Origin of the sequence: Arthrobacter sp. MYb224 (assembly GCF_002975455.1) — a bacterium.
In the GTDB taxonomy this organism is placed as follows: Bacteria; Actinomycetota; Actinomycetes; order Actinomycetales; family Micrococcaceae; genus Glutamicibacter.
On the sequence record NZ_PCPU01000001.1, the window covers coordinates 624,140 to 681,810 of the forward strand.

Sequence of the window (57,671 nt, forward strand, 5' to 3'; positions counted from 1 at the left end):
GTCATAGTCGATCACCTGGATGGCCTTCAAGAAGGTGTTCACATTCAGCCCCGAGGCATGCAGGGCGGTACCGCTGGTAGGAAGCACGTGGTTTGACCCGGCGCAGTAATCTCCCAGCGACACCGGAGCGTACTCACCTACGAAGATCGCCCCGGCAGCATTGATCCGCGCGGCAACCGCGGCGGCGTCTTGGGTCAGCACCTCGAGGTGTTCGGCCGCATACGCATTGCATACGTCGATCCCCTGCTCCAGGTCATCGACCAGGATAATCGCCGATTGCGTACCTGCCAAAGCCTGCTGCACGCGTTCGGTGTGTTTTGTTGCGGCCACCTGCGTGGCAAGTTCGGCGCGCACAGCGACAGCTAGCTCCGGCGAGTCGGTGACCAGTACGGCCGCCGCATTCGCATCGTGTTCGGCCTGCGAAATCATGTCCGCGGCGACGAAGGCCGCGTTGGCCCGGTGATCGGCGAGGATCGCAATTTCGGTGGGTCCGGCTTCCGCATCGATTCCCACTACTCCCTTGACCAGGCGCTTAGCGGTCGCGACGAAGACATTGCCCGGACCTGAGATGACATCTACCGGTTCGATATCTCCGCGCTGGTCTCCGGGGACTTCGACGCCGTAGGCGAAGGCCGCGACGGCTTGCGCACCTCCCATGGCGTGCACCTCGGTAATGCCCAGCAGCTTCGCCGCGGCAAGGATCGTTGGGTGCGGCAGTCCTCCGAAGTCACGTTGCGGAGGGCTGGCCAACGCCAGCGAGGAGACGCCTGCCGCCTGCGCCGGGACGGTGTTCATGATCACCGAGGAGGGGTAGACGGCCAGTCCTCCGGGAACATATAGTCCGACGCGGCGCACCGGCACCCAGCGCTGCGTCACGGTGCCGCCGTGGCCATAGCTCACATTTGCATCCTGCGGCAGCTGCGCTGCGGCGAAGACTCGCGCGCGGCTGATCGACTCTTCCAGAGCCAGCCGGACCTGCGGGTCTAGCTCGTCCAGGGCACGATCGAGTTCGCCCTGGGGTACCCGGGTATGCTCCAGATCAACCTTGTCGAATCGCTTCGCGAGGTCCTTCAACGTCTTCATGCCATGCTCGCGCACGTCCTCGATGATCTGCTGGACCACCTCGGCGGCGGTCTGCGAGTTCACTTCAGGTCGCGGCAGTTTGGCCTTGAGCTGAGCACGGTTGAGTTTCTCTCCACGCCAATCGATGGTCGCGAGTTCGGAAAAGACTGTATCTGGGTTTGAAGTCACGCTCCTAGTTTAACGCCTCTGACCGGGTTAGCTTTCCTTTGGTTACCCAACCCGGTCATACGCCTCTGGAAGTTGCTACACATCCAAACAGGCAGGGCCCAGCAGTACCTTGAGGTCTCCGAACAATGCGGGGTTCGGATTGACCCTGAAGTTCATCCCTAGCCGCATCAAGGAGGTTCCCCGGCTGCCGGTGAGTTTCACCCGCACCTCGGTATTGCCATTGTGGGTACGCAGCACGTCACCGAGCTTTTGGATCAGCGATTCGGTGGCCTTATGCGTCGGAATCCCGATGACCACCGGTCCGGTGCCAGAGGCATCGGAGAGTTCCGGAATCATCATTTCTTGGGCGTTGAGCGTAATCGAACCATCATCGCGGCGCTGCACGCGGCCCTTGATGACCACGATCAGGTCATCGGCCAGGATCTCGGCGATCGGCTGATAAGCCTGCCCGAAGAACATGACTTCCATGGAGCCCGAGAGGTCTTCGATCTCACACCGCGCGTAGGGATTGCCGGATTTCTTGGCAATGCGCCGCTGCAGCCCGCTGATCATGCCTGCAATCGAAATGACGTGCCCATCGGAGGGCCCTTCATCCGAAAGCACGCTGGTGACCGGCATATCCGCGTACTGGTCCAGGGCAGAGCCCAGTCCCTGCAAAGGGTGGTCCGAGACGTAAAGGCCGAGCATATCCCGTTCGTAAGCGAGCTTTTCCTTCTTCTCCCAGTCGGGGAGGTCGGGGACGGCCACCGTCATCGCGTCCGAAACATCGGAGGTATCCAGCGCGCTGAACAGGTCAAACTGGTTCGCGGCCTCATTGCGCTTGAGCTGGATGACCGAGTCCACTGCTTCTTCGTGGATAGCCACCAGCGCACGGCGCGGGTGCTCCATCGAGTCGAAAGCACCGGCCTTGATCAAGGATTCGATGGTGCGCTTGTTGCATACCACCGCCGGAACCTTGCTCAGGAAGTCGCTGAAGTCCCGGTAGGCTCCCTTTTCGGTGCGCGCTTCGACCATGCCAGCCACGGCGTTGGCGCCGACGTTTCGGATGGCGCCCATGCCGAAGCGGATGTCCTTGCCCACAGGGGTAAAGTTCAAGGCCGATTCGTTGACATCAGGCGGCAGCACGGTGATACCGATGTGGCGGCATTCGTTCAGGTACAGCGCGAGCTTATCCTTGTCGTCGCCGACGCTGGTGAGCAAGGCGGCCATGTATTCGGCCGGGTAGTGAGCCTTGAGGTAGGCGGTCCAGTAGGAGACCACACCGTAGGCTGCCGAGTGGGCCTTATTAAAGGCATAGTCGGAGAAGGGCAGCAGAATGTCCCACAGGGTTTTCACTGCGGCGTCGGAATACCCGCTGTCGTTCATGCCCTTTTTAAAGCCGGCGAACTGCTTATCCAGTTCGGACTTCTTCTTCTTGCCCATGGCGCGGCGCAGAATATCTGCCTGGCCCAGCGAGTAGCCGGCCAGTTTCTGCGCGATCGCCATAACCTGCTCCTGATACACGATCAGGCCGTAGGTCCCGCCGAGAATATCCGCAAGCGGTTCTTCGAGTTCCGGGTGGATCGGAGTAACGTCCTGCAACCCGGTTTTACGCAATGCATAATTGGTGTGCGAGTTCGCGCCCATTGGACCCGGACGGTACAGGGCGATGACTGCCGAAATGTCTTCGAAGTTATCCGGACGCATCATTTTCAGCAGTGAACGCATCGGGCCACCGTCGAGCTGGAACACGCCGAGGGTATCACCGCGGGCAAGCAGCTGGTAGGCCGCGGGATCTTCCAAGGTCAACACCTCGAGGTTGATCTCGTTCCCGGTGTTGTACTGAATGTTCTCCAGCGCGTCGGAAATGATGGTGAGGTTGCGCAACCCCAGGAAGTCCATCTTGATCAGCCCCAAACCTTCGCAGGTCGGGTAGTCGAACTGGGTGATGACTTGGCCATCCTGAAAACGGCGCATAATCGGGATCACGTCAATAATCGGATCCGAGCTCATAATGACGCCGGCGGCGTGTACACCCCACTGGCGCTTCAGCCCTTCCAGGCCCTTCGCGGTCTCGAAGACACGCGCGGCTTCCGGGTCATTCGCCACCAGGTTGCGGAAGTCCCCGGCTTCGGAATAGCGCTTCGAATCCGGATTCTCAATGTCGTTGAGCGGAATGTCCTTGGCCATCACCGCCGGAGGCAATGCCTTGGTCAAGGTTTCACCCATGCTAAATGGGTAGCCAAGCACGCGTGAGGAGTCCTTCAGCGCTTGTTTGGTCTTGATCGAACCATAGGTCACGATCATGGAGACACGTTCGTCGCCGTACTTTTCGGTCACGTACTTGATGACCTCCGCGCGGCGGCGATCATCGAAGTCGACGTCGAAGTCGGGCATGGACACACGTTCCGGGTTCAAGAAGCGCTCGAAGATCAGCCCGTGCACCAGCGGGTCGAGGTCGGTAATACGCATGGCATAGGCAACCATGGAACCGGCACCGGAGCCACGGCCCGGACCGACACGGATGCCGTTGTCCTTGGACCAGTTGATGAAGTCCGCCACGACGAGGAAGTAGCCAGGAAAGCCCATCTTGATGATGACGTCCAGCTCATAGTCCGCCTGCCGGCGCGAAGCGTCCGGAACGCCATTGGGATACCTGTAGTGCATCCCCTTGTCGACTTCCTTGATCAGCCAGCTGGTCTCATCTTCTCCCGGAGGACAAGGGAACTTCGGCATGTAGTTCGCGTTGGTGTCAAAGGTGAGATCAACGCGATCTGCGATTTCAAGGGTGTTGTCGCAGGCTTCTGGATGTTCCTTGAACAGCTCGCGCATTTCGCGCGCGCTCTTGAGGTAGTAACCGGAACCGGAGAATGCGAAGCGGCTGCCACCCTGGTCATAGGTCGGTTCATCGAGCGTGGAACCCGAGTTGATGGCAAGCAGCGCCTCGTGCGCTTTCGAATCAGCTTCATGGGTGTAGTGCAGGTCGTTGGTCGCCACCAAGGGGATGCTCAGCTCGCGGGCCAGGCGCAACAGGTCCTTGGTGATCCTGCGTTCAATCTCCAGACCGTGGTCCATGATCTCGCAGTAGTAGTTTTCCTTGCCGAACAGGTCCTGGAGCTCCGCCGCGGCAGCCTTGGCCGCGTCGTATTGCCCGAGGCGAAGCTTGGTCTGCACCTCCCCGGAGGGGCAACCGGTGGTCGCGATCAGGCCCTCGGAATGCTCGTTGAGCAGTTCGCGGTCCCAGCGCGGGTACTTGCCGAACACCGAGTCCAATGAGGCTCTGGAGGAACCCTTGAACAGGTTGTCCATGCCCTTGTTGTTATAGGACAGCAAGGTCATGTGGTTGTACAGGCCACCGCCGGAAACGTCGTCGCCTTTTTGCGATTCGTCGGTACGCCATTTCACACGGGTCTTGTCATCACGGGCGGTGCCCGGGGTGACATAGGCTTCTACGCCGATAATTGGCTTGACGCCGGCGTCGGTCGCCCGTTTCCAGAAATCAAAGGCGCCAAAGAGGTATCCATGGTCGGTGATGGCCATGGCTTCCATGCCTTGCCGGTTGGCTTCTTCGAATAGCTCGCCTAGCCGGGCTGCTCCGTCCAGCATGGAGTATTCGGTATGGGTATGCAGATGGACAAATCCGTCACGTGTCGCGCTCACTGAACCAGTCTAGCGATTCACGCAACGAATTTCGTCCACTGCCCCACCCGCTGTGGGAGCTCTCATAGCAAGTAGCGTGGGATCTAGTAAGTTCCCTCGCGCAGTAGCTCCAATGCACCCGACAGGTCGTGCGGATATTCGCTTTCGTACTCGACCCATTGATCGGTGACAGGATGGTTGAATCCCAGACGCTTGGCATGTAGCCATTGGCGGGTCAGTCCCAGGGCGGCGCTGAACTTCGGGTCCGCGCCATAAGTTTGGTCGCCGACGCAGGGGTGGCCGAAGGCTGAGAAGTGCACACGGATCTGGTGGGTTCGGCCGGTTTCCAATTGCACTTCGACCAAGCTTGCCCGCCCAAAGGCCTCAAGCATTTCGTAATGGGTCACCGAATCACGTCCGCCTTCGAGTACCGCAAATTTCCAGTCGTGTCCCGGGTGGCGGCCGATGGGCGCGTCGATGGTTCCTTCTAGGGGATCCGGCAGTCCCTGGACCACCGCGTGGTAGACCTTTTTCGGAGTACGTTCCTTGAAGGCGCGCTTGAGCGCGGTGTAGGCGCGTTCGGACTTGGCCACCACCATCAGGCCACTGGTGCCGACGTCGAGCCGATGCACGATGCCCTGGCGTTCTGACGCGCCGGAGGTTGAGATGTTATATCCCTCGGCCATCAGCGCGCCGACAACTGTCGGGCCGACCCAACCGGGCGAGGGATGCGCCGCGACGCCTACCGGCTTGTCGATGACCACATAGTCATCTTCGTCGGCAATAATCTTCAGATCTTCCACGGCTATTACTCTAATTTCTAATGGATCGGCCTGGGGTGGGATGGTCACGTGCAGCTTGTCCCCCACTTGGAGCTTAAGCGGCTTGGTGACAATCCGTCCGTTGACTTCAACCATCGAATCTTTGCACAGGGACTTGGCCAGGGTGCGCGGGATTTCCAGGGCCTTGGAGATGTGGACGTCCAGGCGTTGCCCTGCGTCTTCAGGGGCGACGAGTAGTTCGTGGATCTCGGTGGTGTCGGTACCGCTCATGCTGTGGGCTCCGTGCTTTCGTCGTCCCCGTCGTTCATTTTCTTAGTTGGCGCATCGCCGATGGTGCCATCCAAATTTCTCCCGCGGATCAGCATCAGCGCAACCACGATCATCGAGCAGACGATGAACGAGTCGGCGACGTTGAAGATGGCAAAGTTTTGGACAGAGAACATGTCAACGACATGCCCGAAGCCAAAGGCCGGCTCGCGGAAGATTCGGTCGGTCAGGTTTCCCGCGACCCCACCGAGCAGACATCCCAGGGTGATCGCCCAGGAGCGTACCGCGACCTTGCGCAAGAGCAGGTAGATCACGTAGACCACGACCGCCGCTTGCAAGATGGCAAAGATGATCGTGAAGTCTTCGCCCATGGAGAAGGCGGCCCCGGGGTTGAGAATGTAATGGATATCCAAGAAATTCGGGATGACCACGAAGGATTCGCCGAGTTCCATATTCCTCTCCACGAGAATCTTGACCGCCTGGTCCAAGACCAGCGCGATCAAGGCGATGACCAGCCCGATGCCGGTGAAGCGCTTGGCCGCAGCAGCACTTCTCGGTTGTGAAGCACTCAAACTATTACCCATTAATTCCCTTTAAACATCAACGGTGGCGCCGGACAATCCCGAGCACCACCGTCAACTGTACTGATATTTAGTTCAAGCCATCAAACCCGTAAGGGACTAGTTGGACTTGGTTGCGTTATCGATGGATCCCTGCGACTCAAGGTCGCGGAGCTGTCCTTCGATGTAAGTCTTCAGACGTGCACGGTAGTCACGCTCGAAGCCACGCAGCTGCTCAAGCTTGCGCTCAAGTACTGACTTCTGCTGTTCCAGTGCGGAGAGAGTCTTGCGGCTCTTCTCTTCTGCAGAGGTAACCAGCGAGTTCGCTTCGGTCTTAGCTTCCGAGATGATCTTGTCACGCTGCTCAACACCGGAGGCAACGTATTCATCGTGCAGTCGCTGTGCCATCGAAAGCACGTTGGCTGCAGATTCTGCGGACTCGGTGCGAGGAGCGGCAGCAGGAACGGCGTTGGCTCCAGGAGCCGCGTCCTTCTTGTCCTCGACCTTGGCTGCAGCAACCGGAGCTTCGGCCTTCTTGGCCTCGGCTGCTGGTGCAGCTGCTGGGGTCTCGACCTTCTTTGGCTCTTCCGGCTTGGTTTCAGCCTTCTTTTCTTCAGCTGGTTTCGCAGCTGGAGCGGCGGCCACGGGAGCTGGAACGGACTGTTCCTTGGCCGAGACGCTGGTGTCCCCGCCTTGCGCTGCCAAGCGGCGGCGCAGCTCTTCGTTCTCACCGGTCAGGCGACGCAGCTCCACAACGATCTCGTCGAGGAAGTCATCTACCTCGTCTTGGTCGTAGCCTTCACGGAACTTGGTCGGCTGAAACCGCTTATTGACTACGTCTTCTGGCGTCAAAGCCATTGGGTCACCTCAATACTGGGATCATTTCCGCTCGACCGTTGATGTCTAGCGAAACACTTACCGTTCATTCAGTGTCGCGACCGGTGAAGTCGGAGCACTATTTCCTAAAGGATATAACGATTCGGACACTAATTACGAAACCGAACTGCCGGGACAGCTCTTTTTCTATTGAATTTTACAGTTTAGGATCCAGCCAGATCCTCGTATTCTTCTACGAAATACCTGCTCAGATCCCTGTACTGTAACCTACGCCACTAATGATCGATTTGACAATCATTACGACGATAAACAGGATCAAAAATGACAAGTCAAGCCGGATTCCACCGATATCCAATGGCTTAATCCTGCGTCTCAACCAACGCAACGGCGGGTCGGTAATAGTGACGATTGCTGTTGCGGCCACTAGCGCGATCCCTTTCGGGCGCCAATGCCGTGCAAAACTTTCAGTTATGTCCAACACAATTCGCATTATTAGCAGAATCTGCAAGACAGCTAGCAGGAAATAAATAATCCCGAACACCATGTTTACGCGCTCGCTCCTGCAGCTTAGCTCTGGTTGAAGAAGGTCGCCTGAGCTTCGGACTGTTTACGGTCTTCACCCAGTACTTCCACAGTGGCCGGGGAGAGCAGGAATACTTTATTCGTGACTCGCTCGATGGAGCCGTGGAGTGCGAAGACTAGGCCAGCCGAGAAGTCGACCAGGCGCTTAGCATCGGTTTCTCCCATATCGGTGACATTCATAATCACCGGGATTCCGTCACGGAAGTTCTCACCGATGATCTTGGCATCGTTGTAAGAACGCGGGTGAACGGTAGTAATTTGACGCAATTCGGAATCCTCATCCCGTACTGAAGGGGCACGCTTTATCGGTGTGACCGGAGCACGGTATTCGTTCTCTGGTTCTTTGGCTACGGAATGCGGGGCAACCGACTTGACTACCGGCTGCGGGCGCGGAGCTTCGGAAGGACGCTGCGGGGCAGCATCTTCTACGGCCCGCACCTGGGTCCTAGGTTCTGAGTTGTCCATTTCGGCCTCGCTCTGCTCAACAGCATCCGCCAAGCCGAGATAGACCATTGCCTTACGTAGTCCGTCAGCCACGATATTTCTCCTCAGTTGTCCCGTGCATGCACCCGCAGGTGCATGATTCCGCTACTCTGACGCTACCGCACGGCAATCGACAGGCATCGCTCATTCGAATTTTTTTGCGCGGTGTGTCGCGCAAGGCTAGGCTTTCGGCCATATCAGGCCAGCCAATCGACCCGCTTGCGGAGTTCTTCGGTAGGAGAAGAATCTCTCATCCTCTAAGGTGCAAATTCCGCTTTGCTGTACCGTAACACCAAGGGCTGAGAGTTCCTGCTCGGCCGACACTGGCAGATCGAGAGCGGGAGTTCCCCAGCTAGTGCTGGATCGTATCCCCGGTCGCGCAAGCTCGGATTCGGCCGCCATCGCTTCAGGGACTTCATAGCAGCGCCCGCAAATGGCCGGACCGATGACGGCCTCGACCGCATCTGCACCCAATTGCCGCAGTTCGTCGACGGTACGCGTCAGAATCCCACCCAGAAGCCCTCGACGCCCGGCATGGGCCGCGGCGGTGAAAGTCCGATCATTGCGCTTGTCTCGTGCAACAAAAAGGACGGGCAGGCAATCGGCGACCATGACGGCCAGGGCCTCGCGACCGGTAGGGTCAATGAGCGCATCGCAGGTCGGCGCCTCGGGTTCATTCCATGAGGTTCGCAGGCCTGGGGCAATGTGCACCGCCACGGTGGAATGGATTTGGTTCATGAAGTGCAATGAAAAACGGCGAACCCCGATCGAGTCTTCCAGCTTGGCCCGATGCTCCCCTACTAAGTGGGGGTCATCGTTTACATGCAAGGCCAGGTTTCCCTCGGCTTGCGTGGTAAATGCCAGTTGGATACTCGAATCGAGGTTCGACGCGAAATGTAGCACTGCTCAGCTTGTCGCTGTTTTTACTTTAGGAAGTCCGGAACGTCCAGGTCATCGTTCGAACCGTTAAGGTCCGAGTCGACAACGTCTGGAAGATCCTGGAAGGAGTTGTTCTGCTCCGCTGCCGCTGGCTTTGCTTCTGGAGCAGCAGCCGCCGGAGCTGGTGTTGCTTCAGGGGCCACCGCAGCTGGAACAGGCTGCTGCTCCTGTGCCTGACGGCTGGCCGCTGGCTTTGAAACCAGCGGAGCCATCGGCTTGCTGGTTACGTCCGGCTCGTCAAAGCCGGCAGCAATTACCGTGACTCGAGCTTCGTCACCCAAGGCGTCGTCGATGACGGCACCGAAGATGATATTGGCTTCTGGGTGCGCGACTTCCTGAACCAGACGAGCTGCCTCGTTGATCTCAAACAAACCGAGATCCGAGCCACCCTGAATGGAGAGCAGGACGCCGTGCGCACCGTCAATGGATGCTTCCAGCAACGGCGAAGCGATTGCTAGTTCCGCGGCCTTGACCGCACGATCCTCGCCACGTGCCGAGCCGATACCCATAAGTGCCGAGCCGGCACCCTGCATAACGGACTTCACGTCGGCGAAGTCGAGGTTGATCAGACCCGAGGTAGTGATCAAGTCGGTGATGCCCTGAACACCGGAAAGCAGAACCTGGTCTGCTTGGCGGAATGCGTCCAGAACGGAAACGTTGCGGTCCGAGATGGACAGCAGTCGGTCGTTCGGGATGACGATCAGAGTATCGACTTCGTCGCGTAGTGCCTCGATGCCATTTTCGGCCGAGTTTGCGCGGCGGCGACCTTCGAAGGTGAATGGGCGGGTAACGACGCCGATGGTCAGTGCGCCCAATCCGCGGGCGATTCGTGCCACAACGGGCGCGCCACCGGTACCGGTGCCACCGCCTTCGCCGGCGGTCACGAAGACCATGTCGGCGCCGCGGAGGACGTCTTCGATCTCTTCTACGTGGTCTTCGGCTGCCTGGCGTCCCACATCAGGGTTCGCGCCAGCGCCGAGACCGCGAGTAAGTTCGCGTCCTACGTCGAGCTTAACGTCGGCATCACTCATGAGTAGAGCCTGCGCATCGGTATTGATGGCGATGAATTCAACGCCCTTGAGACCGACTTCGATCATTCGATTGACTGCGTTTACACCGCCACCGCCGATTCCGACGACTTTAATGACCGCGAGGTAATTCTGTGGAGCTGCCACGTCCCGCTTCCCTTGTTAGATGTGCTACATATTTCACGATTCATGCGCGAAACCTTGACCTTTTGCCTTAAGGTTAAGTTTCTGTCAAGCTATCGCTATTAAGAACGCTATGAGCCATGCTGGCTTTCTGCAACGACCGCCGTGGCGTGTCGCCTATTGAAACCTATCTTTCCAGAATTTACCTTGAGAATGTTCATCCCTCGCCCGTGGCGAACGACTTAATACGTCACCGGGTTCTCTGGATTGGTCACGTCGATGACCTTGGCCATCTTCGGATTTTCTTTTAGTTCATCGAGGAAAATCTTCGCAACTTCATTTTTAAGTGCGGCTTTCGCCCCGTCTCCCCAGATCAGAGTTCGCTTCTTCGGCAAGGCGAGTTCCATGAAACCGGCCTGGGTCAGCGTAGCGGTGGAGACCTGCTTGAGCACGTTGGGCTCCACCGTGCTCAGGATCCCGGTCAACAGCTGAAACTGTTCCGGGTCTTTGGTTTGATCCGAGGCCTTCACCCGAGGAAGTTTGGTCTTGTCCTTCTCTCCGACTTTTTTCAGCTTCTCTCCGGTAGAGGAGACGATATAGGAATTTTTCCCCTCCACTAGGATCGCCACAGGCTCGGCCTCCACCACTTCGACGACTAGCGTGTCGGGCATTTTCGCACGCACCACAATCTCGTCCACGGCTGGCTGATCGCCGATAAGCTCTGCGACACGCGATTCGGAGATCCGCGGCAGCGGCACTCCTTCCAGCGGCGCCAGCGCTTCGAGCAGCTTCTTCTCGCTGACCAGCTTGCTTCCGGCCACCTCAATCTTCTTGGCGGCAAGCAGCGGCGAAAAGCTGAGAATCAATACCGCCGCGATGCTCAGCGCCACAATGCTTGCGGCGATGACAATGAGCAGCTTGCGTCGTTTCTTCTCCGGGCTGGCTGGCAGCTCGACAACCTTGGTGTTTTCTCCCATGGTGGCTCCCAGCTTTATTCGCAGGACAGTGCTGCAACGATTTGCGAACCAAGTTCGGTCACGTCGCCGGCACCAATGGTCATCACAACATCTCCGGGTTCGGCATACTCGACCACGTGGGCCACCGCCGCCGCCGGGCTGAGCACTTCGCTTGGCACTTCGATCCGCTCGGCGATCAGCGCGCTGGTGACTCCGGGGATCGGCTCTTCACGTGCCGGGTAGATCTCCAGAACGCGCACGCTGTCGGCCAGCGACAAGGCTTGGGCGAACTGGCGGTAGAACTCTTGGGTTCGGCTGAAAAGATGCGGTTGGAACACCACATGCAGCTTTCCGTCTCCCACCACTGCACGTCCTGCCTTCAAGGCGGCGTTTACTTCGGTGGGATGGTGGGCGTAATCATCATAGACACGCACGCCTTCGGCTTCGCCTTTGAACTCAAAACGGCGCGCTGCACCTGCAAAACTCGCCAATGCCTCAAGCGCATCGTCGATTTCGAGCCCGGCATCCATGCCTACCGCCAGGGCTGCGGCAGCGTTGAGCAGGTTGTGCTGGCCGGGCACCGCAAGGTTCAGCGTATGGCTCTCGCCGCTCCCCCATTCGATGGTGCATGCAAAACGCCCGTCGTCCAGCGCGCGCGCATCGCTGAGCCGACGGTCAGCGTGATCGGCGAAACCGTAGGTCTGGATCCGCAGTTCGGGACGTTCGTGGCGCATCTTGCGAGCCAGATCATTGGCGCCTTCATCATCTGCACAGCAAATGAGCAGGCCATCCGCGGGCAGCAGCCGAGCGAAATCTACAAAGGCCTGGTGCACGGCTTCCGCCGTACCGTAGTGGTCGAGGTGATCGGCTTCGACGTTGGTGACCACGATGACATTTGGCCGATAATTCAAGAACGATGAATCGGACTCATCCGCCTCGGCGACGAAGATCGCTCCCGCGCCGAGTTCTGCGTTGGTGCCCAGACTCGGAATGTTCGCGCCCACGGCAAAAGACGGGGCTGCCGCGGCGGTCTTCAGCATATGGGCGGTCAACGACGTGGTGGTGGTCTTGCCGTGGGTTCCAGCGATGGCCACCACTTGCTGATGGCCGCGCATGGTCGCTTCGAGCCCCTCGGAGCGGTGCATTATGCGCAGTCCCCGGCGTAGTGCTTCATCGTACTCGGCGTTCCCGGGCTTGATGATCGAGGAGATCACCACGGTGTCCGCGTCGCCCAAGTTCTGTGGGTCATAGCCGACATGGATACGCGCACCGCGCCCGCGCAAGCCGTCGAGTACCGGCAGGTCCTTGGCGTCGGAGCCGGAAACCGATACCCCGTAGTCCAAAAGCAGTCGGGCAACGGCAGAAACGCCAACACCGCCAACACCCATCAGATGTACCTTGCCAAGTTCGGCGATGTGTTCGCCTGGCTGCTGTGCCATGTTTAGCCTTTCTGACCCGACGCTGAACGGCGGGATGAAACTTCATCGATAATCAGGGCCGCCATCTGCTCGGCGGCGTCTCGCTGCCCCAGGGCGGCGGCAGCCTGCGACATCTGTTCAAGTTTATGCTGATCGGTGACCAAGTTCAGGACTGTGTCGGTGACAAACTCGGGAGTGAACTCATCGTCGGCGACCAGCACCGCGCCCCCTGCTGCGACGAGTGCACGCGCATTGAGCTTCTGCTCACCATTGCCGATGGGCAGGGGCACCAATACCGAGGGGGTGCCCGCCACGGCCAGCTCGCAAACGGTCCCGGCACCCGAACGGCAGATCATCAGATCGGCCGCCGCATAGGCGTAGTCCATGCGTTCCACATATTCGCGCTGCGTATAGCCCTGCCGCGCCAAGAGATTTCCCTGGGCATCGGTGGCCTGCTTATCGCGGCCGGTAATATGCACCACGTGAATTCCGGCGGCCGTCAGCTCATCGAGCGCGGCGACCGTCGTGGTGTTGAGGCTTTGCGCCCCGGAGGAACCGCCGGTGACCAGGAGTACCGGAGCTTCATCGGTGAGTCCGAAATACGCGCGTGCTTCCTCGCGCAACGCGTTGCGGTCCATCAGCGCAATATTCGAGCGCATCGGCATGCCCACCTGGCGTTCCTTGGGTAACCCCGTATTGGCGAAGGTGGTTCCGACCGCAACGGCGTGTTTGGCACCCAACTTATTGGCCATGCCGGCAACCGAATTCGCCTCATGGACAAAGGTCGGTATCCCCAGCTGCTTTGCCGCTAAATAGGCTGGTGTGCATACGTAGCCGCCCACGCCGAGCAGTGCTTCGGCCCCGCTTACGCGCAGGGTCCGCTTCGCCTGGCTTAGCGCCTTGAGGAATCGAAATGGGAACTTGAGCAGATCCAGCGAAATACTGCGGGGCATCGGCGCCTTGGGAATCAGCTCCAGCCGATATCCAGCTTCCGGCACCAGCTTCGTTTCGAGTCCGCCCGGGGATCCCAGCGCGAGGATTTCTGCTTGATGCTCCCGTTTGCGGACCGCATCGGCGATCGCCAGCATCGGCGAGATATGGCCGGCGGTTCCGCCTCCGGCAACGACCAGACGGATCGGATCACTCATGGCTTTTTCTACTCCTTGGGTCCAAGACCGGCTGTTAGGCAATAACGTAGGCGAATACTACTTTTTAGGCTTCTTGGCATCCTCGACAAGGGTAGCCAATGCGGCGACCTTCTGGGCGCGAGCCGAACACAGGACAAAACCCATGGCGAGCATTACGGCCAGCATGGCCGAGCCACCGGAAGAGATGAACGGCAAAGGCACGCCGATGACCGGCAGCAGTCCGCTCACGGTGCCGAGGTTGATGAACGTCTGGCCAATGATCCACGAAGAAATGCACCCCATGAGGACCTTCGTGTACAGGTCATTTACGCGCATCGAAATGCGGTACATGGCCAAGGCCAAAAGCGCGAACATGGACAGCACGAAGAGCACTCCGACAAAGCCGAACTCTTCACCAAGAATTGAGAAGATAAAGTCGTTTTGAGCTTCCGGAACATAGGACCACTTCAACCGTGATTGCCCGGCGCCAACACCGAACCAGCCGCCGGATGCAAAGGCATGAAGTCCCATGCTCGACTGGTAGCAGATCCTGTCGTCGGGTCCGCAGTCGATGTTCAGCCACGCCAGCACTCGGGCACGGCGGTTGCTAGAGGCAAAAACCAAGACCGAGAGCACGATAAAACCCGCGGCGCCGGTCAGGGCCAGCCACTTGACCTTGAGCCCGCCGAGAAATAATGCGGTGGCGATGATCAGGATGAGGATCAGCGCGGTACCCACATCCTTGCCCCACAGCACCAGCAGGAGGATGGAGCCGCCGACGGGAGCAACTACTGGAATGAACAGGTGCTTGTAGTCATGCAGCATGCCCTGTTTCTTTTCCAGCATGAACGCGGCAAAAACCGCCAACGCCAGCTTGGCGAATTCACTGGGCTGCAGCCCCACGGTGGCGGTGATGCGGATCCAGTTTCGGTTGCCCAAGACCTCATGGCCCAACGGGGTGAAGGCCACCAGGAAGAGCAGCCCGAACGCGATGATTGCCGCCGGCCAGGCGAGCCGCTTCAAGGACTCTGGTTTGAAAAATTGCATGACGATCATGCACGCGATCCCCAATGCGGCAAACATCGCCTGGGAGATTGCCACCTCAAAGCCGTCGTTTCCGCGCGCGATCGCCTCGACCGATGCCGAGGACTGGACCATCAGCACACCGAAGACGGCTAGGGCGATGGAGGTGACGAACACCAGCATGTAGTCAATGGAGGCGGTCCGGGCACTACCGGATTCGATATTGCCGATGAGCCGAGAAATCGGGGAGATTTTAGGCTTTCCGTTCTTGGCTTTTTTGCCACGTGGTGACGCCATATCTGCCTCCCGTCCCGTCCGCTGCTTACTTGGTTTCTTCGGTGCCCGCATCCATCAGATCACTGACCGCGCTGATAAATGCGTTGCCACGCTGGGCGTAGGAACTGAATTGATCCATCGATGCCGCGGCCGGAGCCATCAGCACGGTGTCGCCGGCTTGAGCTAGTTCTGCCGCCTTGCGCACCGCTTGGGTCATCACCTGAGTCCCGCTAGGGGCAACGCCCTCGGCGGCTAGCCCTTGAGCGGTAATGTCGATCAGCTGTACCTGCGGTGCCTGTTCGGCCAACGCCGCACGCAGCGAATCGTTGTCCGTGCCGATCAGCAGCACGGCTCGTAGCCGTTGGGCATGCTCCTTGACCAGTTCGGTGTAGTCCACGCCCTTGGACAGGCCGCCGGCGATCCACAGCACCGAGCTGAACGCCGCAAGGGAAGCATTTGCCGCATGCGGGTTAGTTGCCTTGGAGTCGTTGATCCACAAGATCTCATCGCGACGCGCCACCGCTTGGATGCGGTGCGCTCCGGAATCAAACCCGCTAAGCCCCTTGGCGATCGCTTCGGCTTCCACCCCGTAGGCGCGGGCCAAGGTGGCCGCCGCCGCGGCGTTGGCCGCGGTATGCCGTGGAACGATCTCGCCGATATCTTTCAGCGCCACCAGTTCAAGCGCGTTGGTCCGGCGATCTTCGATGAATGCGCGGTCCACCAGCAGTCCTTCGACGATGCCTACGGTGGAAACCGCTGGGCTGTCGGTGGAGAAGCCAATGGCCCGGCAGCCTTCGACAACATCCGCGTTCTCGACCATTTTGAGCGTCGGCGCATCGGCAGTATTGAAGATCGCGGCGACTTCGGTGCGTTCGTAGATCTTGGCCTTGTCGGCCTTGTAGCCTTCGAATCCGCCATGCCAATCGACATGGTCCTCCGCGATGTTCAGCACCACCGAGGCGAGCGGCGAAATGCTGTGGGTGTAGTGCAGCTGGAAGCTGGAGAGCTCAACGACGAACACGTCGTATTCCACCGGTTCGCGCACCGCATCGAGAATCGGGGTGCCGACGTTGCCCACGGCGATCGCCCGCAGGCCGGCGGCCTGCAAGATCGCCTCGGTCATTCCTACCGTGGTGGTCTTGCCGTTCGTGCCGGTGATCGCCAGCCACTTCGGCGCGGTACGCCCGGCGCGGTTCTGGACCCGCCAGGCCAGTTCGATGTCGCCCCAGATTTCGATGCCGGCATCCGCGGCTTGAAGCAAGATCGGGTGACGCGGATTCCAGCCTGGCGAGACGATCACCAGGTCTGGCGCAGCGCCATCGACCTGTGGCAGCGAAGCGACGTGCTGCTCGCCGAGCAGCACCTCGTGGGCTCCGACCAGCTTGAGCGTTTCGGCGCGCTGGGCGTTGATCTTATCGTCGCGGCCGTCGATGACGCTGACGATCGCGCCCAGCTCGATCAGGGTATCCGCGGCAGAGAAACCGGAAAGCCCGAGACCCGCAACGAGAACGCGCAGGCCCTTCCAATTAGCATCCCAACTTCTCAGATCGGCCAGTTTTTCACTCACAGTGCGACAACCCATTCGGAGTAGAACAGACCCAGTCCGGCTGCCACGAACAGTCCGGCCAGAATCCAGAATCGAATAACAACATTCTCTTCGGACCAGCCGGAGAGCTCAAAGTGATGCTGCAGGGGCGCCATCTTGAACACTCGCTTGCCGCCGGAAAGCTTGAAGTAACCCACCTGGATGATTACCGACAGGGTAATGATCACGAACAGCCCGGCGATAACTAGCAGCAGCAGCTGCGTGCGCGAAAGAATGGCCATGGCCGCCACGGCGCCGCCGATGGCCAAGGAACCGGTATCGCCCATGAAAATCTTTGCCGGCTTGGCGTTCCACCACAGGAATGCGATCAGCGCACCGGAGATGGTGGCGCCGAGCAGCGCCAGATCCTGCGGGTCACGCACGGTGTAGCAGACTTCCATGGCGTTGGCGTTGCCGCAGGCCTGGTTCTGCTGCCAGATGCCGATCAAGGTGTACGCGCTGAACACCATGATCGAGGCCCCGGTCGCCAAACCGTCCAGGCCGTCGGTGAGGTTCACGCCGTTGGTGGTGGCGGTGACGATGAAGTTTGCCCAAAGCACGAACAGGATCAAGCCGAGCATTGGTCCGGCAAAGGCCAGATCGATGTTCAGGTCGCGCAAGAAGGAGATCGCGGTGGACGCCGGGGTCAGGCCCTGGCTGTTGGGGAACTGCAAGGCGAGGATGGCGAAGCTGATGCCCACGATCGCCTGCAGGACGATCTTCTGGTAGGCACGCAGGCCCAGGGAACGCTTCTTGGCGATCTTGATGAAGTCGTCGAGGAAGCCGACCAGGCCCATTCCGCCAAAGAGCAGCAGCACCAGCAAACCGCTGGCGGTGATGCCCGAGGAGGTGCGTCCCATTAATCCGAGGATCAGGTGCGTGGCAAAGTAGGCGACGAACACCGCAAGCACAAAGACCACCCCGCCCATGGTGGGGGTGCCGGACTTCACCGCGTGCGAATTGGGGCCGTCGTCGCGCACGACCTGGCCGTACTGCTTTTTGGTGAGCAGCCGAATGTATAACGGCATCGCCACCATGGTCAGCACCAGGGCAATGCCTGCGCCTAGAATCAATGCGATCACGCGTCTTCGCCTTCTTTCACAAGTGCAGCGATGTCATCGCCCAGGTGCCGCAGACCGGCCCCATTTGAGGATTTAAACAGGACAATATCTCCAGGTAGTAGCTGCTCTTGAAGCAAGGTACGTGCTTCGTCTAGATCTTCCACAAAATAAGCTTCGTCTCCCCAGCTGCCTTCAAGCACCGCCGAATTATAGGCAAGTTTCGCGCCCCAGCCGATGACCAGCAATTTCTTGATGTTCATGCGTACCGCGATCCGTCCCAGCACATCATGCTCATGCCGGGAGTCGTCGCCGAGTTCAAGCATTTCGCCCAAGACCGCCCATGTGCGCCGGGCGTGGCCCTGCTCATCGGGCAGGCCGAGCTCGGCCAAGGTGCGTAGCGCGGCGCGCATGGATTCCGGGTTTGCATTGTAGGCGTCATTGATGATGGTGACGCCGTCGGCCCGCTCGATGCGCTCCATCCGCCAGCGGCTGCCGGCGGCCAACCCATCGAGGGTCTCGGCGATCTGCGCTGACGCGATCCCGAGTTCAAAGGCTGCGCTCGCGGCGGCGAGAATGTTGCTCACGTGGTGGCGGCCCAGCAGGCCGGAGGTGATCCGCTGGCTGTAGCCGTCGGCGAATTCGAGGGTCAGCTCGGGCTGGCCTTGCGCATTAACCACAACATCGCTGGCCCAAACGCTGGCGTTCTGTGGCTTTCCTTGGATGCTGCCGAAGTACCGGACCGCTCCCCCGGAGCGGTCCGCCATGCGCGCTACCCTGGCATCTTCGAAGTTCAGCAAGGCGGTCCCGGAGGCGTCCAAGGCCTCGACGAGTTCGCCCTTGGCTTTTTCAATGTTTTCGACTCCGCCGAATTCACCGGCATGCGCGGTCCCGACGCAGAGCACTACGCCAAGCTTCGGGCGAACCATGTCGGTCAGGTAGGTCAGGTGTCCCACGCCGGTGGCGCCCATTTCGATTACCAGATATTTGGTTTCCTCGGTGGCGGTGAACACCGTCAGCGGAACGCCGACTTCGCCGTTGTAGGAACCGATCGGCGAAACGGTCGGTGCGACCTTGTCCAAGATCGTCGCCAGCAGGTCTTTGGTGGTGGTCTTTCCGGCCGAACCGGTAATCCCGATCACCACGGCATCGTTCCGGGTCTTCAGGTATTTGACGATGTGCGCGGCAATCTGGCCCATGGCTTCGACCGCGTCTTCGACGATGATTGCCGGGTGCTCGACCCGCCGGTCATCTAAGGTGATGCGTTCGGCCAAGGCCAGCACGGCACCACCGGCGAGAGCCTTGTCGATGAAGGCGTGCCCGTCGGAGAACTCACCGGGCTTGGCGACAAAGAGGGCTCCGGGAAGCACGTCACGCGAATCGGTGGTGACCGATGAGATGACGGTGGATGGGACGACAGAAGCTGTCGCGCGACCCCCGGTGATCGCGAGCAGGTCGGAGAAGGACAAATCAATCATGGCAATTAGGACTTTACACTTGTGCGGCCGTGGTCGAGGACTTCTGTGAGCTAGTAAATGGTCACAAATCCATGAAGTTTTAGGGCGTTGGCCAATTCGATGCGGTCATCGAGGGCAACGTCAATTCCCGCTACGTCTTGGCTGACTTCGTGTCCACGACCGGCGATGAGGATCGCATCTTGGACCCCCGCCAAACTCACAGCGAACTCTACGGCTTTAGCGCGTGGCGCGATGTTGAACAGCTGCACCTGCCGGCGTTCGCCTTCGATGACAGCGCGCGCTCCGGATGCGACTTGCTCGCGAATCGGTGCGGGGTCTTCGCCGTGTGGGTCGTCGTCGGTGACGATGACGATATCGGCGTGGCGTGCGGCTACCGCGCCCATGTCCGGCCGCTTGGTCTTGTCGCGTTCACCGGTGGCGCCAAAGACGATGATCCGCCGGCCCTGATCTCCGGTGCGTACCGAGTCCAGAGCCTTAGCCAGTGCGTCGGAATTGTGCGCGAAGTCCACCACGGCAACCGGGGCTTCGCCGATCACCTGCATGCGTCCGGGAACCGACACGGACAACGGTTCGAACTCCTCCAGCACCTGTTGCAGCGTATCGAGGTCAACTCCGCTGCTAAGCACCATGAGCGTGGCCAGCGCCGCGTTGGCGACGTTGAATAGGCCCGGCAGCCCGGTACGCGCATGCAGGGTTCGCCCGTCGCGGTGCACGATGGAGAATTTATGTCCAAGCGCACTAGGCGCAAGGTCAGTGACTATCCAGTCGGCGGTCCCGTTGGCAGCGTCGAGGCTCAGCGATTCGGTGGGGATCAGGGCCTGCTCCGCCAAGCGCTGGCCGTACGGATCGTCTACCATCACCACCGCGCGTTCGCTATGCTGCGAGTTAAACAGCTTCGCCTTGGTCTGGAAGTACTCCTCCATCGAACCGTGCAGGTCTAAGTGGTCTTGGGTGAGATTGGTATATCCGGAGACCGCAAATCGAAGTCCGTCCACTCGGCCATAGCTCAGTGAGTGGCTGGAGACTTCCATGGCCACGGTGGCGACTTCTTGCTCCTGCATCCGCGCCAGGACACCATGCAGCTGGGTGGCCTCGGGCGTGGTCAGCACGCTGGGGATGATCTGGCCGCGAGCAGACATTTCGATGGTGCCCACGAGGCCTGAGTGCCTGCCCAGGGCCTCGGTTATCGCGCGAATCATGTAGCTTGTCGTGGTTTTGCCATTGGTGCCGGTGACCGCGAGCAGCTGTGGGCAGCGTGTATCTGTGCCGTAGACGCTGCTAGCGGCTTGGGCGGCTATCTGCCGGACGTTCGGCACCACTGCTACCGGGATTGACAGTTCGGCTGGCAAGAACTCCAGCCCGGCAGGATCGGTGATCAGGGCAACTGCACCGTGTTCGAGCGCAGCCGCAAGGAATTCGGCTCCGTGCCGCTTGGCACCCGAAATCGCTAGGAACACGTCTCCCGGCTGAACGATCTGCGGGTTCAGGCTCACACCGGTAATGTGCGGATTAAGCCCGGTACCTCGGTCCTTTGCAGTTGCGGCAACCGTCACGCAGAGCCGGTCAAAGCTGATTCCCTTGACCGATTGGGGTCGTAAATAACGTTCCAGCTCGCGTGGCGTGCCTGATTCCTGGACTACCAAGGTTTCTTTTGTTCCTTACCAACGAAGACGTCGTACGACTCAGATTTAGTGGAGCTTGGCGGCACGTTGTAGGTGTTGAGCACGTGGCTCATCACCTCGGTGAACGTGTCGGCGACCGAAAAGTTCTTCCAGCTGCCTTGTGGACGGTACATGGTTGCCACCACAACGTATTGCGGGTCATCCAGTGGTGCTACGCCGGCAAACGAATAGCTGTATCCGTCGTAGCCTTTGTCGCTGGCGGCCTGGCCGGTACCGGTCTTTCCGCCTACCCGGTAGCCCGGTATCTTCATTTTAGTACCGGTGCCGGATTCCACGACACCTTCCATGAGTTTGAGCATCTCTTTAGATGTCGTCTTTTTCACAACTCGGGTAGTTTTCGGGGTTTCAGGTTTGGTGATGCTGCCGTCTTCGTTCTTGTACCCCTCGATGAGGCTTGGAGCAATCAGTTCGCCGCCGTTGGCCAAGGCTTGGAAGATCGATGCCGTGTGCAGCACCGTCTGGGAATAGCCCTGGCCGAACATGGTGGTGTACTGCTGGCGTCGGTCCCAATTCTCGGGTTTTGCCAGCTGACCGGCGCTGGCACCATTCAGACCAAGGTAGATCGGGCTGCCCAGCCCAAACTTGCGCATGTAGTCATAGCGTTCCTTGTTGCTGAGCTTATTGCCAACCATCACCGTGCCGGTGTTGTAGGATCGGGCGAAGATTCCGGCCACGGTCATGTCATAGGTGGCGTGCGGCAACGAGTCGTGGATCGTCTCTCTGGTGACCGTCACTTTGTTCGGGACGCGCATTTCGGTCTTCGCAGTCACCGCACCTTGGTCTATCGCCGCGGCGAAGATGGCGGCTTTGCCTGTGGAGCCTGGTTCAAAGGCACGGGTGATGGCCACCGAACGCCGGAATTCCGGGTCGGTGGCTCCCGGATCGTTGGGATCCAGCTGGGCAGAGTCGCCGATGGCAAGAATCTTGCCGGTCTTCACTTCTTCGACGACGACCGAAACCCATTCAGCGTTGAATTCTTTCTGCTTCTTTTCGGCTTCACGCTGGGCCACATAGTTCACGTCGGAATCGATGGTGAGCATCACGTCCTGGCCATTGACCGCGGGAGTTTCTTCGACTTCGGTGACCGGGATGCGCACGCCGTCGGCGCTCACCTCGATCTTGCGGCTGCCGTTGGTTCCCTTCAGATGCTCCTCTTGGCTCAGTTCGAGCCCTTCGGCGCCGACCACGGTGGTCTGGTCTTCGGAATTGCGAACAAAGCCAAGCAACGGTCCGGCAATGACGCCTTGCGGATATTGCCTTTCGCTGCGCAGTAATGGCGTCAGACGAGGGATGCCAACTTCCATGACTTCGTTCTTGACTTCTGGGGTGACTCCCTTGGCAAGAACCACGTAGCCTTTGGGCTTGGCGTCATCCTGCGGCTGAACCGATTTGGCAAGGTCTTCGGGGTTCTGCTCAAGAATTTCCGCAAGTTCCTGGATCGCCTGGTCCCAGCCGATGAACTCGCTGCCGTTAGTCCCATCACGCTTGGCGCGGCGGATTTGATCTCGTTGATCACGCTGATCGATCACCAGGTCGTATCGATCCACGCTGACCGACAACAAGGTTCCCTTGCGATCGACAATTGAACCGCGAGTCGGCGCGATGATTTCTTCGCGCTGACGATCGGCCTGAGCGGCGTCGGCGACGGTGGAAGCGTTGATGCCTTGCACCCAAAATAGCCGACCAGCAATCGCCAGGAGTGCTGCCAAAGATAGGATCAGCAAAAAGCGCATGCGCTTTTTTGCGGTTTCCAGTGCGGTCGAGTTCACGGTGATACTCAGTCCCCTCAACGTGGTTTCTTGACAGCGAGAATTACCGCCGTAGTCCTAGCTTAGAAAGCGAAAGTTAGTTCGTCGGGGATTTGATCATTGGTGCCGGGATCGTGCCGCCGTTGAGCTCGCTGTCGTTGAAGACCGGACGCCCGTCATCAGCGACCTTGCGAGTTGCCGCCTCTTCCTTCGCCTCGGACTTCGTGGAGTCCTTGGAATCCGATGCCTCATTAGAGGTTTTGGATTCGTCCTTGGAATTCTGCCCCACGGTGGGAGCAGGAGCCTTCGACTCGCTCTTTTTCGTGTCAGCCTTCTCGCGGATGCTTTGTCCTGGCAACGGGAGCGTCGCATAATTTGCGGCGTTTCCTTCTGCAGTGACGGCCTTGTCGGCTGATTTCTTGATGCTGTTGTCTGATAGGTCGACGAGACCCGGTGCTCCCGGAGCCACCAGGCCTATCGCTTTGGCCTCCTTGGCGAGCGCCTGTGGAGCGGACAACGACTGGGCTTCCTTCAACAACGCTTGGTTCTCCTGAGAGAGCGCGCGTTCTTGGTTTCGCAAGGAGACGATGTCGTACTGGCGCTGCGCGACCGAGGTATTCATGAAAACGAGCGTGACCATAACCGCGAAGGCCAGCAGGACTAAAGCGATTACCATGACGAGCATTGAGCGTTTATTCGTCTCGTTCATTCGAGGAACGAGCGAGAGCGTCACACGCTGCCGAGGGTCATTGCCAGCCAGTTCGCTCGCCGCCACCGGCTCCGGACGAACATCGCGAGCGGCACTACCTTCTACAACCGGCTGTGCGGTCATAGCGGCAGTCTTCAATACTCGACGTTGGGCTCGTTGGCTCATGGCTAGCTCCTTTTCAGAACTCTTTCGACCGCCCGTAAGCGGGCCGATGCAGCGCGTGGGTTTTCTGCAATTTCTGCTTCGTTCGGCTTTTCGGTGCCCTTAGTCAGAACCTTGAATTCAGCCTTGTGCTCTTCCAGCTCGACCGGGAAGCCCGGTGGCGCGGAGGAAGTTGAGCCCTTCACGAAGTGACGTTTGGTGATCTTGTCTTCCAGCGAGTGATAGCTCATCACGACCACTCGACCACCAATATTCAATGAAGACATTGAGGCAGGAATAGCCCGCTCCAGTACATCGAGTTCTTCATTGACCGCAATACGCAACGCTTGGAAGGTCCGCTTGGCCGGGTGGCCGGAAGTACGAGCGGCAGCAGCTGGAACGACTGTTCGGATCACGTCCACCAGTTGGGCGGTGGTGGTGATTCGTTCTTTATCCCTGGCTTCGACGATTGCGGTGGAAATTCGACCCGCGAATTTCTCTTCACCCCACTGCCGAATGATGCGCAGCAGCTTTTCACGGTCCAAGTCGTTGACTAGATCTTCGGCAGTTGGACCTACCGAGGTGTCCATTCGCATATCCAATGGTGCATCGTAGGAATAGGCGAATCCGCGTTCGCGTTCGTCTAATTGAAGCGACGAGACGCCCAGATCAAAGAGGACACCATCGATTCCCGGGTAGCCGAGGTCTTCGACAACATCTGAAATTTCGTCGTACACCGCATGAACCAAATCAACGCGCGAGGCGTAGGGCTTGAGCCGTGCACCTGCAAGCTCGTGGGCTTGTTCATCGCGGTCGAGGCCGATCAAGTGGAGGTTGTCGAAGCGCTGGAGAATGGCTTCGGAGTGCCCGCCCATTCCTAAAGTGCAGTCCACGACGATTGCCTTGCGTCCGGCGGCGTTGGCGCGTTCGATGCCCGGTGCCAAGAGATTGACACATCGATCCAGTAATACCGGAACGTGTCGTTCCGATGCGGGTCGTTGAGAATCTTGATTCGGCACTGCGCCCCCTTTCGCTATCGTCGTGTTCGCTGGATTCAGATCCCCCTCCAACCTTGTAACGGCGATCGTCGATCTGGCTCCGGGGAAGTGGAGCCAGAGCAAGTCCCCCTGAAGGTGGCTGGAGATCTCAACCCAGCGCTCTTACCTGATGTGGATGTAAACCGGCTCCTGTTGGAGCCTTAGTCTTCATCCGTTTCGGAAAATACGTCTTCCTGTTCCTGCAAGTACTGCTGCCATGCCGTGGAGTCCCAAATTTCTATGCGGTTGCCCGCACCAATGACCGTCACTTCACGGTCAAGGTCTCCATAGTTTCGCAATACTTGAGGAATCGTGACTCGTCCTTGCTTATCCGGCACTTCGTCGGAAGCTCCGGACAAGAAAACACGTGCATAGTCTCGCGCCTTACGCGAGGTAAGCGATGCCTGAGCTAATTGCTCATGCTGCTTCTCGAACTCTCGTTGGCTGAAAACATAAATGCAGCGCTCCTGCCCACGGGTCAATACGAGTCCGTAAGACAGATCGTCACGATATTTTGCGGGGAGAATCAGCCGGCCCTTTTCATCAAGTCGGGGCGTGTAAGTTCCAAGGAACATGCACACCGCCTTTCATGTGAAGTGGCTGGAAACCCCAATTCCCTCTACTGCACTCCACTTTACTCCACAACCCTCCACTGTCAACGCAATCCAACCGTTTTCGCGAGGGGTTGGACATAAAAAATGCCGTGTTTTGGCGGGTTTTTCCCAGCATGCATTGTGGAGGGCTCCAGGGGCGAGAACGTGCGCACCTCGAAATTCGACCAAGAAATTACCGAGATACCGCTACTTTCGGGCCTTTTGGGCGAATGGGGAGGGCGGTGGAGGGAGACGGGGAGGAAAGTGGGGAATCGTTAGGAAGCGGTGAGAATGTGTTTCCTAGGAATCTGCCGAGAATCGACGTAGCGCGTGTCGACGGTTGAAAAGACCGTTAAAAAGAAAAAGAGGTGCAACCCCAATAAAGGGTTACACCTCGTAAATAAGGATTCTAGCCGTCGGATTGGTCCCGCTTGCGCTGATTCCATTTTTCTTCCAGACCGCTCATGAACTGCGAGTTTCCCGGGCCGGATGATTTTGAATCGGCTGGCGCCTTCGCACCACCAACCTTGCCTGCTGCAGACTTGGCCAGGCCCAGCAGTACCCCACCGAACATGACGGCGAAACCAACAACACCCACGATGATGAGCTGCTGCGAAATGCCATAAATTAGACCAGCAAGCCCAACTATGACCAGAAGCGCGCCGAGTGCAATGTTGCGCGTTGAAAGGCGACCACTGCTAGCTGGAGCTTTCATACTGGAGGCGAAGCGGCGGTCTTCGTGCAGCTGCTTTTCCAACTGCTCCAACAGACGTTGCTCGTGCTCTGATAGCGGCATCGTCTTCTCCTTCCAATCACTGCTGTAGCGGTCATCCACCGCCTACAGGTATAACGCACAACCACTTGGAAACGTTCCAATCGGTATTTGCTACCTACTTATTAGGATAGTCTCTTTTACCGCTACCCTGCTAGTTGATCTTCAGCTCTTTCAGGCAACTTCATAGCTACGCCGATTAAAGCTATTTTTCTTTGGGTCGAAGGAAGCGGGCCGGAGCTAATCCGGAGTCAGGGAATCGTTGGCTTATTTCGTCCGCAACCCTCTCAGCTTCGCGGGTTTTGCCCTCCGCTGGATCCAAACTGAGCTGAATGCCCAACTCAGGGTCGCTTAGCCTTTCTGCCTTCACTCCCACAAGCCGTACCGGCTGCGGCAACGGAGTCATCCGACGCAATAGTTCGATGGCACTTTGACTTATTGCGGAAGACGAGTCTGTTGGCGCGGCCAAAGTACGGGATCGTGTTACGCCAGTAAAATCTTGGTATTTCAGTTTGAGGCCCACTGCGGATGCGGCTTTATTGGAGGCGCGAAGCCGCTGGCCTATCCGGTGTCCTAGTCTGAGCAATTCTTCTTCCAGCAATTCGAGGTCCGCAATATCGCCGGCAAAGGTATGTTCGGCAGAAATGCTCTTTTCTTCCCTAGTGGTCTGAACTGCTCGGTTATCGATGCCATGGGCCAGCAGGTGCAAGGAACGGCCGTGTTCACCAAAACGTTGGATCATACGTGATTGGGGCTCGTCGGCTAATTGCTCGATAGTTTCGATCGCCAACGCGTGAAGTTGTTCTCCAGTTTTCTTCCCGACACCCCACATCGCCGATACTGGCAATTGATGCAGAAACTCCGTGGTTCGTTCTGGTGCGACGACGATCAGCCCATTGGGCTTGGCATGCGTAGAGGCAAGTTTTGCGACAAACTTGTTTCGAGCAATGCCGATGCTGGAGGGTAGATTCAATTCCTCGGCCAGGTGGGCGCGAATTCGGTGAGCGATCGCGACCGGGCCACCGAGCAACCTCATGCTTCCGGTGACGTCAAGGAACGCTTCGTCGATACTTACTTGCTCAACCAAAGGCGTAATAGTCTCAAAGTAGTTCATGATCTGGGCAGAAACCGCAGAGTACACCCCATGCTGCGGTTCGATAATCGTTGCCTGCGGCATCAAGGCGATTGCTTGGCTCATCGGCATAGCCGATCGCACCCCGCGTGCCCGGCAATCATAGGATGCGGATAAGACTACGCTTCGGCCATTTGGAAATCCGACGATCACCGGTTCATGCCTTAACTCGGGACGCTCGCGCAGCTCTACAGACACGAAAAAGGCATCCATATCCACATGCAAGATCGCGCGGTTTTCCAAGACTGACATATCTACAGTCTAGTGAGCGTCACCGACGGATGGCTGGCAAGTGTTAGCAATCCAATATGGGGCCATTCTGCGCTCTGCTAGCAACCCATAAAGATAACGGTAGAGTTGAAACTATCCGTTAGCAGTTCACGCTTAGAAAATGGTTTTGCATGTCGCCGTCTGAATCTCTGTCAGCCCTCGTGTCAGAAGCCGGGGAGGTGAGCCGCACGTACACCGATGCGGTCGCTCATCGCCTGGAAGACTTCTTGTCGTCAAAAAGCGAAGAAGTTGCTCAGATTACTGCCAGCGCCACGGAAATCGTCAACAGCATTCAAGATCTTACTCGTGGCGGAAAGCGGCTTCGTCCGCTATTCGCCTATTGGGGGTTTCTCGGGGCTGGAGGTCAGCCCGACGACGAGAATATTGTTCGTCTGGGCATAGCTCTAGAACTCTTCCAGGGTGCCGCGCTCATCCACGATGACATTATTGACAACTCAGATACTCGTCGAGGCAAACCGAGCGTACACAAGCGCTTTGAGGCCCAGCATTCTTCGCTCGGATTAACTGGGAACGCAGCACAGTACGGCGTAGCGAGCGCCATCCTCACCGGGGACTTGTGCCTATCTCTGAGTGAGGAAGTCTTTGCCGGGATTGACAGCCTAACGCCAGGCACCCGGGCGATCTTCAACAAGATGCGGCTGCAAGTCATGGCGGGACAATATCTGGACGTTCTTGAAGAGTCCGCTGGCTCTGCCTACGATCCGGCCGAGGCAGTTAAGCGCGCTCGCACCATCGTTCGATACAAGTCCGCAAAATACTCGACGGAGAATCCCTTCTTGCTTGGTGGCGCATTGGCTAATGCGAGAGACGAACTCTTGGAAAGCTATAGTGCTTTCGCTTTGCCTTTGGGTGAAGCCTTCCAACTACGGGATGACGTTCTCGGAGTTTTTGGCGATCCATCGGTCACCGGAAAACCTGCTGGCGATGACCTTCGCGAAGGAAAGCGCACCGAATTGATTGCTCATGCCTTGGCGCTAACCGTCCCGGAGGAACGCGAGTTTATCCAAACTCGCCTCGGTGCCCAAAACTTAAGCGATGTGGAAGTTGCCAAAATGAGCAATATTTTGCGGGCGTCTGGCGCGCTGCGGGAAACCGAGTCCAGTATCAGCGATCTGACTACGCAGTCACTGGCAGCACTAGAACGCATCGATGTCGCTCCGCTTCCTTTGGCCGGAATGCATTATCTCAGCGATGCAGTCACTAAGCGAAGCAAATGAACTCTTCGCGCCTCCAAGAACCCGTTACTTCAAAGATTGCTAGCTGAGCAAAGCGCCACCGAATCCTCCTGGAACTCCAATCGCCTTGAACGAGGTACTACTCGGTGAGTCAGCGTAATGCGCGATCTAGGTAGGGTCTCAGGAAAATAACAGAGGTCTCGACCACGTCCAATGCGTTGACGTGGCCGAGACCTCTCTTTTATAAAGACTTTATGGTCTTGTCGAAGGGCCTACCAGGCGAGGGCTTGCGCACGACGACGGATCTCGGTTTTTCGTCCGGTGCGCAAGGCATTCATTGGTGTTCCTGGCAACGACTCATCTTCGGTAAATAGCCACTTGATGGCATCTTCATCCGAATATGCGGCGTCTTGAAGCACCGACAGGGTTCCTTTGAGGCTCTCCACTACAGCGCCGTCAAGAACGAAGTCTGCGGGGATTGACCGCACATGACGCTCACCGATCCGTACGGAAATGATAGCGCGCTCATCGAGCATGCGGTGGACACGTCGAATATCGACGTCAAGAATTTCGGCTAGGTCCGGCAGGGTTAGCCACTGGCCAACGGTTTTTTGAAGTTCATTCACCTCTAAAGGTTCCCACAAATTAGTGAACGGTGCAGAAACTTTAATCCCGACGAGCCACAATGGTTTCCATGCGCCACAGTAGTAGTGTAAATTTTCATGTATCACTTTGATAACAATTGCCACATGAACAACATTGGTGCCGTTACCTAGCATCGTTCGAGTGAAAGTTGTTACCTACACCCCTGATTTGAGGATTGACCCCATGCCACACGAATCGAGCTATGCAGCTAAGCATGCGCTAGGCGTCGTAGCAGGCGCGGCTATACCTGCCGCAGTGATCGGCAGCCTGGCCCTAGCCCCCGCAGTTCAGGCGGCTCCTGTTCCATTGACTCTGAGCCCAAACTCCTTATCGCCAAAAAGCGTCTCACCAGAGACCGTCAAGATCGCTGAAGACCATATCAAGGCGCATCTGCTCGCTTCTCGTGTTTCGACTATGGGACTTCCTGCTAAACGCAGCATCAAGGAAATCAAGGTCGAGCCAGGCTCGTCGTTGTGGAGCATTGCCAGGGAGTATGACACTTCCGTCTCCGAGTTGAAGAAACTCAACAATCTCAAGAACGACGTTATTGTTGCCGGAAAGACTCTTAAGGTTCCGGGCAGTGCTTCCTCATCACAGGAGAAGTCAAAGTCCCAGAGCACTCGAAGCTCGTCATACACGGTCAAAAATGGCGATACGCTTGGGGCAATCGCCGCGAAGCACAATATGAGCTTGTCTTCGTTGCTGAGCAAGAATGATATCTCTGCTAGCTCGCTGATATTCCCAGGCGACAAGCTCACCGTTTCGGGCAGCTCCAAGTCCTCTTCGCCAAAGAGCGAAAGCAAGAACCAAAACTCAGGTTCAAGCTCTTCTGCCTACACGGTCAAAAGCGGAGATACCCTCGGTGGCATCGCAGCCAAGCACAACATGAGCCTCTCAGCCCTGTTGAGCAAGAACAACATTTCAGCTTCGAAGCCAATCTTCCCAGGCGACAAGCTCACCGTTTCGGGCAGCTCCAAGTCCTCTTCGCCAAAGAGCGAAAGCAAGAACCAAAACTCAGGTTCAAGCTCTTCTGCCTACACGGTCAAGAGCGGCGACACCCTCGGTGGCATCGCAGCCAAGCACAACATGAGCCTCTCAGCCCTGTTGAGCAAGAACAACATTTCAGCTTCGAAGCCAATCTTCCCAGGCGACAAGCTCACCGTTTCGGGCAGCTCCAAGTCCTCTTCGCCAAAGAGCGAAAGCAAGAACCAAAACTCAGGTTCAAGCTCTTCTACTTACACGGTCAAGAGCGGCGACACCCTCGGTGGCATCGCAGTCAAGCACAACATGAGCCTCTCGGCCCTGTTGAGCAAGAACAACATCAGCGCCGGCAAGCACATCTTTCCCGGCGATAAACTAATCGTTTCTGGTGGATCTTCGAGTTCCAAAAATTCTGAGAAGAAGAGCGAACCGAAGAAGTCCGGCAACGCAACCTACACCGTCAAGAGCGGTGACACGCTCGGCGGTATCGCTGGCCAGCACAATATGAAGCTGTCGGCGCTGCTTAACTTGAACCCGCAGGTAAGCACCCAATCTCCGCTGAAGATTGGTGAAAAGCTCAAGGTCTCCGGTTCCTCGGTACAGCCAAACGGCAATGTCGAGAAGAAGGAAGACCGCAAGATCGGCAATACTTTTGAGGGGCGCACCTATCCGGATGCCACCGTCAATGATGCCAATCAGAACAAGAACTACTTAGATTCCGTCTCGGTCCCAAGCCGTGATGAAATGAAAGCCATGATCCGTTCGACCGCTAACAGCATGGGTGTTGACCCTGCACTTGCCATGGCACACGCCATGCAGGAATCTGGCTTCAACATGCGTGCAGTCTCCCCCGCCAACGCCTTGGGCGCCATGCAGGTTATTCCGAGCACCGGCGAGTGGATGTCGTCCCGGCTCGGACGCGATCTGAATTTGCTGAAGCCACAGGACAATGTCGCTGCTGGCGTGGCCACGATCCGTTTCAATCTGGATAACACCGATAGCTTGGATGATGCAATTGCTTCGTACTATCAAGGACTCGGAGGAGTCCGAAAGTACGGGATGTTCGAAGACACCAAGCGTTACGTCGCGAGCGTCAAATCTTTGATGAAGCAGTACAGCTAAACCCAAAGAGTAGTGGGGGCAAGTTCTTTAGGAACTTGCCCCCCACTACTCTTTAACAAATTACTTCTTCGCCTATGCCGTGTACTGCTCGCGCCGGTTGCGGTGTAGCGGCATTTCTATGACAACCTTTGTTCCTTGCGGTTCAGATTGCACCCACTGGATTTCACCAGATAATTCGCTGGTGACCAAGGTGCGCACGATCTGCAATCCCAAACCTTCACGCCGTGGACCGTCTGGCAGGCCATGTCCGTCATCTTGAATCACCACGCGCAGCCAATCTTTACCGTCATGTCCGCGGTACCGATTCGCGAGGAGTCCAACTTCGCCATCCCTGTTAGCTAATCCATGCTCCACCGCGTTTGTCACCAGTTCGTTGATAACCAACGACAGTGGTGTGGCCAAATCGGCATCGAGCATTCCGAATTCGCCTTCGCGCCGCGTAGCAACGCGCTGACCCGGAGAGGCAATTTCGACAATGAGCCGGAACTGACGATCCATCAGGTCATCAAATTTGACGGTTTCGTTCAGGCCCTTGGACAAGAAATCGTGAACCGATGCGATAGTTGAAACGCGCCGCATAGCCTGTTCGAGTCCTTGCTGACCCTCGACTGAGTTCATCCGCCGCGATTGCATGCGCAATAGAGCCGCCACGGTCTGCAGATTATTTTTTACCCTGTGGTGAATCTCGCGAATCGTCGCGTCTTTGGTGACAAGTTCCTTCTCGCGACGTCTGAGCTCAGTGACATCACGGCAAAGCACTAGGGCACCCCAACGTTTCGATTCGTCTCGAAGCGGGATTGCACGAAGAGACAGGGTGACCCCGGAAAATTCGACTTCGGTACGCCAAGGCATTTTGCCTTGCAGCACCAGTGGTAGCGTCTCATCGACAACGCGCCGGTCACTGACCAGGGCCATAGTGAGATCCGCGAGCGGTTGACCTTGAAGAACTTCGGCCGCCCCTAGCCGGCGGAAAGCCGACACTGCGTTCGGGCTGGCGTATTCGACCACCCCGTTGACGTTGAGCCTGATGAATCCATCACCGACACGCGGCGCGCCGCGGCGTGAGCCGGTAGGGCTTGCGAAGTCCGGCCACAGCCCGCGGGTTCCCATGGTGAGAAGGTCCTCGGCGCTCTGCCGGTACACGAGTTCCAGGTTCGAGGGCGTACGTGCCTGATTTGGATCAAAGTGTGAGGTGATCACGGCAACAGGGCGGTGCTGGCGCACCAAGGGAATGGCTTGGACCGAAGTTAATCCGGAAATCAGATCAGCGCTTGGTTGCTCGGCAGATTTTTGCACGCGTTGGCTGTCCCAGGCCTGGTCGACCATGAGTCGCAAATCTCTACGGATCCGCTCTCCCACAAAGTCCGTGTGGAATACGGTGTGGGAGGTAGAAGGCCGTACGTGCGCAAGCGCGACATAGGACCCGTCGCCGGTGGGGAACCAAAGAACAAGATCAGCGAACGCCAGATCTGAGATCAGTTGCCAGTCCCCCACCAGCAGGTGGAGCCAGTCCTCATCACCGGGCCCGAGGTTTGCTTGTTGACGGAGTTGCTCGGTGATGAGGGCCATTAGGGGGTGTTACCTCCGGACGATGGAACGCAGAAGGCGAAGGGCTACAGACAGCGACGCCATGTCGTCGCGTCCGAGGCTGTTTACTTCAGCAAACATTGTCTTCGCACGATCAAGGTTAGCCGCGTTTGCTTCTTCCCAAGCTGCAACACGCTCTGCCGGACCGGCAATCTCCGCACCGTTGTCCAACACGTTCAAGGTCAGATCAATGAGTGTCGTATACAGGTCGTCACGCATTGCTGCACGGGCCAACGCCTGCCAACGATCCGAACGCGGCAGCTTAGTGATCCGATTGAGCAAATCGTCGGCGCCAAACTGGTTGTACAACACGAAGTAGGTCTCGGCGACCTGCTGTGCCGAATACTCGGTACGACCAACCAGTTCGGCGATATCCAACAATGTATAGGATTCGAACTGAGAGGCCCACATGCTTGCTCGATGCTCGTCGATCCCATTGCTGATCGCATCAAGCTGCCATGCGTTGTAACGTTCGAGATCCGACCCGCGCAACAGCGTCGGCAGGCTCTGGCGCAACTCGCTGACGATCGGTTCATAGTTGCCTACGATTTCTTCGACCGGCTGCTGCTGATCAACGCGGTTGATGAACCAACGCGTCGTACGATCAAGCAAGCGACGCATGTCGTGATGCTGTCTTCCCCAGTACGCCACCTCCGTACCAGCGGGTTGGAGGTTGATCGCAGCGAATTGCCGGTCGAAACCATAGATTTCACGCAACGCGGTGAACATCTTGGCGATCTGGACTTCGTTTGCACCGGTTTCTTCCATGGCACGGAAGACATAGGTGACCCCACCGATGTTGATGATGTCATTGGCAACAACGGTCGCAATGATCTCCCGGCGCAATGGGTGAGTTTCCAGCTGATCGCCGAAGCGATCCACTAGCTGCTGCGGGAAGTAGCGGCGTAATGTCGCTACGTAGTACGGATCATCCGCCAGATCGGATTCAGCCAGCGCATGCGCGAGCTGAATTTTGGCGTAGGCGGCCAGCACCGAAATCTCCGGCGCGGTCATCATCTCACCAGCGCTCTTGCGCTGTTCCAGCTCGTCGCTACTTGGCAGGAACTCCAGCTCACGATTCAGATCAGCGTTTTTTTCCAGCCACTGCATCAGTCGCTCGTAGGCGGGAGCCCAGACCTTGGCTGCATGCTTTTCGTTCAGCAGTAGCACGTTCTGATCAAAATTGGCCTGCAGCACCAGGTCGCCCACATTGTCCGTCATCGACAACAAGAAATCGGTGCGTTCTTCAGCGGTGAGCTTTCCCGCCTTGATCTGCCGGTCTACGAAGATCTTGATGTTGACTTCACGGTCCGACGTATCTACACCGGCAGAGTTATCGATGGCGTCGGTATTGAGGATAACGCCATTGCGGGCTGCCTCGATGCGGCCAAGCTGCGTCATGCCCAGGTTTCCGCCCTCGCCGATGACCTTGACGCGAATTGCGCCGCCATCAACACGGATCGCGTCGTTGGCGCGATCGCCCACCTGTGCGTGTGTTTCGGCGCTGGATTTCACATAGGTTCCGATGCCGCCGTTGTAGAGCAGGTCAACTGGTGCCGACAGAATCGCCTTGAGCAATTCGTTTGGGCTCAGCTTAGTGACCGAGGGGTCCAAGCCCAGGACTTCGCGTACCTGCACGCTAATCGGGACCGACTTCAAGCTGCGGGAGTAGACTCCGCCGCCTTCGGAAATCAGTTCCTTGTTGTAGTCTGCCCAGCTGGAGCGCGGAAGATCGTATAGCCGCTGGCGCTCGACAAAGGAGGCTTCCGGCGCCGGGTTTGGATCTAGGAAAATGTCGCGGTGGTCGAATGCGGCGACCAGCTTCACGGTACGGGTGCGCAGTAGTCCATTGCCAAAGACGTCGCCTGACATGTCGCCAACGCCTACAGCGGTGAACTCTTCACGCTGAGTATCCAGACCAAGTTCGAAGAAGTGGCGCTTGACCGATTCCCATGCGCCACGGGCGGTAATGCCCATGCCTTTATGGTCATAGCCTACGGAGCCACCCGAGGCGAAGGCGTCACCCAGCCAGTGGCCCTTCTCCTGCGAAATCGAGTTGGCGATGTCTGAGAAGCTTGCTGTGCCCTTGTCCGCAGCCACTACCAGATAGGTGTCATCCCCGTCGTGGCGCACCACATTAGCTGGTGACTCGACGTGCTCGCCATTTTCATCGGTGACCAGATTATCGGTCAAATCCAGCAAGGTCCGGATAAAGATGCGGTAGGAGGCTTTGCCTTCTTCCATCCAAGCTGCCCGATCTACTGCCGGACTAGGTAGCTGCTTGGCGTAGAAACCGCCCTTTGCTCCGGTAGGCACAATCACCGAGTTCTTGACCATCTGCGCCTTGACCAGACCCAGCACTTCGGTGCGGAAGTCCTCTCGACGATCGGACCAGCGCAGGCCACCGCGGGCAACCGCACCGAACCGGAAATGCACACCCTCGACACGTGGCGAGTAGACCCACATTTCATGCCTTGGCCGTGGGAATGGGGCAAAGTCAATCTCTTCGGGTGCGAGCTTGAAGGCCAGCGCGAGACGTTCGGTGTAGTAGTTCGTCCGCTTGGTAGCCTCTATGACCTTTACGAAACGGCGAAGCAGCGTGTCCGCGTCTAAGGTAGGCACATTTTCAAGTGCTTCGTCGATCTGTGCCAGAGCCTGATCCCGTGCCGAAGTTGAAGCCGCAGCAGAGAGCGAAGGATCGAAGGTGGCATGGAACAAATCGACGATACCGTGTGTCACTGCCGCATTGTTGACCAGGGTCGATGCGATGAATCCGGTGGAATTCGAAATGCCAAGCTGCAAAAGGTAGTGCGCGTAGGCACGAAGCATGGCGACTTCCTGCCAGCTTAACCCTTCACACAGCACCAGCGCATTGAGCTTGTCCGATTCGGCGGCGTTGCGAACCACGGCAGAGTACGCGTCGGCAAGTTTGGTTTCGATGGTGGCGAAGTCGATTTCTGGATCAACCTTCAGCCCCATGTCATAGATGTACCGCTCGCCGATGCCTTCGGGGTTCAGCTCATAAGGGCGCTCATCAACCACATCAAGGCCCAAATCCTGCAGTACGGGCAGGATCCCTGAAAGCAGCAACGGCCGGTCTACAAAGATTTTCATTCGCTTGGTGACAGCGGAATCTTCGTCATTGGCAGCATCGTAGAAGGAAACGACTGGTCCTTGCTGATCCGGAGCATCAAGCTCCTCCAGCAGATCAATGTCGGCCAGTGCATCTTCAATCTCAAATTGCACCTTGTACGCTGCAGGGAATGCGCCGGCCCACGAATTGGCCAGGTGGTTGGCTTCGCCCGGTTCGAGACTATTCCGTGCGGTGTCGGTAATCGCGTCGTTCCAGGAGCGAACTGCCTTGGCGATTCGATTCTCCAACGCCTTGCGATCCACCACCGGGGTCAACCCATGGTGCTGAAGGCGAAGTCGATAGAACAGCCGGACCAAGGCGCCGGCTCCGAGCTGCGCTTCATATTCGGTGGACACCGGATTGAAGCTGGAATCCAGCTCTTTTTCGATACGCTGTCGCACATCGGTGGAGAACCTGTCGCGTGGCAGATACACCATTGCGGTCACAAAGCGCCCGTAGGAGTCAGTGCGCAGGAAGACCGAGGTGCGGCGACGCTCTTGCAGACGCAGAATGCCTAATGCAATTTCGGTCAGGTCGTCTACCGAGATCTGGAACATTTCATCGCGCGGGTAGGACTCTAGGATCGTGACGATGTCCTTGCCGGAGTGCGAGTCTCGGGCGAATCCGGTACTTTTCAGGACCGCTTCGATTTTTTCACGCACCACCGGTACGGTTTTCACACTCGAGGTGTACACCTTGGTAGCAAACAACCCAATGAAGCGACGCTCACCATTGACTTCGCCGCTGGCATCGAAGCTCTTAACCCCCACATAGTCCAGGTAGACTCCGCGGTGCACGGTGGAACGCGAGTTCGCTTTCGTGATGATCAATGCGCGCTTGTCGCGGGCCGTCGCGCGGCCACGCTTGGTCAGGTGCTGTGGGCCCTGGTCCTCCAGGGATCGCATGAGCCCTAGCCCGCTTCCTTCACGGGCAACGAGTACGTCTTCTCCGTGCTCCGTGGTCAGATAGTAGTCGCGGTAGCCCAAGAAGGTGAAACGACCGTCCGACATCCAGTTCAGCAGCTCTACCGCCTGATCGAGATCGGCAATCTCGCCTGCGTTGGCGGTCTGCGGCAGCGTCTGGGCAATGCTCTTTGCACGATCCAGCATTGCGGGCCAGTCCTGCACGGCAACCCGCACGTCGGCAAGGACCTTCAGCAAATTTTCAACGATCGTCACTGCTTCATCGTCGGAGAGGTCGCGTGCGACTTCTACCGAAATCCAGGATTCAACCTTGGTATGGGTGTCGATCGAGGTCAGCGTGCTTAGATCCGACAGGGCAGCCGTATCGCCACTGGCAACGTGCTGCAACCCCGTGTGCGACAGCTTTTTGATCAGTCCGGTGTCTCGATCGCGGGAGACCACGAAAGTCGGGTGCACGACGAGCTGAATTGGGGCTGAAAGCCGGACCAGCTCCGCGGTGACCGAATCAACCAAGAACGGCATATCGTCGGTGACGATATGTACCACCGAAACACCATTGTTGCGGGTAATAGATACATTGGCCGTATCAACGTCGCGGCCATATCCGATTTCCAAGTGTGCGGCTACTCGCGCCTCGAGCTCGTCGGGCGTAAACGCCGCGACATCTTCTCTAGCGATTTGGCCATAGTACTCGCTCACCAACTGCGAGGTGAGTGTCGCATCCATAAATGATTCTGACATGCTGGATTCCGACGAGTTCAAGTGAACGCCTCCAAGAACGAAGTTCTAATTAATCCGCGTCTTTGCGGATCTCCGATAGAAACCACACTACCGTGTTTTCGAGTACCAAAGTTCAAGGTTTCAGCCGATTCGACGACTCAGTCGCTTCCGTCTCTTTTCCGTGGATTTAATGCCCAGCAAACCTCGTATTTCAGTACGCAATGTACTCTTAGGGGCGATTTCAGCCAAGGGCGATCCGGCTAGTAGCGCCGCATTGCAGCTCACCACGTCTTGGGGCAGGTATCCAGCGATGCAATGATTGGGCCCGAACCGATCCCAGGTTTCCAGGAGACGCCGTTTGGGGCTATGCCCGGTATTCGCAGCACCGAGTTTATTGAAAACAATCTGCAGACTCACTCCGGGGACTTGATCTTCCAATTCATCGATCGCTCGAAGGGCGCGCGGGATCCCTACGCTATCTGCGGCGACAACCATAAATACTTCATCCGAACAGCGAAGCATCTCCACGGTGACCGCGTTGCGCTGAGGCGCTTGGGTGTCAAAGCTCAGTTGTTCGTCCATTTCCACCTGCGATGCGACATCAAGCACCACCAAATCATTGTGTTCACGCAAGACACTTGTCGCACGACGTAGCGCAGAGGCTCTCACCTCCGGCCACCTGCTTGACCGGGGCAGACCGGTGGCTACTTTGAGTATCGCAGTACCAACTTCGACGCTCAAGCAAGTTGCATCCAACCTTGCAGGTTCGCGTGATCCCGAGTCAATCACGCGACAAAGCTGCGCGATAGATGCGGATTCATCGAGCAGACCCAGCTGTATGGAAATGGACGCGGCAAAAGTATCGGCGTCCAGTATCACCACCGTTTTTCCTGAGAGCGCGGCTTCCACAGCGTAGTTCAGCGCCACCGTGCTTCGGCCCGGTGCACCCGCCGCGCCCCAAAAGCAGACAATTTTTCCGGTCGACAATGTCGCTTGCGCGGAGGCCTCGGTGACCTGTGCTTCGTCTAACTCATCGGGATGCGTCAATTCACGAAGCGCCTGCACCACGAGTAGTTCTAGCTCCAGCATTGGAACGCTCTCAATTACTTCGAGCATTCCTTGGGTGGTGCCACCGCTTCGAGGTTTTTCGTCCAGCAGTACCAGCACCGTTTGTTGCGAAATCACCGCGTCGATCTGTTCCAGTGGCGGCAGCAGCTCCCGACCGGACACCAACAGCACGTCTGTTGCGCCCACCGCACAGGCCGCAACGGCCTCCGCAATATCTTCACATACGCGAGTGACCATCAACTCGCCGCGATACCCTTCGATTTGGCGGACAACGTGTTCACCATTTCCCAAGACCACCACCGAGATACTCATTGCTGGGTACCGGCTGGATTGTAGATCACGATAATTCTCGATTCGTTAGCCAAGGCTTGAAGCAATGGCTCGAGATGGTCGGGTTCGACGAGCAGCTCCAGATTGGTACCGTTTTGATTCACGAGTCCCCCTGCGCGGGCAACCCGTGCAGAGACTTCCACCATGCTTGCCAACTGTTCTGGAACTCCGTACGCCGAACCGCCCTTTTCACGTTGGGCAATCCATACATCGACGAAACTACCCGGGGTAATCGCCGGCGTAAGATCCGCTGGCAGATCAATATTGATTGGCCGGCGGGAGCCCAATTCGTTGTGCGTAATGGAGTCGTTCGGGATGAACTCACCGGCTCCAATGAAGGTATTGGCGCGGGCGTTGGTAATGAGCTCCGGATTCGCTTCGAGGTATTGAACACCGGATTCCCCGAGTTTCACATTCTCAGTTCGAAGATTTTGCGTCGAGAGTTCTTCTCCCAGAGTGATGTTTGCTCCGGCTACATAAACCTCTGTGGTGTGGTTCAGTTCGCGCACGAGATAAACCGTGCCAACCACTGAAGCCACGACCAGGACCGCGCCCAGGGCCAATCTCGGGTCCTTCCACGTCGGTCGCTTTACTCGCGGTGCGCTAGCAGAACGGGTCGTGCCGGTGTTCTGTTCGCCGCTCATGCTCTGTCCTTTGCCCGCGCTAGCTACTTGTTTCGAGAGCCTACGACAAGTTTCGGTTGGTGTGAAGACCTATTCCGGGGCCTGTGGATTATTAGACATCGACGACTTGGACCCAGCCGACCGTATCTAGCGGCAGGAGCTGATAGCCGGTGATACTGCGATCACGCGCGTAATCGTCTCTGGGATGAAGCGCAATGATGAGAAAGTCTTTACCTACCTGCGACAAGGTTCCTTCGGCTACTGGCTTGCCGTTGATGTCATATGCCAAGGTTCGCTGGCGATCACGCAGCACGCCGCGAACCACGGTGGAGAACTTTACTGGCGACAAGCGCCCTGCGAGGTTAGAACCGATCTGATTCATTTCCAGTGAACGCAGCGCCAAATTCTTCACCAGCCAACGCTTGCCTTCATTTTCGAGGCAGAAATATTCTCTACCGATGGGGCCAAGCCTTGCGTTTATTTCGTATTCGCCGGCCAGCTTCAGGGCAACTGCCGATCCTTGAAGCCGAAGCAAGCGCTCATGCATTTGCTCTGTAGCTCGTTCGATACGAATACTTTCCGCTACCTCTTCGCGGAACTGTGCCGCCAGTTGGGCTTCGGCCTGGGCCTCAAGATCTTCAAAAAGGGAATCCCATCGCATGCGCCCACTGTACGAGAGAAGAGTTTTTCGGGAAACCCTCTTCCATAAAATCAATTAAAGTGTCATCATCTATATCTAACTACAGCAAACTGCATCAAATTACATAAAAAGAGGCGAGATGGATGTTCCGCTTAAGGAAGACTTTCATGGTCGGCCTGCTGACTGGTGCAACGTTGGTCATCCTGTTGGCCTTGGCCGAATGGGCCGTACGTTCACGGCCCCACTTCGATCCAGCTGGCGACATGTCGCAGAACTTGCTGGTGTTATTTCTGCTTGGCACCGGAGTCCTCTTTGGTGCGTACCTGATTTTTTATGCTCTCCTGCGCGCGGCATTTAACGCGGCACGCCACGGGCATGGCGGCTTCTTGGAATTGTTGATCCGGTTGGCCCCAAGCTTGGCTCACCGTGCAGTGGGCCCGATCTTAGGAACAACGTTGGCACTGTCCGGAACCGGCATTGCCAACGGCGCGACGACTCCTCACCCGGATATCTCGCACCACCAAACCGGAGAGCTGGCATCTTTGCCACACAGCCCAGAAACTGCCTCAGCACAGCCAAATACCGAAATCCCAACACCGGGCTGGTTTCCTGGCTCACTGAGCATTCCTATGAACCGACTTCTGGGATCCGGGAATGACCGAAAAAGTGCCTCTGCGCAACCGGATCATGTAGTCGTCGCATCTGGACAAACCTTATGGAGCATCGCCAACGACTTGCTCAACAGACACGGATCGCCTGCCGAGATTGCCGAGCTTTGGCCGCAAATATATGAGTTGAACCGCCAGGTGATCGGGGAGGACCCAAATCTGCTGCGGCTTGGTATCGAACTGCAGTTGCCCAAAACCGACTAGGGAGGAAAACACCGTGAGCATCGAGTCAGAGCTGCTTGCCAACCGGACAAGAAATAGCAGGGCAGGCAGCTGCCCAAACACACCGCTACGCTTCACCGCAGAACATCGCCAGCCCAACGCCAACAGATCGCCACAGCAAATTTCGTTGGCCATGGATCGCATATTTCATCGACCGGCGATTGCACCATCCGAGCGCAAGACCGTCGTCGAACTCTCTCATGCGGTGTCCCGAGCGATCTTCGAGATCATCGCTGGATATCGTTCGGTGAGCCAATTGGCTTTTGTCATGGACCCCGAATGCGTAAAAAAGCTTCGTTCGCAGGCAATTCTGCAAACCGGTGGCTACACCGTCCAGCCGATGCCGGGCACCAGCCACGGCGAGGTACGTTCGCTGCATTTGTGGCCTACGATATCCGGTGCCTACGAATGCTCGGTCATCGTGGCCTTTAAACACCGCGTCCGCGCCGTAGCTCTCAGAATTGAGCCATGGCACGGACGATGGCAAATCACCAGTGTGGAAATGCTTTAGCGGCGCTTACTTTTCTTGTTCTTTTTGGCCGGGTTCGAAGCTTGCTTGGCCTGGGTACTGGCTTCGCCGTCCTCGTCAGGCCCGGTGAACTGCAAGTTCTTCGGAACGGCCGGTTCGCCCACTGCACCGGAGGATTCCTGACTCGTTTCCGATCCGGCTGGCACGTCGAGGTTGAAGAGTGTTCCGATGCTTTCTTCACGGATGGATTCCATCATGGTCTGGAACATGGTGTATCCCTCGCGCTGGTATTCAACCAACGGATCGCGCTGAGCCATGGCACGCAGACCGATGCCTTCCTTGAGATAGTCCATCTCGTACAGGTGCTCTTGCCACTTGCGACCGATCGTGGAAAGCACGACGCGGCGTTCGAGATCTCGCAAGACCTCGGAGCCGATGGCCTTTTCGCGCAGTTCATACTGGTACTTAGCGTCCGAGAGGATCTCGGTTTCAAGGAACTGTGGAGTTAGATGCCCAACGCCGTGCACCTCCTCGACCACTTCATCGACAGTGAGGCCGATCGGGTAAAGCTGCTTGAGGTTTGTCCACAGCTGCTTCAGGTCCCAATCATCCGGGTTGCCAACCAGAGTGACCTCGTTGACCATGGATTTCACGACGTCTTCGAGGAAGTGGCTGACCTTCTCGTCGATATTCTCGCCTTCTAGGATCGCGCGGCGGTCGGCGTAGATTGCTTCACGCTGACGGTTCATCACGTCATCGTATTTCAGCACGTTCTTACGCTGTTCGGCGTTTACTCCCTCGACCTGCGCCTGCGCGGACTCGATGGCCTTGGAGACCATTTTAGATTCCAGGGCCACCTCGTCTGGCATCGACGGATTATTCATGATGCGTTCAGCCATGCCGGAGTTGAACCGCCGCATCAGGTCATCGGTCATCGAGAGGTAGAAACGGGACTCACCCGGGTCACCCTGACGACCCGCACGACCACGCAGCTGGTTGTCGATACGCCGCGATTCGTGGCGCTCGGTGCCAAGCACGTACAGCCCACCGAGCGCAGTGACCTCATCGGCTTCGCTAGCCACGGTGGCCTTGGCTTTCGCAAAGACCTCGTCCCAGACCTTGTTGTACTCCTCCGGATGGTTCTCCGGATCCAATCCTCGGCGTTCCATTTCGGCGACGGCCAGGAACTCGGCGTTGCCGCCGAGCATGATATCGGTACCACGTCCGGCCATGTTGGTGGAGACGGTGACGCCATTTTTACGACCCGCCATGGCAACGACTGCAGCTTCGCGTGCGTGCTGTTTAGCGTTCAGCACCTCGTGGCGAATGCCGCCCTTGGAGAGCAGCCGCGACAGATATTCGCTTTTTTCAACGCTGGTGGTACCCACCAGGATGGGCTGTCCGGTTCCGTGACGTTCGGCGATGTCTTCGACGACCGCATTGAATTTGGAAACTTCATTCTTGTAGATCAGGTCGGCCTGATCGTTTCGAATGGCCGGGCGGTTTGTTGGAATCTCGACGACACCGAGCTTGTAGGTACCCATGAATTCGGCGGCTTCAGTCTGCGCGGTACCGGTCATGCCCGAGATCTTGTCGTACATGCGGAAGTAGTTCTGCAAGGTGATGGTCGCCAAGGTCTGATTCTCAGCCTTAATGCTGACACCTTCCTTGGCTTCGATGGCCTGATGCATGCCTTCGGAATAGCGGCGGCCCTCAAGGGCGCGTCCGGTGTGCTCATCGACGATCATGACTTCGTCCTTGACAACGACGTAGTCCTTGTCTTTTTTGAACAGTTCCTTGGCTTTAATAGCGTTGTTCAGGAAACCGATCAGCGGGGTGTTATTCGATTCGTACAGGTTGTCGATGCCAAGATAGTCTTCGACCTTCTCGATACCGTCTTCCAGCACACCGATGGTGCGCTTCTTTTCGTCGACTTCATAGTCATCCTCACGGTCGAGGCGTTTGACGATCTTGGCGAATTCGGTGTACCAACGGTTCACGTCGCCTGATGCTTGGCCCGAAATGATCAATGGCGTACGTGCCTCGTCGATCAGAATCGAGTCGACCTCATCGACGATTACAAAGTTGTGTCCGCGCTGGACAAGTTCGGTCTTATTCCATGCCATGTTGTCGCGCAGGTAATCGAATCCGAATTCATTGTTCGTTCCGTAGGTAATGTCGTTCTCGTATTGTTTACGCCGCGCGGCTGGATCCATATTGGACAAGATGCAACCACAGCTCAAGCCGAGGAATCGGAAAACACGACCCATAAGATCCGACTGATACTGCGCGAGGAAGTCGTTGGTGGTCACCACGTGCACGCCCTTACCGGACAGGGCATTCAGATAAGCCGGCGCAGTCGCAACCAGGGTCTTACCTTCACCGGTACGCATTTCTGCGATATTACCCAGGTGCAGTGCAGCGCCACCCATGAGCTGCACGTCGAAGTGGCGCATGCCCAGAACTCGGTCTGAGGCCTCGCGAACGGCCGCGAAAGCTTCCGGAAGCAATGCTTCAAGAGTTTCGCCTTCTGCTAAACGAGCACGGAACTTATCGGTCTCGGCTTTAAGCTCCTCGTCCGACATGTCGCGAAATTCGTCTTCCAACGTATTGATCGTGTCGGCGTAAGCTCGAAGAGTCTTTAGAATCTTCTTGTCGCCGGTACGCAAAATACGTTCTAGCAATGATGCCACGTGGTAGCTCCCAATATCTCAAGCACAGTAAATTCTGGCGTCTTTAGTCTACGTGAGGAAAACAGCACAACTTGCTATTTCCCGGGGCGGTTTGGTGTTCTGCATGCAAATAGGAACTGCGCTAACAGGCTGTTCACAGCCTGTATTTCACGTTGTCTAAGGCAAGCCAGCGCGCCATTCGTCCGAGTTCAATTTCCAAGGCAGCAGCAACTTCGTTCGGTGCGTGCGCCTCATAATGCACCGAATTTACCTGCAATTCGCCCTTCGCGCGGTCGGCTTTCAAATCGACCCTACCAACGAAGCGCTCCCCGTAAAGCATTGGGAAAACATAATAACCATAGCGACGCTTCTCTTTGGGAACATAGATTTCGACTCGGTATTCGAAATCAAAGAAGCGTTCCAGCCGCTTGCGGTTGAACACCATCGAATCAAATGGCGCCAATAAGCGCAGATCCGGTGCGATTCTCCGAGGGATTTTCGTACCGGGGATCATGAAACACGTCTCTGTCACTCGTTCAACTTGCACGCGTTCCACCAGTCCCTCGTCAGCCATGGATTCCAGAGCTGCCTGAACCTCACGAATTGGCAATCTGAAGTATTCGGCAACGCAATGCTTTGTACCAATGCCTTGAGCGGTCAAGGACTCTACGACTAGCCGACGTAGCGCCTGATATTTATGCTCTTGGTCGACCGCCGGCAGCTCCGGCAAGACATCCTGGCTCAGTGCGAATAATCGCTCGAACTGCGTGTTTCGACCCAATGCAAGAATCCTGCCCTGCGCAAATAATGCTTCGGTGACAATCTTGGTGTCATTCCAGTTCCATCCCCAGTGGTTTCGATCCTTCATGGGATTGACTCCCAGCGAGGCACTGAGCTGGCGTGCGCTAGTACCCGGGTGCAACGAGAGGTGCTCGATTACCCGGGCACTCAGGTCCTTCAAATCGCCATCGAATTGTTCCGAACGATCAACCCAGCGCCGGCGTTGCCAGGGCACGAGATCTGCCACGAGCTCGCTACGCACATAGCTTGCCTCATGTGCCCAGTATTCGGTTGCCGGTCCATGCCGTTGCGACACCAAGGCATCCAGCAGTTGGGTGTCGTAGTGACCAAGTCGAGCGAACAATGGAATATAGTGCGCCCTGCTGACGACGTTTATCGAGTCAATCTGCAATTGCCCGATTGCGTCAAGAACCCCCACAAGGTGGCGCTTGGAAACCTTGGTCTGCTTGCGTGGTCGAGACAGACCTTGGGCGGCCAACGCAATTCTTCGTGCTTGAGATAAGCCCAGAGTGCGTTGACCGCCCAGGTCGTGAGAGTTGTTAATGATTAGCCCTCGTTAGCCAGGGCCTTATCGCGGTAACCGCGAACTTCGGTTGGCAATTCGTCGTTTTCACCCAATGACGGGTCGAGGGTGATGACGCCGTACTGGTACTGGGTACGTCCGTAGACGACCGAATGAGCGCCGGTGGCTTCATCGATAAACAGATAGAAGGGGTGCCCAACGAGTTCCATGCGATCAACTGCGTCATCAACGCTCATGACTTCAGCGGGGAAGACCTTGCGGCGAATGACGACCGGCGAATACTCCGCTTCCTTCGCGTTTGCCTCGGCTTCAGCATTTGCCTGGGCTTCGAGCGTCTCCTGCACCAAAGATTTGTCGCTTGGAGCTACGGGTAGCGAGCTAGTCGCCTCGTGGACAGCGATTGGCGCATGGTTTCCACGATGAACCTTCCGCTTATCCCGTGCCTTGCGCAATCTTTCGAGGAGCTTTGCGAATGCGATGTCGAACGCCGCAAATTTATCTGCTCCGCGAGCTTCCGCACGAATTGCGGGGCCCCGTGAAACGACCGTCAGTTCGACGCTAAGCGCGGTGCTCTGGTTGCGGGCGTGTGCTTCCTTGACGACTTTCACATCGATGCGCTGAATCTTGCTGGCCAGCTGGTCGACCTTGGTGATTTTCTCGTCAACGTACTCACGGAATCGATCCGAGACGGTGATATTACGTCCGCTGTAATTCAGCTCCATGGTGTCCTCCAATAGGGAGTCGGGTGACACAACAGCCCGGGGTTTTCCTCCCCCAAAGGCTGAAGATGGGCCTTCGCTGCATCTGTGATGCAACCCATACTTCACCCTATGCCACATCCGGCAGGATTCAAGTACCAAACAGCCAGATTTCATATCGCGTTCAGCGAAATCGGCTAGTCCTCGTCATCGCTAGGTGGTTTTGTGAATGCGAGAACCACGGCTCCAATCACGTCGTAGCCTGCTTCAAAGCAAGCCAGCGCCGCACTGCGAAGGGTGGACCCCGTGGTCGTGACGTCGTCGACGAGAATTATCGGCTGTCCCGAATACTTCGGAATTTCCGCAATCAGCCGCGAGTCACCGCTTCGCCGCGCGGGCCCAGCTTTGCTCTTCTGCTGCCCACCAAGAAGCTGACGGAAACGATAGTGAAGTACCGGTGAGGTCCGAGTGTGCTCCCCGAGCAGCCTCTGGCGCTGTGCCATTTTCAGCATGACCTCTACTGGTCGATAACCGCGCGTGCTCAGGGCACGCACGGAGCTGGGCATGGGAACCACCAACGTAGGCTGGCCCAATACTCTAGGAGGACAAGCAATATTAATCGCCGCGGCCAGGAAAGGAGCGAACTCTTGGCCCAAGAAATGACGTTGTTGATTCTTGTAGGCCAAGATAGCTCGCGCCAGTTCGTTGCTGTAGATACCGCTGGCGCTGACCGGCAGCTGCCACTGCGTACTGGGCAGCTCAATATAGAACTGCAGCTGATCCCCCAATGGTGGTAAAAACAGCTGCTGATGAATCTTGTGCCGGCATTCGGGGCAAAGCCTAAAATCCGCACGCTCGCAAATTGCGCAACTCGTAGGTAAAAGTAGGTTCAGCGTCTCGCGCACCGAGTGAATGATCCATCCGGCGCTCCGCGCATGAACCAGCGCATCAAGTAAGCCAGCGGAACGGCGTTGGAGTGACATGCTTCAAGGATGTCGCTGCAACCGCCTTGCGCTGGAAGATGTCTCACCAATTGTGAATTCAGCCCGGGTATGCGACGTCTTTGGCGTAGTCATCGAGCGCATGCCATGAATTGCCCACCCGCGTGTAAAGTTCCTCGCTCGTTTCGGCATACACCGGTCGGCGATCTCCGACACCCGAGGTTATGCCGCTCATGCCGAGCAGCAGACCCAACCGTTCAGATCCATGCTCGAAAGTGATTTGTTCCGCTGCAACCTGTTCGGTTGCGCTCAACTCGGCCACAATGATTGAACGATCCGAGTCCCATACGGCGGTGGAAACTGGCACATCTGGGAAGATTTCCATCGGCTCGTCGGTCAGTCCGCGTGGCACACCATCGGCGTCACGCACGATGCCGGCGACGTATACTTTAGCTTCGTCATTCTCTTCGGCCACGATCAGCGCACGTGCGCCATCACGCGAAATAGCCAAGGAACTGATTTTGGTGTCTTCGAGCCAGGAGACGCTAATCGGGCGCACTTCTCCCTGCCCGGCCACATCTTCGGGCACCACCAGCAGCGGATGCTCCGCGGTGTTGTCAGCCGTCCAGGTCCAGCCCGCGATGTCCATCGAGGGGCGGATTAAGGCGCCGCCTTGAGCGGCCACGCTGACGCTTCCGCTCTCGCTGATCGTCATCAATTGCGTGCCCTTGCCATTGAGGAAGGCATACCGATTCCCCACCGCTGACATGGCAGGATGGCGCGGGTGGAACGCCGAAATGTCCGGGACTCCGCCAACGGGGATGATCGATCGTCCTTTGACGTAAACCAGCGATTCATTGGAAATCGCGATCAGTGTGTCCGGGGTACTCGGATTGATCAGCGCCGGCACAAAGTTTGCCGACGGCGAGCCCAAGGTCACTTCGGTTTCATCTTGAAGCATGCGCACAATGCTCACGGAGGACAAGGGCGATAACGTTTTTTCAAGTTGCTGCTGCATGAGCTGTTTCGCATGATCAGAGGCATCGCTGAGGCTCTCGGCGCTGAGATCAACCGTCGCCGTTCCATCTCGCACCGGCACCGCCGAACGCACGAGCGTACTTGCCGGAGAAAAGGCCGAAACGACGGCGTTCTGCAGATATGGCGCCGGACCAGCCAATAAGGCCTCCACCATAGACGTCGTCGTACCCGCGCCAGAGGTAAACCAGCGGACATCGGGCACCAAATATTGGTAGCTGGCGTCGTAGAAATAAATAGTTTGCGGAGCGAAGATCTTGCTGAAGGAACTCGATTCCAGCATGATCCCGTCCGGCGCATTGGAAATCCGCCATTGGTTATCCACCTGGGTAAGTTCCACGTCCACGGCGCGCGTTGAATGCTCTGGTTCTTGGGTGTAAACACCCATCGCGTCAACCTCACCAGATATTTCCAGTTGCACCGTGTATCGGTTACTTTCGGCACCGGTGAGTACGTTCATCGCCTCATAGATCAGCGTGCGGGTATTCCCGCGCCAGTCGGCCCCCAACTCTGGGGTCATGAATTCCCGCGAAAGCGCATAATCTTCGAGGACCGATCGTCCAGCTTCGACGAACCCTTCGACGATACGGCGTGCATCTGCACCTTCCGTTGGCCCTTGGGCATCAAAGCGAAAAGGCTGCGATTCGCCCTGGTCGGATTCGGCTTCAATCTTCTGCACGGTCGAATTACGTGGGATGGCGGCGCAGCTTGAAAGTATGAGCAGCCCGGTAAATACGATAGTTAGAACTCTCAGCAACCGTAAGCGCATTATTTGCCCTCCCCCGGATTCTCGGATGGATCCACCGGCTTGGGGAAGATTTCGTCCTCGATAAGAATATCTTCGTCGTCCAAGATCAACGGCGTGTAGCCGATCTTCGGCACCTCACCGGTCAACGGGAAGGAATCACCGAGCAGACCGAGAATTTCTTCCGTCACCGGAGGTTCCAATGGAAGTGGGGATGAGGTAATCGCGTCGTGCGCGGTCCGCGGCAAGGTCAAGCGGAATGCCGAGCCCACGCCCTTCTTTCCCCAGGCTTCCAGGCGTCCGTCATGCAACCGGGTATCTTCCATTGAAATGGACAGGCCCAACCCCGAGCCGCCGGTAGTCCGGGCACGTGCCGGGTCCGCACGCCAGAAGCGATCGAAAACATGTTTGCAGGCCTCGGGACTCATCCCGATGCCGTAGTCTCGCACGGTCACCGCGACCGAGCTTTCGTTCTGGCCGATGGTGATATCGATGGGGTTCTGTTCGCCGTGTTCTACGGCGTTTAGCACGAGGTTTCGCACCACACGCTCAACTCGGCGCGGGTCGAATTCCGCCACGCATCCCTCTGCCGGGGCGTTGAACCGGATAATCGAGCCATATTCATCGGCCACGGGCGTGGCGGTGTCGATCACCTTTCGTACAATGACGTTCAGGTCGGTGGACTCTCGATCAAGGACCGCAACGCCGGCGTCGAATCTGGACACTTCCAAGAGGTCATTGAGTAGGTTCTGGAAACGTTCAATCTGCTCATACATGAGCTCCGCCGAACGGGCGGTGAGCGGATCAAAGTTCTCGCGAGCATCGTGAATTAGCTCAGCGGCCATACGCACTGTGGTCAGCGGGGTTCGCAATTCGTGGGAAACATCGGAAACGAAACGTTGCTGCATGGCCGAGAGGTGATTGAGCTGGGTAATCTGTTCTTGCAGCGAGTGCGCCATGTGATTGAAGGCAGTACCGAGTCTGGCGACTTCATCCTTGCCAGCAACCTTCATCCTCCGGTCGAGATCGCCCGAGGCAATCCGTTCGGATACATACGCCGCGTCTGCAACTGGACGCACTACGGTGCGGGATACAGACCAGGAAATAAAGCCAACGACTAGCAACAAGACCAGACCGGTAAAGGCCATGGCACGGTTGATGAATTCCAGGGTGTCCTGCACGCTGGATAAGTCATAGACCAAGTACAGCCCATATTCACGGCCCGGAGGGATCAACACCTTGGTGCCGATGATGATGCCTGGCTGAATCTCCGAACCAACGCCAAGCTCAATTGAACGCCAAAAAATCCCCGAATCGCTCTGCACACTTTCGGCCAGGTCGTCTGGGACTACCCGGGTAGTCAATGAGCCAGAAGCGGTGGGTCCTACATACAGGTTTTCATCACCTGCGACCGGAATTGGTTTGAGCACAAAGTCACGGATCACCGTGGCTCCGTCGCCTTCTAGCGTCGCCAAGGTCGAGTTCACCAAGGACTGGGTAGAAACACGGTCGGTTGTGGAGGCAGATTCAAGAATTGAACGCGCCTGAGCCAGACCACGTTCAGATTCTTTTGAAATCTGATTAAACCGCTCGCTGAATAGCGCGGAGGAAATCTGGTTGGACAAAAAAGCGCCGGCTGCCAACAGCGCCAAGGAGGTAAAGAGCAAGGTCGAAATCACCGTGCGATACATCAGGTGGCGCTGCCAGCGCTGCCGAATCCATTCAATAGGTCGTTTGACCCAAAGCCTTACCCTCAAGAATGCAGGAGCTACCGGAGGAATTTGAGCACGCACTTCGACCGGTGCAATCTCGCTTCCGGTCGTGGCGTGTTCACTCAACTTGCCGTACCAGCCTTGTAACCCACACCGCGAATGGTCTGAATGACCTGTGGTTTTTCAGGGTCTAATTCAATTTTGGACCGCAATCGCTGCACGTGAACGTTCACCAGGCGCGTATCGGCTGCGTGTCGGTAACCCCATACAGCTTCCAAGAGCTGCTCGCGGCTGAAGACCTGCCACGGTTTACGTGCCATGGTGACCAATAGATCGAATTCAAGTGGGGTGAGGGAGACCTGATTACCAGCGCGGGTCACGCGGTGCCCGGCGACATCGATTGTCACGTCCCCCACGGTCAGAGTTTCTGCCACATGCGTTTCATTCGGGCGCAACCGGGCTCGAACGCGCGCTACCAGCTCTGCTGGCTTAAAGGGCTTGGGCACATAGTCGTCAGCCCCGGATTCCAAGCCGCGAACAACATCTGCGGTATCAGATTTTGCGGTCAGCATGACCACCGGAACGTCCGACTCCGCACGAATCTGCTTGCAGACCTCGATGCCGTCAATTCCAGGCAACATCAGGTCTAACAGAACCAGGTCGGGATTAGCTTCGCGGAATGCCTCGATTGCGCCGGATCCGTCGTAGCAAAATGATGCTTCGAAACCATCATTCTGCAAGACGATGCCGATCATCTCCGACAACGCCTCGTCATCATCGACGACTAAAATCCGAAACTTCATACAACATCCCCCTGAAACCGAAAACAGTGGCGTCACCCACGTCGCCTATACGGGTACTTTTACTTTCCCCACTCTTCCTAAGATACATGACACACCCCCGTTTTCGTGCTGTGACCGCACAAATCAAGGATTCCGCTACGCGTCAACCCGCGTTTGCTCCAAAGCTTGGGCATAACCGGTTAAATGTTGCAGGCATTCAACCACCTGATTTGCACTCGCGTTGGCAAACGTGCCTGCGGGCATCAGCGTCAGCTGGCCTAACTGCGTCAACGGCAGGCCAAGCTGCCGCCACGGCCGGAGCACCTTGTTCACCCCGTCGACAACTCCCGGGGCACGCTTGCCCGGTTCAAGTAGCTGAAGGTAAATCTGCGCCCCGGTTTCCACCAAAGCTGCGACGCGCTCCCATGAGCGGTGATCCATTCGCGCCGGATCGATCACATACCCTTGCACACCGGCCTGATGCAAGATGTCCACGCGTTTGATCCACTGCTCATCGGCGCTGGGCAGATTAACGACTATTTGCGTGCCTTCGACCTCGGCAAGCGTCTGCACAAACCGGGAGTAAACCTCGCGCACCTCCTGTCGTGGAATGGAGCGTAAAGTGCGATATCCGCTGGCGGTGGGCAATGCGCCGTCAAGCACAGCGGGCAGCTGCGGCTCATCGAGCTGCACCGTAAATCTTTGAATCGTGGTGCTCCCGCGCATCCGCAGGAGCTGCTGCTTCACCCCGTCGGCATAAGCCTCCAAGACATCCCGGCGTGCCCCGTGATCAATCAGGATCCGTTCACCGTGCTGCAGGTAGAGCCCTGCCGCCAATGACCACGGCCCAAGGGTCGAAATCTTCAGTCGCGTCGCTGGTTTCTTCTCGGCGCCGATGACATCAGCCAAGAGGTTTTCGTCGCTGCGCAACAAGCTCCGCGCCCGACGGGCATCAATCCCATCGGTGACCCCGATGCGCCAACCATGCGGTTGCAGGTCAAAGCCCATGTCGCTGACCATGCTGGCGCTTCGGCCCAGTGCATCGGAACCCATGCCGCGGTCCACTAATTGCGGGAAAACCGCCAGATTCGGTTCGCCTAGTTCCCCGCGGATAACCTTGTGAATCTCCAACGGATCTTGACCGGGAAATTGGCAGAACGAGGTGACGAAGACATCCGAACGGGCGAAATCGTCACTTGGTTCAGTCATTTTTATGCGCGTCAGAAATGTTCTGATGGTGGCGAATGACCTCGGAGATGATGAAGTTCAAAAACTTCTCGGCAAACTCCGGGTCAAGGTGTGCCTCGTGAGCCAAGGTGCGCAAGCGCTGAATCTGCGCTTTTTCACGATTGAGATCGCTGGGCGGCAGGTCATGACGTGCTTTAAGCAGACCCACGCGTTGTGTGGCCTTAAAACGTTCGGCAAGCAGATACACCAACTGGGCATCGAAGTTATCGATGCTTCCACGGATGGCGTACAACTCGTCGAGGACTTCTTGCTCAACTTCCCCTGGCAGAGAACTTGCATGCGGGTCGAATTCCTCGATAGGGGCAGTAGTGTTCGGCTCGCTCATGATGTTTAGTTTACGTGGTCATCTCGTGTATTTCCCATTAAGTGACGTTGCCCCGACAACCTGAAAAAGGATGTCGGGGCAAAATCTAGAATCCAGGCTAGGCGCCGTTCAATTCTTCAATGATCTTTCGTCGCACGGCTTGTTCGCGAGGATCCGGAACTGGCAGGGACGCGATCAAACGCTGAGTGTAGGCATTTTGCGGCGCGGAAAGCACCTTGGAGCCTAACCCCTCCTCGATCAATGAACCCCGGAACAAGACGCCCACCCACGAAGCCAACAGGTCAACCACTGCGAGGTCGTGGGAGACGAACAACGCGGCGAATCCTAGTTCCGCCTGCAATTCACGGAATAGTTCGAGTACCTTCGCCTGCACTGACACGTCCAGCGCGCTCGTGGGCTCATCGGCGATCAGCAGCTTAGGTTCCAGCGCCAAGGCCCGCGCCAAGGAAGCTCGCTGACGTTGACCGCCAGAAAGCTCATGCGGGTACCGATCGGCAAAGCCTCCGGGCAGCTGCACGGATTCCAAGAGCGCAGCGACCTTTGACCGAGTCTGTGAAGGGTTCAGTTCTCGGTGCACGTTCAACGGTTCGGCCACGCACTCCCCCACGGTCAGATGCGGGTTGAAGCTCGCCGCGGGATCCTGGAAAACGAAACCGATCTGCTTGCGCAGCGGCTTGAAGCTGCGTTCCTTGAACTGCGCCATTTCATAGCCGAGCACCTGCAGCGAACCATCGGTGATCCTATTGAGCCCGGCGATGCTGCGCCCGATGGTTGTTTTTCCAGACCCTGACTCGCCCACCAGTCCATAAACCTCACCGGCGTGAATCTTCAGATCCACTCCGTCCACCGCGGTGAATCCAGGAGCTCCGAGACGTCCAGGGAAATGCACCCGTAGCCCCTTGGCCTCCACGAGCACTTCGGCTTGGGCGTGGGGCCGCTCTTCCAGGCCGGCAGAGGCGGAATTGCGTCCCAGATGCGGTACGGCCGCCAGCAGCGTTCTGGTGTACTCGTCCTGCGGGTTCTCGAACAGCTCACGCGAAGTTGCTTGTTCGACAATCTGCCCTTGGTTCATCACGATGACCCGGTCCGCGATGTCTGCCACCACGCCCATGTTGTGGGTGATGATCACAATTGCGGTCCCCAGCTCATCGCGCAGGTTCCGCAGCAGAGCCAGGATTTCGGCCTGCACCGTGACATCCAGCGCGGTGGTCGGCTCATCGGCCACGATCAAATCGGGTTCCAGCGCCAGCGCCGCGGCGATCACCACACGCTGCTTCTGCCCGCCGGAGAACTGGTGCGGATAGTAATCCACGCGTTGTTCCGGATCCGGAATGCCTACCTGGCGCATCGCCTCGACGGCGCGCGCCTTGGCTTCCTTTTTCGACAGCTTGGTGTGTGCACGGATGCCCTCCATGATTTGCCAGCCAACGGTGTACACCGGGTTCAGTGCGGTGGATGGCTCCTGAAAGATCATCGACACGTCTCGTCCGCGAGCCGCCCGCAATGCGGACCCCTGGAGGGTCAGCATATTCTGGCCCTTCAGGTAGACAGCGCCATGCGAGGCACCATTTTCCGCCAAGATCCCCAAGGCGGTGCGCGCGGTCACCGACTTACCCGATCCGGATTCGCCGACGATGGCCAGGATCTCCCCTGGCTTGACCGACAAATCCACGCCGCGGACCGCAGGGACGGCCCCCGCATCCGTGACAAAGTCGACATTCAGGTTCTCGATGCGCAACACATTCTCTGTGGCGTTCATGTCAGTTTTCAGATTGTTACTCACCGTGCGGCTCCTGCCTGCGTGATGCGTTGTGCCTTCTTGCGGCTGAAACGACGCAGCCGTGGATCGTTGAGGTCATTCATCGATTCGCCGACCAGGGTCAGGCCCATGACCGTGAGCACGATGGCAAGACCTGGGAACAGCCCGGTCCACCAGATGCCGCTGGTCGCGTCGGACATCGCGCGGTTCAGGTCGAAGCCCCATTCGGACGCGGCGGTCGGTTCGATGCCGAATCCGAGGAAGCCCAGGCCGGCAAGCGTCAACAGCGCTTCGGTGGCGTTCAGGGTGAAGATCAACGGCAAGGTGCGCGTCGAGTTGCGCAATAGGTGCGTGGTCATCACGCGCCACGGGCTGGCACCGATGACCTGCGCCGATTCAACGAAAGGTTCGGCTTTCAGGCGCATCACCTCGGCGCGCACCACGCGGAAGTACTGCGGGATGAAGACCACGGTAATGGATATTGCCGCCGCCATGATGCCGCCCCAGAGGCTCGATTGGCCCTGTGAGATGACGATGGACATCACGATGGCCAGCAAGAGTGACGGGAATGCGTAGATCGCGTCGGCGAGCACCACCATGATGCGGTCAAACCAGCCACCGAGGTAGCCGGAGATCAGGCCCAACAGCACTCCGACGAACAGCGACATCAGCACCGCGGCGATAATCACCCAGATCGCAGTTCGCGCACCGTACATGGTGCGGGAGAAGACATCGTAGCCGGTGACGGTGGTCCCCCAAATGAACTTGTCATCGGGAGCCGCCTGGCGCGGGAAGTCGCCGGACATATCTGATGACTGGGCGAAATCAAAGGGAGCAATCAACGGGGCGAAGAGGGCCGAGAAAATAAACAACGCCGAAAGTGCAAGGCCGGCGATCAACATGCCGCGCTGGAGACCAGAGGACATGCGCAGGTGTGAAACGACCGGAAGCCGGGCGAACCAGGACTTTCGGGCCGAGGCAATCGAAGGGATGCTCATGATTAGTACCTGACTCTCGGGTCGATCAGGGCCGCAAGGACGTCAACAATGAAGTTGGTGACCGCCACGATAATGGCCAGCACCACTACGATGCCCTGTACCGCGACGAAGTCTCGGGCGGTGAGGTACTCGGCCAGCTTGAAGCCGAGCCCGGCCCACTCGAAGGTGGTTTCGGTGAGCACCGCGCCGCCGAGCAGCATGGCGATCTGCAACCCCATCACGGTGATGATGGGAATCAATGCCGGGCGGTAAGCGTGCTTGGTAACCAGGCGGAATTCGCTGACGCCGCGTGAACGTCCGGCTTCAACATATTCTCGTCCCAGTGTGCCAATCGCGTTGGTGCGCACCAGACGCAGGAACACCCCACCGGTCAGCAACCCCAAGGCCAACGCCGGGAGCACCGCGTGGGCGGCTACGTCGCCGAAGGCGTTCAGGTTACCGCTGCGCAGGGCATCCAGCCAATAAATGCCAGAAGGGTTTTGCAGACCGGTCAGCGCAAGTTCGGTCTGCCAATCGGCACGACCGTTGATCGGGAGCCAATCCAGCCACACCCCGAAGATCAGCTTGAGCAGCAGGCCGGCGAAGAAGACCGGGGTCGCATAGGAGAGGATCGCCAGGATGCGCAGGACTGCATCCGGGTAGCGGTCACGGAATTTTGCCGCGACCAGACCCAAGGGGATGCCTACAAGCAACGCGACGAGTACCGCGTTAACCGCAAGTTCTAAGGTAGCTGCGCCATAGGTCACCAAGACCTCGGTGACAGCACGGTTATCGCTCATGGTGCGTCCGAGATTTCCGGTGAACACCTGGCCTAGGTATTCGATGTACTGGATGAGAACCGGGCGATCATAGCCGGCCTCATGAATTCGTATGGCCAATTGGTCTGGAGTTAGACGTCCACCCATGGCAGCGGTAATCGGGTCACCGGTTACGCGCATGAGGAAGAAGACCACCGTGATGAGGATGAAAACGGTGGGAATGATCAACAGGAAGCGGGTAATCAGATAGCGGAGGAATCCTCCGCCCTTCTGCTTCGCTGGTTTGCGCGCAGGTGCCGGGCTGTGAGTTTCGCCCGTTTGCGACGTGATTGTCATCTTTTGTCCTTAGTATCAGGATCAGAATTTTGGTGCATGGTCCGAAATGGACATGCCAAGGGGATCTACCTGGTGCACGAAGTTCTGCACTTGAGGTAGATCCCCTGGTCTTAGGTGTACTTACGGTGCCGTCGAGACTACTTGCTCAGCACACCGAGGCGGAACTTGAATGATGCGTCCAGGGTCTTTTCGACACCCTGAACGTCCTTGCCGGCCACGGCCACCTGCGAGCCTTGCAAGAGCGGCAAGGTGGACAGATCTTCGGCGACCATTCGCTGCAGCTCCTCGATCGAGGCGGTACGCTCCGCAACGTCGGACTGGCCGCGCTGCTCGGAGATCAGCGAATCGACCTCCGCGTTGTCGTAGCCGTTCGACAGGAAGTTCTCGGTAGCGAAGAACGGGGACAAGTAGTTGTCGGCGTCCGAGTAGTCCGGGAACCAGCCCAGCTGGTAGGCGGGATAGTCGGTGACGCGCTGCTTCTGGTAGGTAACCCACTCGGTCGACTTCAAGTCAACGTCGAACAGGCCATCGGCTTC

General features: G+C 57.5%; 46 protein-coding genes (2 of these 46 running past the window's edge). 4 read left to right on the top strand and 42 right to left on the bottom strand.

Going from position 1 to position 57,671, the window contains the following annotated elements; all coding sequences use genetic code 11:
• The 23 genes from hisD to dinB all read right to left on the bottom strand — a co-directional run.
• Positions 1-1,251 carry the 5' portion of a histidinol dehydrogenase gene (hisD, locus tag CQ017_RS03000; RefSeq protein WP_105552421.1) on the bottom strand. The gene continues 102 nt to the left of window position 1, outside the view, so 1,251 of the gene's 1,353 nt are visible here — the first part of the coding sequence; it begins with the start codon at positions 1,249-1,251; its stop codon lies off the left edge, out of view.
• A gap of 75 nt (positions 1,252-1,326) precedes the next feature.
• Positions 1,327-4,890 carry a DNA polymerase III subunit alpha gene (dnaE, locus tag CQ017_RS03005; protein ID WP_105552422.1) on the bottom strand — a complete coding sequence of 1,188 codons (3,564 nt, stop codon included), beginning with the start codon at positions 4,888-4,890 and terminating at the stop codon, positions 1,327-1,329.
• Positions 4,891-4,973: 83 nt separating this feature from the next.
• Positions 4,974-5,921 (bottom strand): RluA family pseudouridine synthase, encoded by a 948-nt coding sequence (locus tag CQ017_RS03010; RefSeq protein WP_105552423.1) that lies wholly within the window; start codon positions 5,919-5,921, stop codon positions 4,974-4,976.
• Positions 5,918-6,490 carry a signal peptidase II gene (gene lspA / locus CQ017_RS03015; RefSeq protein WP_258133469.1) on the bottom strand — a complete coding sequence of 191 codons (573 nt, stop codon included), beginning with the start codon at positions 6,488-6,490 and terminating at the stop codon, positions 5,918-5,920. The genes CQ017_RS03010 and lspA overlap by 4 nt, the downstream gene beginning before the upstream one ends.
• Positions 6,491-6,598: 108 nt before the next feature.
• On the bottom strand, positions 6,599-7,336 hold the full coding sequence (locus CQ017_RS03020) for a DivIVA domain-containing protein (protein WP_105552425.1): 738 nt from the start codon (positions 7,334-7,336) through the stop codon (positions 6,599-6,601).
• A 226-nt stretch (positions 7,337-7,562) separates the two neighbouring features.
• The gene (locus CQ017_RS03025) at positions 7,563-7,859 is read right to left on the bottom strand and encodes a YggT family protein (protein ID WP_096286481.1); all 297 of its coding nucleotides are present in this window, start codon (positions 7,857-7,859) and stop codon (positions 7,563-7,565) included.
• Positions 7,860-7,882: 23 nt separating this feature from the next.
• Positions 7,883-8,434: a cell division protein SepF gene (locus CQ017_RS03030; RefSeq protein WP_105552426.1), complete on the bottom strand. Its 552-nt coding sequence runs from the start codon at positions 8,432-8,434 to the stop codon at positions 7,883-7,885.
• 126 nt (positions 8,435-8,560) lie between these two features.
• Complete coding sequence (locus CQ017_RS03035) at positions 8,561-9,283, bottom strand: polyphenol oxidase family protein (RefSeq protein ID WP_105552427.1); 723 nt, start codon at positions 9,281-9,283, stop codon at positions 8,561-8,563.
• A 20-nt stretch (positions 9,284-9,303) separates the two neighbouring features.
• Positions 9,304-10,494, bottom strand: coding sequence for a cell division protein FtsZ (gene ftsZ, locus CQ017_RS03040; protein ID WP_105552428.1), 1,191 nt, complete (start codon positions 10,492-10,494; stop codon positions 9,304-9,306).
• A gap of 218 nt (positions 10,495-10,712) precedes the next feature.
• On the bottom strand, positions 10,713-11,447 hold the full coding sequence (locus CQ017_RS03045; protein ID WP_105552429.1) for a cell division protein FtsQ/DivIB: 735 nt from the start codon (positions 11,445-11,447) through the stop codon (positions 10,713-10,715).
• A gap of 14 nt (positions 11,448-11,461) precedes the next feature.
• Positions 11,462-12,865, bottom strand: a complete 1,404-nt coding sequence (gene murC, locus CQ017_RS03050; protein ID WP_105552430.1) for a UDP-N-acetylmuramate--L-alanine ligase — start codon at positions 12,863-12,865, stop codon at positions 11,462-11,464.
• Positions 12,866-12,867: 2 nt separating this feature from the next.
• Positions 12,868-13,992 carry an undecaprenyldiphospho-muramoylpentapeptide beta-N-acetylglucosaminyltransferase gene (gene murG, locus CQ017_RS03055; RefSeq protein ID WP_105552431.1) on the bottom strand — a complete coding sequence of 375 codons (1,125 nt, stop codon included), beginning with the start codon at positions 13,990-13,992 and terminating at the stop codon, positions 12,868-12,870.
• A gap of 57 nt (positions 13,993-14,049) precedes the next feature.
• Positions 14,050-15,291: an FtsW/RodA/SpoVE family cell cycle protein gene (locus CQ017_RS03060; RefSeq protein ID WP_105552432.1), complete on the bottom strand. Its 1,242-nt coding sequence runs from the start codon at positions 15,289-15,291 to the stop codon at positions 14,050-14,052.
• A gap of 25 nt (positions 15,292-15,316) precedes the next feature.
• Positions 15,317-16,852, bottom strand: a complete 1,536-nt coding sequence (gene murD / locus CQ017_RS03065; RefSeq protein ID WP_105552433.1) for a UDP-N-acetylmuramoyl-L-alanine--D-glutamate ligase — start codon at positions 16,850-16,852, stop codon at positions 15,317-15,319.
• Positions 16,834-17,937 (bottom strand): phospho-N-acetylmuramoyl-pentapeptide-transferase, encoded by a 1,104-nt coding sequence (gene mraY / locus CQ017_RS03070; protein ID WP_105552434.1) that lies wholly within the window; start codon positions 17,935-17,937, stop codon positions 16,834-16,836. Before mraY ends, murD begins: the two co-directional genes overlap by 19 nt.
• On the bottom strand, positions 17,934-19,391 hold the full coding sequence (murF, locus tag CQ017_RS03075) for a UDP-N-acetylmuramoyl-tripeptide--D-alanyl-D-alanine ligase (RefSeq protein ID WP_105552435.1): 1,458 nt from the start codon (positions 19,389-19,391) through the stop codon (positions 17,934-17,936). Before murF ends, mraY begins: the two co-directional genes overlap by 4 nt.
• Before the next feature lie 50 nt (positions 19,392-19,441).
• The gene (locus tag CQ017_RS03080) at positions 19,442-21,034 is read right to left on the bottom strand and encodes a UDP-N-acetylmuramoyl-L-alanyl-D-glutamate--2,6-diaminopimelate ligase (protein WP_105552436.1); all 1,593 of its coding nucleotides are present in this window, start codon (positions 21,032-21,034) and stop codon (positions 19,442-19,444) included.
• A complete protein-coding gene (locus tag CQ017_RS03085; protein WP_258133470.1) occupies positions 21,028-22,842 on the bottom strand; it encodes a penicillin-binding protein 2 in 1,815 nt (604 codons plus the stop codon). Before CQ017_RS03085 ends, CQ017_RS03080 begins: the two co-directional genes overlap by 7 nt.
• A 76-nt stretch (positions 22,843-22,918) precedes the next feature.
• Positions 22,919-23,695: a hypothetical protein gene (locus tag CQ017_RS03090; protein WP_146112413.1), complete on the bottom strand. Its 777-nt coding sequence runs from the start codon at positions 23,693-23,695 to the stop codon at positions 22,919-22,921.
• Between the two features lie 2 nt (positions 23,696-23,697).
• A complete protein-coding gene (gene rsmH / locus CQ017_RS03095) occupies positions 23,698-24,690 on the bottom strand; it encodes a 16S rRNA (cytosine(1402)-N(4))-methyltransferase RsmH (RefSeq protein ID WP_105552438.1) in 993 nt (330 codons plus the stop codon).
• A gap of 179 nt (positions 24,691-24,869) precedes the next feature.
• Entirely contained in the window at positions 24,870-25,283 is a 414-nt protein-coding gene (gene mraZ, locus CQ017_RS03100; protein ID WP_105552439.1) for a division/cell wall cluster transcriptional repressor MraZ, read from the bottom strand.
• Between the two features lie 427 nt (positions 25,284-25,710).
• The gene (locus CQ017_RS03105) at positions 25,711-26,136 is read right to left on the bottom strand and encodes a DUF3040 domain-containing protein (protein WP_308729549.1); all 426 of its coding nucleotides are present in this window, start codon (positions 26,134-26,136) and stop codon (positions 25,711-25,713) included.
• A 142-nt stretch (positions 26,137-26,278) separates the two neighbouring features.
• A complete protein-coding gene (gene dinB / locus CQ017_RS03110; protein ID WP_181148229.1) occupies positions 26,279-27,457 on the bottom strand; it encodes a DNA polymerase IV in 1,179 nt (392 codons plus the stop codon).
• A gap of 197 nt (positions 27,458-27,654) precedes the next feature.
• On the opposite strand from dinB, the gene CQ017_RS03115 reads away from it, so the two are divergent.
• Positions 27,655-28,713, top strand: coding sequence for a polyprenyl synthetase family protein (locus tag CQ017_RS03115; RefSeq protein ID WP_258133471.1), 1,059 nt, complete (start codon positions 27,655-27,657; stop codon positions 28,711-28,713).
• Positions 28,714-28,943: 230 nt separating this feature from the next.
• Here CQ017_RS03115 and CQ017_RS03120 read toward each other — a convergent pair whose 3' ends face one another.
• Positions 28,944-29,297 (bottom strand): Rv2175c family DNA-binding protein, encoded by a 354-nt coding sequence (locus CQ017_RS03120; protein ID WP_096286571.1) that lies wholly within the window; start codon positions 29,295-29,297, stop codon positions 28,944-28,946.
• A gap of 202 nt (positions 29,298-29,499) precedes the next feature.
• Here CQ017_RS03120 and CQ017_RS03125 point away from each other — a divergent pair, with 202 nt between their 5' ends.
• A complete protein-coding gene (locus tag CQ017_RS03125) occupies positions 29,500-31,419 on the top strand; it encodes a lytic transglycosylase domain-containing protein (protein ID WP_105552442.1) in 1,920 nt (639 codons plus the stop codon).
• Positions 31,420-31,491: 72 nt separating this feature from the next.
• Here the strand turns inward: CQ017_RS03125 and CQ017_RS03130 are convergent, their stop codons facing one another.
• The 5 genes from CQ017_RS03130 to CQ017_RS03150 all read right to left on the bottom strand — a co-directional run bounded on the left by CQ017_RS03130 (position 31,492) and on the right by CQ017_RS03150 (position 40,464).
• On the bottom strand, positions 31,492-32,988 hold the full coding sequence (locus CQ017_RS03130) for a sensor histidine kinase (RefSeq protein WP_105552443.1): 1,497 nt from the start codon (positions 32,986-32,988) through the stop codon (positions 31,492-31,494).
• 9 nt (positions 32,989-32,997) lie between these two features.
• Positions 32,998-37,803: an NAD-glutamate dehydrogenase gene (locus CQ017_RS03135; RefSeq protein WP_258133472.1), complete on the bottom strand. Its 4,806-nt coding sequence runs from the start codon at positions 37,801-37,803 to the stop codon at positions 32,998-33,000.
• Positions 37,804-37,923: 120 nt separating this feature from the next.
• Positions 37,924-39,162, bottom strand: a complete 1,239-nt coding sequence (locus CQ017_RS03140) for a hypothetical protein (RefSeq protein ID WP_105649571.1) — start codon at positions 39,160-39,162, stop codon at positions 37,924-37,926.
• Entirely contained in the window at positions 39,159-39,743 is a 585-nt protein-coding gene (locus tag CQ017_RS03145) for a hypothetical protein (RefSeq protein ID WP_105552446.1), read from the bottom strand. The genes CQ017_RS03140 and CQ017_RS03145 overlap by 4 nt, the downstream gene beginning before the upstream one ends.
• A gap of 172 nt (positions 39,744-39,915) precedes the next feature.
• Positions 39,916-40,464: a hypothetical protein gene (locus CQ017_RS03150; protein WP_105552447.1), complete on the bottom strand. Its 549-nt coding sequence runs from the start codon at positions 40,462-40,464 to the stop codon at positions 39,916-39,918.
• Positions 40,465-40,610: 146 nt separating this feature from the next.
• Here CQ017_RS03150 and CQ017_RS03155 point away from each other — a divergent pair, with 146 nt between their 5' ends.
• The gene (locus tag CQ017_RS03155) at positions 40,611-41,315 is read left to right on the top strand and encodes a LysM peptidoglycan-binding domain-containing protein (RefSeq protein ID WP_105552448.1); all 705 of its coding nucleotides are present in this window, start codon (positions 40,611-40,613) and stop codon (positions 41,313-41,315) included.
• A 13-nt stretch (positions 41,316-41,328) separates the two neighbouring features.
• Entirely contained in the window at positions 41,329-41,844 is a 516-nt protein-coding gene (locus CQ017_RS03160; RefSeq protein ID WP_146112415.1) for an Rv3235 family protein, read from the top strand.
• Here the strand turns inward: CQ017_RS03160 and secA are convergent.
• From secA to CQ017_RS03225, 13 genes are all read right to left on the bottom strand, one after another.
• Entirely contained in the window at positions 41,841-44,495 is a 2,655-nt protein-coding gene (secA, locus tag CQ017_RS03165; protein ID WP_105552450.1) for a preprotein translocase subunit SecA, read from the bottom strand. The two genes, CQ017_RS03160 and secA, sit on opposite strands and share 4 nt — an antisense overlap.
• Before the next feature lie 133 nt (positions 44,496-44,628).
• Entirely contained in the window at positions 44,629-45,753 is a 1,125-nt protein-coding gene (locus CQ017_RS03170) for a winged helix-turn-helix domain-containing protein (protein WP_181150484.1), read from the bottom strand.
• 68 nt (positions 45,754-45,821) lie between these two features.
• A complete protein-coding gene (gene hpf / locus CQ017_RS03175) occupies positions 45,822-46,520 on the bottom strand; it encodes a ribosome hibernation-promoting factor, HPF/YfiA family (protein WP_105552452.1) in 699 nt (232 codons plus the stop codon).
• Positions 46,521-46,693: 173 nt separating this feature from the next.
• Complete coding sequence (locus CQ017_RS03180) at positions 46,694-47,401, bottom strand: ComF family protein (protein WP_105552453.1); 708 nt, start codon at positions 47,399-47,401, stop codon at positions 46,694-46,696.
• Positions 47,402-47,537: 136 nt separating this feature from the next.
• Entirely contained in the window at positions 47,538-49,151 is a 1,614-nt protein-coding gene (locus CQ017_RS03185) for an LpqB family beta-propeller domain-containing protein (RefSeq protein WP_181148226.1), read from the bottom strand.
• An 89-nt stretch (positions 49,152-49,240) separates the two neighbouring features.
• Complete coding sequence (gene mtrB / locus CQ017_RS03190) at positions 49,241-50,974, bottom strand: MtrAB system histidine kinase MtrB (protein WP_258133473.1); 1,734 nt, start codon at positions 50,972-50,974, stop codon at positions 49,241-49,243.
• A 77-nt stretch (positions 50,975-51,051) separates the two neighbouring features.
• Positions 51,052-51,732 carry an MtrAB system response regulator MtrA gene (mtrA, locus tag CQ017_RS03195; RefSeq protein ID WP_105552456.1) on the bottom strand — a complete coding sequence of 227 codons (681 nt, stop codon included), beginning with the start codon at positions 51,730-51,732 and terminating at the stop codon, positions 51,052-51,054.
• A gap of 135 nt (positions 51,733-51,867) precedes the next feature.
• Complete coding sequence (locus CQ017_RS03200) at positions 51,868-52,920, bottom strand: hypothetical protein (protein WP_105552457.1); 1,053 nt, start codon at positions 52,918-52,920, stop codon at positions 51,868-51,870.
• Positions 52,913-53,284 (bottom strand): chorismate mutase, encoded by a 372-nt coding sequence (locus tag CQ017_RS03205; RefSeq protein WP_096286604.1) that lies wholly within the window; start codon positions 53,282-53,284, stop codon positions 52,913-52,915. The genes CQ017_RS03200 and CQ017_RS03205 overlap by 8 nt, the downstream gene beginning before the upstream one ends.
• A 97-nt stretch (positions 53,285-53,381) precedes the next feature.
• Positions 53,382-55,043: an ABC transporter ATP-binding protein gene (locus CQ017_RS03210; RefSeq protein ID WP_105552458.1), complete on the bottom strand. Its 1,662-nt coding sequence runs from the start codon at positions 55,041-55,043 to the stop codon at positions 53,382-53,384.
• 20 nt (positions 55,044-55,063) lie between these two features.
• On the bottom strand, positions 55,064-56,041 hold the full coding sequence (locus CQ017_RS03215; RefSeq protein WP_105552459.1) for an ABC transporter permease: 978 nt from the start codon (positions 56,039-56,041) through the stop codon (positions 55,064-55,066).
• 2 nt (positions 56,042-56,043) lie between these two features.
• Entirely contained in the window at positions 56,044-57,135 is a 1,092-nt protein-coding gene (locus CQ017_RS03220; RefSeq protein ID WP_105552460.1) for an ABC transporter permease, read from the bottom strand.
• Positions 57,136-57,272: 137 nt separating this feature from the next.
• On the bottom strand, positions 57,273-57,671 hold the 3' end of the coding sequence (locus CQ017_RS03225) for an ABC transporter substrate-binding protein (RefSeq protein WP_105552517.1). 1,236 nt of this gene lie beyond the right edge of the window; the window shows 399 of its 1,635 coding nt (coding positions 1,237-1,635); the start codon falls outside the window, past its right edge — the gene reads right to left on this strand; the stop codon is at positions 57,273-57,275.

Excerpts from the sequence above, each read along its gene's own strand:
- CQ017_RS03010 (WP_105552423.1), bottom strand. The coding sequence starts at position 5,921 with ATGAGCGGTACCGACACCACCGAGATCCACGAACTACTCGTCGCCCCT.
- CQ017_RS03020 (WP_105552425.1), bottom strand. The coding sequence starts at position 7,336 with ATGGCTTTGACGCCAGAAGACGTAGTCAATAAGCGGTTTCAGCCGACC.
- CQ017_RS03025 (WP_096286481.1), bottom strand. The coding sequence starts at position 7,859 with ATGGTGTTCGGGATTATTTATTTCCTGCTAGCTGTCTTGCAGATTCTG.
- CQ017_RS03045 (WP_105552429.1), bottom strand. The coding sequence starts at position 11,447 with ATGGGAGAAAACACCAAGGTTGTCGAGCTGCCAGCCAGCCCGGAGAAG.
- murC (WP_105552430.1), bottom strand. The coding sequence starts at position 12,865 with ATGGCACAGCAGCCAGGCGAACACATCGCCGAACTTGGCAAGGTACAT.
- murG (WP_105552431.1), bottom strand. The coding sequence starts at position 13,992 with ATGAGTGATCCGATCCGTCTGGTCGTTGCCGGAGGCGGAACCGCCGGC.
- CQ017_RS03060 (WP_105552432.1), bottom strand. The coding sequence starts at position 15,291 with ATGGCGTCACCACGTGGCAAAAAAGCCAAGAACGGAAAGCCTAAAATC.
- murD (WP_105552433.1), bottom strand. The coding sequence starts at position 16,852 with ATGGGTTGTCGCACTGTGAGTGAAAAACTGGCCGATCTGAGAAGTTGG.
- murF (WP_105552435.1), bottom strand. The coding sequence starts at position 19,391 with ATGATTGATTTGTCCTTCTCCGACCTGCTCGCGATCACCGGGGGTCGC.
- CQ017_RS03090 (WP_146112413.1), bottom strand. The coding sequence starts at position 23,695 with ATGAGCCAACGAGCCCAACGTCGAGTATTGAAGACTGCCGCTATGACC.
- mraZ (WP_105552439.1), bottom strand. The coding sequence starts at position 25,283 with ATGTTCCTTGGAACTTACACGCCCCGACTTGATGAAAAGGGCCGGCTG.
- dinB (WP_181148229.1), bottom strand. The coding sequence starts at position 27,457 with ATGTCAGTCTTGGAAAACCGCGCGATCTTGCATGTGGATATGGATGCC.
- CQ017_RS03125 (WP_105552442.1), top strand. The coding sequence starts at position 29,500 with ATGCCACACGAATCGAGCTATGCAGCTAAGCATGCGCTAGGCGTCGTA.
- CQ017_RS03130 (WP_105552443.1), bottom strand. The coding sequence starts at position 32,988 with ATGGCCCTCATCACCGAGCAACTCCGTCAACAAGCAAACCTCGGGCCC.
- CQ017_RS03135 (WP_258133472.1), bottom strand. The coding sequence starts at position 37,803 with ATGTCAGAATCATTTATGGATGCGACACTCACCTCGCAGTTGGTGAGC.
- CQ017_RS03140 (WP_105649571.1), bottom strand. The coding sequence starts at position 39,162 with ATGAGTATCTCGGTGGTGGTCTTGGGAAATGGTGAACACGTTGTCCGC.
- CQ017_RS03150 (WP_105552447.1), bottom strand. The coding sequence starts at position 40,464 with ATGCGATGGGATTCCCTTTTTGAAGATCTTGAGGCCCAGGCCGAAGCC.
- CQ017_RS03155 (WP_105552448.1), top strand. The coding sequence starts at position 40,611 with ATGGTCGGCCTGCTGACTGGTGCAACGTTGGTCATCCTGTTGGCCTTG.
- hpf (WP_105552452.1), bottom strand. The coding sequence starts at position 46,520 with ATGGAGCTGAATTACAGCGGACGTAATATCACCGTCTCGGATCGATTC.
- mtrA (WP_105552456.1), bottom strand. The coding sequence starts at position 51,732 with ATGAAGTTTCGGATTTTAGTCGTCGATGATGACGAGGCGTTGTCGGAG.
- CQ017_RS03200 (WP_105552457.1), bottom strand. The coding sequence starts at position 52,920 with ATGACTGAACCAAGTGACGATTTCGCCCGTTCGGATGTCTTCGTCACC.
- CQ017_RS03205 (WP_096286604.1), bottom strand. The coding sequence starts at position 53,284 with ATGAGCGAGCCGAACACTACTGCCCCTATCGAGGAATTCGACCCGCAT.
- CQ017_RS03210 (WP_105552458.1), bottom strand. The coding sequence starts at position 55,043 with ATGAACGCCACAGAGAATGTGTTGCGCATCGAGAACCTGAATGTCGAC.
- CQ017_RS03215 (WP_105552459.1), bottom strand. The coding sequence starts at position 56,041 with ATGAGCATCCCTTCGATTGCCTCGGCCCGAAAGTCCTGGTTCGCCCGG.
- CQ017_RS03220 (WP_105552460.1), bottom strand. The coding sequence starts at position 57,135 with ATGACAATCACGTCGCAAACGGGCGAAACTCACAGCCCGGCACCTGCG.